Here is a 51,870-nt window from a genome sequence, read left to right as displayed (position 1 = left end):
GCTGTCTTGGAGGACGACCTCTCCTACCGGAGCTCCGCTCCCATCTCTGGCACCGACACGCCACAACAAGATCCTTGATCAGCAGCCACGACCGCTAACTGAACGGCTTTGCGTCTAGTGGACGGCGCCCCGGCAGGTCGCCGCGGAGATCGTCGCACTCGCCGCGGACGGCGCCGGCGCGCGGTAACGCCGGCAGCCGTCACCATCCAGCACTTCTGAGCCCCGGAGGACCCATGGACAAGACCGTCGAGTCGGCGGACTCAGCGGTACGCGACATCCCGCCCGGCGCGAGGCTCGCCATCGGCGGCTTCGGCATCTGCGGTATCCCGTCGGACCTCATCGAAGCGCTCGGCCGGCAGGGCGCGACCGACCTGGAGGTCGTGTCGAACAACTGCGGCCTTGACGCGGTCGGTCTCGGCATTCTCCTTTCCGCCGGGCGAATCCGCCGGATGATCGGTTCCTACGTCGGTGAGAACAAGGAACTGGCGCGCCGCTACCTCTCGGGGGAGATCGAGATCGAACTGACCCCGCAGGGCACCCTCGCCGAGCGGTTGCGCGCGGGCGGGTCGGGCATACCGGCGTTCTACACGCTCGCCGGCGTGGGAACGCAGGTGGCGGAAGGCGGGCTGCCGTGGCGGTACGCCGTCGACGGGTCGGTCGCGGTCAAGTCCCCGGAGAAGGAAGTGCGCGCCTTCGGCGATTGCGAATACGTGCTCGAAGAGGGGATTGTCAGCGACTACGCGTTGGTCCGGGCCGCGAAGGGCGATCGGCACGGCAACCTCGTCTATCACCGCGCCGCCCGCAACTTCAATCCGCTTGCCGCCATGTCAGGCAGGATCACGATCGCCGAAGTGGAGGAACTGGTGGAGCCCGGTGAGATCGACCCGGACAACGTGGACACCCCAGGCATCTTCGTGCGGCGTGTCGTCCTCGCCCGCCCTGCCGAGAAGCTGATCGAACGGCGGACCGTCAGCCCCGGACCCGTTAAGGACTCGCTCTGATGTTGACCAGGAACGAACTCGCCGCGCGAGTCGCGCTGGAACTGCGTGACGGCCACTACGTCAATCTCGGAATCGGGCTGCCGACCCTGGTGCCGAACTTCGTACCGGACGGCGTCGACGTCGTGTTGCATGCCGAGAACGGCATCCTCGGCGTCGGCCCGTACCCGTCCGAGGATGACGTGGACCCGGATCTGATCAATGCGGGCAAGGAGACGGTCACGGTACTGCCGGGCGCATCGCTGTTCGACTCGGCGATGTCGTTCAGCATGATCCGCGGCGGTCACATCGACGTGGCGGTCCTTGGTGCCATGCAGATCTCGCAGGACGGTGACCTCGCCAACTGGACCATTCCCGGCAAGATGATCAAGGGTATGGGCGGCGCGATGGACCTGGTCTACGGCGCGAAGTCGGTGATCGCGATGACCGAGCATGTCGCCAGGGACGGCAACCCCAAGATCGTCAAGGCATGCACGTGGCCGCTCACCGGCAAGCGCTGCGTGAACATGATCATCACGAACATGGCCGTCATCGACATCACCGCCGATGGCCTGGTCCTGCGTGAGGTCGCGCCCGGTGTTTCCGTGGCCGAGGTCCGCGACGCGACCGAGCCCGTGTTGCGGGAGTCCCCTGAACTGCGCGAAATGGTGCTGCCCGCGTGACGCGCGAGCGGGCCGGCGTGTCGCGCTGGAGCGATTCCCAGCCCGTCGTCGTGCTGGTCCACGGCGCGTTTCATGGTGCATGGTGCTGGGAGCCATTGCTCGGCGACCTGGCACTGCGCGGTGTCGCCGCTACCGCCGTCGAACTCCCGTACACCTCGTATGAGGACGACGTCGCCGCGGTGCGTCGCGCCGTGGGGGAGGCGAGTGGTCCGGTTGTTCTCGTCGGGCACAGCCTGGTCGGGGGACTTGTGTGCAGCGCGGCTGCGGCGACGTTCTTCTCCGACGTCGCGCCTGACGTCGCCGGGCCGGCGGTTTCCAGGCTGCGTCCGGTGAGCGCGTCCTCGATGACCGGTGTTCCCCCGGGCGAACCGTGGCGGACGAAGCCGGCGTCGTACCTCTTCTGCACCCGGGATCGCGCGCTTCCGCTGGAGGCACAGCGCGCCTTCGCCGGTTGTCTCGCCGGAACGACCCACGGCCTCGACACGTCGCACTCGCCGTTCCTGACCCGGCCGGCCGAGGTGGCCGAGATCGTGGCGGGATGGGTCCAGGCGAGCCGGTCCTGAGTCGATCGGTGCCGACCAGGTCAGCTGAAACGCCCTGGCAACGAAGTGAGGGCGCTCGCGGGCGCCCTCACTTCGTGGTGCTCGGCCGATTCAGTTCGGCTCGGTGACCAGCGTCTGGACGCCGGGATCGGCGGCGCCCGGCGGCCGCTTGCGGGGACCGGGGGTGAATCGGACCGGGATCGAGTACGGGCCGACGACGATCGGGGCGTTCGCCGGCGGGCCGTCGTTGAAGGTCCACTTGGTCGGGCCGGTGGGCTCGAGGTCGGGCATCCGGGCCATGAGCTCGCGGAACATGACGGTCAGCTCGAGCCGGGCGAGGTGGGTGCCGAGGCACAGGTGCGGCCCGAAGCCGAACGCGAGATGGTGGTTCGGGTCGCGGCGGATGTCGAGCTTCAGCGGGTCGGCGAAGGCGTCGGGGTCGCGGTTCGCGGCGGCGAAGAAGGAGGCGACCTTGTCGCCCTTCTTGATCTGCTTCCCGCCGACTTCGACGTCGTCCAGCGCGGTGCGACGCTGGTAGAGGATCGGCGTGACCCAGCGCAGCAGCTCCTCGACCGCGGTGGGCACCAGTCCGAGGTCGGCGCGTAGGTCGGCGAGCTGGTCCGGGTTCTGGAACAGCACGTCCATCCCGCCGCCGACCACGTTGCGGGTGGTGTCGCCGGCCGCGGTGAAGATGAGGGTGAAGTCGATCGCGAACTGTCCGAAATCGACCTTGCGGCCGTCCACCTCGCCGAACGCCAGCCTGGTCACCAGGTCCTCGCGCGGGTTCGCCCGCCGGTCGTCCCACACGGTCTGGGTGTAGGCGCCGAGCTCCTGAGCGGCGGCCAGCCCGTCCCCGTCGGTGAGCGACTCGGCGTTGATGAAGCGGTCCGCGATGTGGTACATGTTCACCATGTCCTGCCGGGGCAACCCCATCAGGTCGGCGGTGACCCACGCGGCGAGCTTGCCCGCGATGTCCGCGACGAGGTCGCATTCCCCCTTCTCGATCACCTCGTCGATGACGGTGTCGACGACCTGCTCCACCTTCTCCGTCATCGCGCGGACGGAGCCCGGCATGAGCTCCTTGCCGACGTGCCGGCGGTGCAGCGTGTGGTGCGGCGGATCCGACATGATCAGGTGCCAGTAGTTGACCGAGTCGCCCAGGGAGGTGGCGTCGTTGACGGTCACGGTGGGAAAGGACGAGAACAGCCGCGGAGTCGAATTGACCCGCTTGGCGTCCGCATACTTGGTCACCGCCCAGTAACCAGGGCCGTCGCCCGGCTCGGGCTGCCACGACACGGGTTCGGTCGCCTGCAGATGTATCAGCTGGTCGATCGGCTCGCCGTGGATGTACGAGGTGGGCGCGAGCAGGTCGATCTTCATTGGAGGACCTCCGGAGGTTCGTGCACCACGGCTGTCACCCGGTGACGGCCGCTCTGGTGTTCGGCGCAGTTTAATTGTGTCTCGTTCATGAGTACAATGGGCTGTCCGCGAGTGTCACCTATCCGTGTCGACGACCGTCACCACAATTAGAACATGAGTTGGCGCTTGCCGGTACCCTTGACGCGTCGCTGGGCGGCCTCTAACGTTCGCCTTAACATAATTGGGATTTTCCGGCCGTGGCGGCGAGCCGGGCTGACGAGGGGTGGGCCGGCATGACCGAGACGAAGGCGGTTGACGAGTTCAGACTGCTGGACCCCGCGACGTTGGCCGATCCTGTCGAAGGGCTGACGTGGGGCGCCGGGCCCGCCGGCGTGGTTCAGCGCTTGCCGACGTTGAGAGACCGGCCGAGGCCGTCATCGTCCCGCCCCCACTGCCGGCGAAAGACGCGTGCGGCGATCCGCCAGCCGTCCGCCGTGCGGACCAGGTCGTCGTCATAGCGGCCGGCGCCGACGAACATCCGCCCGTCGCCGGCGACATGGGTGGCCTGCACGTAGCTGGTGCAGTGCGCGGTGTCGCCGGCGACCGCGACGTGGACACTCCCGATGAAGTGCTGGGTCGACGCAAGCTGCTCCAGGATGCCGATGCTCATCTCGAGGAATTCCGGGAAGCCGCGCTCGAAGGGCGGCAGCGAGTCGTAGTCGATCGTGGCGTCGGGCAGAAACACCGACCGCACCATGTCGTAGTCCCGGGTGTCGAAACCGAAGACATAGCGGCTCAGGTTCTCCTGGATCGCCAGCTTGTCGGTCAGGACCTGCGCGGTGGCGGCCTCAATGGTCTGCCGTTCGGGCACGGATGGCTCCTCTCTCCGGCAGCGATGCCGAGATGTCGATCAGATCGTCTCGAAGGTCAGTGGCAGCACGTCGAGCCGGTTGACACCACCCATCGGGCGGTTATGGATCTCCGAATGCGGTATCGCGAGCCGCAGGCCGGTGAGCCGGTCGAGGATGCCCTCGAACGCGATGCGGGCTTCGGCGCGGGCGAGCGCGGCACCGATACAGAGGTGCACGCCGTGCCCGAACGCCATGTGGCCCGGGCCCTCCCGGTGGATGTCGAAGGTTTCGGGGTCCGGGTAGTAGGCCTCGTCGTGGTTCGCGGAGTTCCAGAGCAACCGGACGCGGGAGCCCTCCGGCACCTCGACACCACGCACCTGCGCGACCGGCTCGGCACCCAGTTCGACGGTGCGGGTCGTCCAGCGCGATGGGCTGATGATCCGCAGACTCTCCTCGAGCATCCGCGGGATGAGCGAACGGTCGGCGGTGACCTGCGCCAGCACCTCCGGGTTGGCCAGCAGCAGCCGCATCGTGCCGCCGATCCAGCTCGCTGTGGTCTCGTTACCCGCCACCAGGAAAATGCGGATCAGGTCGAGGATCTCGTCGCGGTCCAGCGGACGCTCACCGCCGACCCGGGCGGTGACCAGGTCGCTGATCATGTCGGTGCCGGGATTCTCCCGCCGCTTCTCGATCTCCTTCGCGAAGTAGTGCTGGAACTGGACGAAGCCCCATTTGTGTTCGATCTGCTGTGCGCGGCTCAGGCCCTCGACGAAGGTGATCGTCGCGACGATCTGGTCCGACCAGTGCATGAACTTGTCCTGGTCACGCCGGTCGATGCCGAGCGCGTCGGCGATCACGTAACCGGGCACCAGCGCGGCGAACTCGCTGAGGAACTCCACCTCGCCGCGGTCGGCGAAGTTGTCGATCAGGCCGGAGATGATCGACTTGATGGCGGGCTCGAGATCTTTGACGACTTTCGGCGAGAACGCGCGGTTGACCAGCTTGCGGTAGCGGGTGTGTACCGGTGGGTCGTTCGGCGTGAGTGTGGGGACCTCGGGGAAACCTTCGGCCTGGATCGCCTCCAGCTCCGGGTCGCCCTCGCCGAAGATCGGCCGATGGCTGGAGAACAGGTTGGGCCGCTGCGCGGCGCCGCGGACGTCGTCGTAGCGCGCGAGCGAGTACACGCCCGTCTCGGCGTCACGGTGCACAGGACACTCCGACCGCATCGCGGCGAAGTATGCCTCGGGGCACGCGACTACCTCCGGCGACCGCGGGTCGAAATCACTGAGTGTCATCCGGTCTCCTCCAGCACGCGATGCAACAACACAACTTGACCATAAGACTGTCTGGCTGGTCAAGCGACCGGCTTCGATGATACCTGTCCCTCGGGCGGCGGGACACCGCAATGGTGTTCCAGGGTTCCCGCAGCAAGTGTTGCTCGGATAACATGATTTCGATCTCGCTGACCTTGATACCCCGTACTCCAGACGGGAGTCATGCCCCATGACGCCGGTGGTCCCGTTCGACGTCGTCCAGAACGCTTACCTAGTCCCGGATCTCGCCGCGGCCTGTCACCGTTTCCATGAGCTGTACGGCATCGGGCCGTTCTTCCGCGGCCGTCCGCACGCGCTGGGGGACGTGGCATATCGCGGGGCTCCGATCGCCGAGCCGGTTGTCGTCGAGATCGCGTGTGCGCAGGCAGGCGAGGTACAGATCGAGTTGATCGCGGAGTCCTCGCCGGGCCCGAGCTGCTATCGCGACATGTACGAGTCCGGCGAGGGAGGTCTGCACCACACGGCGGTGTTCACCGGCGACTACGAGGGCGCGAAGGCGGCGCTCGTGGCCGCCGGCGATCCGGTGGCGATGGAGTTGTCCGGCCCGCAGGACTGCCGCATCTGCTACCTCGACACCCGCCCGGTTCTCGGCCACATGCTCGAGCTCTGCCCGGAGGTTCCCGCGATCCGGCAGGTGTACGCCTACATCCGCGAGCAGAGCACGCGGTGGGACCGTCGCGAGCTCATCCAGCCGCTGGACTTTCGTGCCGTACCAGCGGTCCCCGGTCGGCAGGCATAGCGTGGCCCGCGACGGGGCACCACATCGGGGAATCACACTGGCGGTCCTGTGTGTCAGCTCCGGCTCCTACACCCTCCTGCAGTCCGCGCTGTTCCCGGTGCTGACCACGCTGCAGACGTCCCTGCACACCTCACAGGCGAACGTGACGTGGGTACTCACGGCGTATCTGCTCTCCGCATCGGTCTGCACGCCGATCCTGGGGCGGCTGGGCGATCGCTGGGGCAGGAAACGCCTCTTCGTGGTTGCGCTGGGTTCGCTCGCGGTAGGTTCGCTGCTCACCGCGCTGGCGACCACGCTGCCGCTGATGGTGGTCGGCCGGGCTGGGCAAGGTGCCGGCGGCGGTGTGCTGCCGCTGGCCTTCGGGATCGTGCACGACCTGCTGCCGGCCCGTGCCGTCGCCGGTGCCATCGGGCTGATCTCCGGTATCTCGGGCATCGGCGCGGGCCTGGGCATCGTCCTCGCCGGTCCGGTCGTCGACTACCTGGGCTACCACTGGTTGTTCTGGTTACCGCTGGTACCGACGGCAGCCGCCGCGATCGCCGCCCTGATCGTCATCCCGCCCTCGCCGGTGCAGACGGGCGGCACGCTGCGCTGGCCGGCGTTCGTGTTGCTGTCGGTGTGGCTCGTGGCGCTGCTGCTCGCCGTGAGCGAGGCCAACCTGTGGGGATGGACGTCGGTCGGCACACTGGGCCTGCTCCTCGCCTCGGTGGTCGTGTTCGTCGCCTGGGTGCGCGTGGAGAGCCGCTCACCGACGCCCTTGATCGACATGCGGCTAATGAAGATCAGGGGTGTCTGGTCGAACAACCTCGCGGCCTTGCTGATCGGCACCTGCATGTACGCGCCGCTGTCGTTCGCCGCGGAGCTCGTCCAGACCCGACGCTCCGCCGGGTACGGGTTCGGCGCCACGCTGACCGAGGCCGGGCTGTACCTGGCGCCGCAGCCGACCGTCGCGATCCTGCTGGGGCTGGTGAACGGAATGCTCACCGCGCGCTTCGGCTCGAGGTCGATCCTGTTGTGCGGTGGGGTGTTCTGCTGTGCCTCGCCGGTCTTGCTGGCCTTCGCGCACACGTCGCCGTGGGAGATCTATCTTTCCATGGTGTGCATGGGAATCGGGGTGGCTCTCGTGTTTGCCGCACAGAGTCACATCAGCGTGAGCGCGGTGCCGCCGGCGCAGACCGGTGTGTCGGCCGGGATGACGGCCAATATCCGGCTGATGGGCGGGTCGATCGGCGCGGCTCTGATCGGCACGATCATCACGGCCGCCCTGCGTCCCGACGGGGTGCCGGCCGAATCCGGGTACCGGTACGGGTTCCTGACCCTCGCTCTCATCGCCGCCGTCGGAACGGTGGTGGCGACGCTGGTGCCGCGGGACCGGCACGGGCCCGCGCGGCCGCCGGCTCCGGAGGCGGTGCGGTGCACGTCATCGGCGGCGGTCACACGCGGCGGGTGAGGGCGGCGGGTGACCGGCGGCGGGTGACCGGCGGCGGGTCGCTCGCGAGCCGGTGCCGAGAGGCCGGTGAACACACAGGCCGGTCCGGATCATCTGCCTCCGGCGCTGCGGCCGGGTCAACCCGCGCCGCGCGACCGTCTTGCACGGGATGGGCACGCCCTGCCGGTGCGCTGGAGTTGTGGTTCACCTGCCCGGCGGGGGAGCTGCGCATCCCAACAGCGCCGGACCGATGCTCGCGCACACCGATGACGCCCGCGACGCGCCGCGGCCGGTGGCCGGCGCGGTGCCCTTGTCGTGCGGGGCCATCCCGCACCCCAGTCTCGGCGCGGTACGGCGAGTGATCTCGTCCGAACCAGTTCCGGTGCCCTCTGACGACCGCCGCACCGACGACTTCGTGGTGGGCAGCCGACGCACGGCCGGCGAGCAGGCCGCCGTTCCAATGATGCTCTATTGGATAATTAGAAATTAATCGACGAGCGGACCAGCTGGATGGCCGGCGACCGCTCGTCGACGGCGCCTCGCCAGCCGCAGGGACGGCCGCGCAGATAGCTCCTTATTATCTTTAACAACATTGACGAAGACGATAGCGCCGTCTACCTTGGTAGCACCATTGCGTAATAGTCATCGAGACAACGGAGTTGGCATGGCACGAAGCAAGGTCTGGGGTGCGACGGCGGCTGTCGTTGTGACGCTGGTCGGGCTGCTGATGAGCGCCTGCTCGAGCTCGGCAGGATCGAGCGTCGCAGACCCCAGCACGCCGCTGAAACTGGGCATGATCGTGCCAGTCGGCGCGTCGGTCGACTATGCGGAGGCGGTGGCCGCGGCCAAGGGCGCGGCGCGTGCGGTGAACGCCGCGGGCGGCGTCAACGGCCACCCGATCGAGATCGACTTCTGTAACGGACCGCTGGATCCCAACAAGGAAACAGCGTGCGTGCGGCAGCTGATCAACGACAAGGTCGTCGCCACCGTCGGCAACGCGACCTACACGTCGGAGAAGACCGCGGACGAACTGTTCGCCCGCGCCGGCATCGCGCAGGTCGGCAACTGGGCGTCCGGAGTGTCCGAACGCGACCCCAACAGCTACCTGTTCTTCGGCGGGCAGACCTACGCGAATGCGGGTCAGATCTACGCCGCGGCCAAGTGGGGCGGCAAGCGGGTCGGCGTGGTGCGGCTGGACTACCCGTACACGGCGCCCTACCCGGACTTCTACCGGAACGCCTGTGTACAGCTTGGCTGCCAGGTGGTGTCCACAACGGTCATCCCGAGCAACAGCGCGACCGACCTCGCGCCCTATGCGTCGCAGCTGCTCAGCGGCAACCCCGACGTCATCGTGCCCGACCTGGGTCCGCTCATCGCGCCCTTGCTGAAGACGATGAACCAGCTCGGCTACAAGGGAAAGATGATCTCGCAGGACAGCAACATCAACACGAAGTCCTTCCTCGCCCAGCCGGCCGACGTGCAGAATCAGTACATCGTCACCACGCCGTTCCCGCCGCCGAGTGCCGGTGACCAGTTCCCCGGCATCAAGCAGTTCCTGGCGGACATGCAAGCGGAGAAGGCAGCCGGCAACTCGGACGCGCCCACCGGGACCGCGTATTCGCAGACCCCGACCATGGACGCGTACGTCGCGGTGAAGGTCTTCGCGAAGATCGCCGGTGACGCGCGCGCCTCCGACGCGGCGTCGTTCAAGAAGGCCATCGACGCGGCCAAGAATGTGGACCTGCTCGGCCTGACGCAACCATGGACGCCGAGCCAGGTGCTGTTCGACAAGCTACCCCGCGCATCGCTCGACTCCTGGTACTTCTACACGATCGGCAACGGCCAGCAGCGACTGCTCAACACGCAGCCTGTGCAGGTCAACGACATTGTGAAGACCGCCTACGCCGGCTGACGCCGGCAAGGGGCACTCCGGGTGGGGCCGCTGCGGCGCCCCACCCGGAAGCCCTTACCACGACCACATTGGTGATCGCTGTGCAGGCGACTCGGGCCGAATCCCGTCTTGTGGCGGCCCTTTTGAGTTTCTAACGTTATTAGAAACGTGCCGAGTGATCATCGGCCGGCCCGGGACCCGGGCTCGGCGACGAAGGGGCCGCATGATGGGTCAGTACGTTCAACTCGCGATCCTCGGTCTGGGATCGTCCGCCGCATACGCCCTACTGGCGCTCGGACTGGTGCTCATCTACCGGGCATCTGGTGTGCTCAACTTCTCGCACGGCGCGCTCGCCATGGCCGGTGCCTACTTCTTCTACGAGACGCACATCCAGCACCGGTGGCCGTACGGCCTTGCGATGGCGTTCAGTGTCGCGGCCGTCGCCGTGATCGGCGCGCTTATCTACATGTTGATCATGCGGCCGCTGCGCAATGCTGCGGCGCTGGTCCGGATCATCGCTACGCTGGGTGTCCTCGTCATCATCCAGTCGATCGCCACACTGCGCTACAGCGGCACCGTGATCAACATTCCCCAGCAGTTGCCGGCACAGGTGGTCGACTGGGGCGTCAAGTTCTCCATCGACCGGTTCTGGCTGATCGGCATCGCTGCGGTCGGCACCGTGCTGCTCCACCTGTTCGCCAACCACACCCGGTTCGGTCTCGCCACCCGAGGCGTCGCGGAGAACCAGCGGACCGCGGCCTCGGTCGGCTGGTCGCCCGACCTGGTGGCGACCGTCAACTGGGCGATCGGCGCGGGCCTGGCGGCGCTGGCGGGCATTCTCGTCATCCCGATCTCGACGCTGTCGTCGACATCGCTGACCTGGCTCGTCGTGCCGGCGCTAGCGGTGTGCCTGCTGGGCCGCTTCAGTTCGTTCCCGCTGGCGTTCCTCGGCGCTGTCGCGTTGGGGATGGCCCAGGGCGCCGTCACGAAATGGCAGGGCGCGGTGCCCGGCCTTGCCGACGCGCTGCCGCTCGTCGTGATCTTGTTCGCGCTCATCATCCGCCGGCAGGCCATCCCGCAGCGCGGGGAGCTGGTGCACCGCCTTCCGTCGCTCGGGCTCGGCCGGGTCAACCCGTTCGTCGTCATCGGCCTGCTCGTCATCGCCGTGATCGGCAGCTTGTACCTGCCGGTCGAGTGGGTCGTCGCGCTCGGCGTGTCGATCATCGCGGCCGTGATCATGCTGTCGCTCGTCGTCGTCACGGGCTACGCCGGCCAGTTGTCGCTGGGGCAATACGCGCTCGCGGGCATGGGTGCGCTCATTTCCGCGCAGCTGGTCACCAGCCTGCACTGGTCGTTCGCGCCCGCAATCGTGGTGGGCGTGCTCGGCGCGGGCGTGTGCGGACTGATCTTCGGGGCCCCGTCGCTGCGCTCGCGCGGCGCGGCACTGGCGATCGTGACGCTCGGCCTCGGGGTCGCCGTGCAGTCGCTGATCTTCACGAACTCGAAGATCGCAGGCGGGCAGTTCGGGTTCTCGATCGATGTGCAGAACTTTTTGGGCCTGGAAATCGACCCGCTCGGGTCACCGCGCACCTACACGTTGTTCGTCCTCGGTTGGTTCGCGATCGCGGTCTGGTTCGTGAGCAACCTCAGGCGCAGTCGGGCCGGTCGACGGCTGATCGCGCTGCGAGCCAACGAACGCGCCGCCGCGTCGCTGGGCGTCAACGTGTCCGCGGCGAAGCTTTACGCCTTCTCGGTGTCGGCGGCCCTTGCCGGTCTCGGTGGCATCCTGTTCGCGTTCTCCAGCGCCTCGATCCTGCTGACGCAGGGGTACGACAGCCTCGCCTCGGTGAGCGTCGTCATGCAGTCCGTCGTCGGCGGTATCGCGCACGTCAGCGGCCCGGTATTCGGTGGTCAGCTGGTCTCCGGCGGCCTGCCCGGTGGCGTGATCGCCAACCACGTCGGCGCCACCAACGGTCCACAGTGGCTGGTGCTGATCGGTGCCGTGCTGGTGCTGCTGACCCTGCTGCTCAACCCGGACGGCATCGCCGCCCCGATGAAGGCGACCCTGCGCCGGCTCGCCGGGAAGATCGGTCGCCGGCGGCCTGCCCGTCCCGTGCTGGTCCCGGCCGATCGGTCGCCGGCCGTCCCCGAGGGCGAGCGCCGTCCCGATTCGTCCCTGCGCCTCAACGGTTTGAGCGTCCGGTTCGGCGGTGTGCGCGCGCTCAATGGGATCGACCTCGAAGTGCGCAGCGGCGAGGTGGTCGGACTCATCGGCCCGAATGGCTCGGGCAAGACGACGCTCATCGACGGTGTCACCGGCTACGTCAAGGCCAGCGGCACGGTCGAGCTCGCTGCGGTCCGGGTGGACCAGCTGACCGCGCACCGGCGGGCCCGCGCGGGTATCACCCGGTCGTTCCAATCACTGGAACTGTTCGACGACATCACGGTCGAGGAGAACCTGCGCGCGGCGGCCGACAAGCAGGACGGCTGGGCGTACGCCACGGCGCTGTTCCCGGCACGCGCGCAGGCCATGCCCGCAGCCGTCGGCACGGTGGTCGAGACCTTCCAGCTCGCCGGGGTGCTCGACAAGCAGCCCAAGGAGCTCTCCTACGGCCAGCGCCGGCTGGTCGCCATCGCCCGTGCCGTGGCCACGGCCCCGGCTTTCCTGCTGCTCGACGAACCCGCGGCGGGCCTGGGCGCCACCGAGACGGCCGAGCTGAGCGACCTGGTCATCCGGCTGGCCAAGGAGTGGAACATCGGTGTACTGCTCATCGAGCACGACATCAGCATGGTCCTGGGCATCTGCGACCGGGTCTCCGTGCTCGAGTTCGGCGAGAAGATCGCTGAGGGCACCGCCGCGGAGATCAGGAAGGACCCCCGGGTGATCGCCGCCTACCTGGGCACGTCGGCGGAGACCGGCGAGCCCGAAGATGCCGCGGTCGCGCTGGGATAGGGCATGACCTTCGGAGGAGGACAGACGTGAACCAGCCAACGGCACCGGCCGCCGACGGAACCGGCTCGCACGAGCCGCCACTGCTCGAAAGCCGGGGGCTGCATGCCGGATACGGGCCGGCGTCCGTGCTACGCGACGTCGAGATCAAGATCGCACGCGGACAGGTGGTGGCGCTGCTGGGACCCAACGGGGCCGGCAAGACCACCACCGTCCACACGCTCGCCGGCGAGATCAAGCCACTGAAGGGCGAGGTTCTGCGCAACGGTGTCCGCGACACGTCGCCGTTGTTCCGCCGGGCCCGGCAGGGACTCGCCTACGTCGGCGAAGATCGCACGGTTTTCATGACGCTCACCGTCGCGGAGAACCTGCGCGTGGCGCGCGCGAACACCGACCACGCGTTCGAGCTGTTTCCCGAGCTGAAGCGGCTCGCCGGACGGCGGACCGGTCTGCTCTCCGGCGGCGAGCAGCAGATGCTGGCGCTCGCCCGGGTACTGGGCCGGGGGCCGTCCGTGCTGCTCGCGGACGAGCTCTCCCTCGGCTTGGCGCCATTGGTCGTGGACCGGTTGCTGGCCGCCGTCCGGCAGGCCGCCGACGAGCGGGAGTTGGGTGTGCTCCTGGTCGAACAGCACGTCGAGAAGGCACTGAAGTACGCCGACTACGCCTACGTGCTCCGCCGCGGGGAAGTGATCATCGAAGGCAGCGGGGCGGACATCCGCGGCCGGCTGGACGAGGTGCAGGACTCCTACCTCAGCGTCGCCGACTGACACCGGAAGGCGAGTGGACGACCGTCCCGTCATTTCTCTCGCGACAGCCCGGTCTCGCCCGCCACGCCGAGGCTGGAAATCGGGGCGAAGGTGAAGCCGCGCACGGCGTTCCCATCGAACGTGACAATGCGGAAGACCACGGGCACCTGCGCCATCCAGTCGACCGCGTACCTGGTGACGAACTCGTCCTTGCCGATTCCGGCAGCGGGGTTGGACAAGGGTCGCCGCGGTCGACGATGACCACCCGGCGGCCCGCCGGCGCCTCGGCGTCGAGCGCGGCATCGACGTGGCGAGAATCGCGGCGACCCACTCGGTCACCCGGAAAGCACCTTCGCCGGGTGGCTGCCGGCAGTTGCAGCCGTCGTTCGCGAGATCGATCACGGTTCGGCGGCGCCGTCGACGAGCTCGACGGAGACGATCTTCTCCCGGCTTGAGCCCGACCTTGGTGCCGACCCCGGCGAACTGTTCGCACAGCGTCGCGAACTCCGCGGCGATGTGCTCGGCAGGCCACCGGTCCGGCGCGAAGCTGCTGCCGACCTTGACATGCGTGACCGGTAGCTGTCCCGCGATCTCGAGGAGCTCGCGGCGCGTCTCGTCGGACTCCCGCCGCCGGTCACCCATCACGAACCACTCGCGTAGGATCTCCAGCTCCACGTACCGCAAACCGTTGTCCGCCAACAGCTTGGCGACCACGGCCGGCCGGTGGCGGTCCGACCACCGCCGCAGATCGTTGCTGTGCAAGCCGATCCCGGCATAGTCGGTCGCGGCGGCCACCTCGATCCGCTCCCGCAGGTCCAGCGGGCTGTAGTCGGTCCCGCCGAACATCCGGAGGCGGGCGTCCCCGTCGATCGTTCAGTACGAGGCCACCAGTGGGAAGCCGGCGCTGTGCTCCGCGTCCACTTCAGACGGTCCTTCCTCGAGTCGTCAGACGTGGTCCGCCGGTCGCTACCACTGTACGGTGCGAACATAAGAATGATACTCTGCCATAATTAGCAAGACAATTACTGTTGAGCCGCTGGGGCGACCCTGCTCGAGAGGAGCAATCGTGATGGACCGGTTCGCCGGGAAGACCGCGTTGATCACCGGTGCCGCCCGTGGTCTCGGCCGGGCGTGCGCGGTCCGGCTCGCCGACGAGGGCGCGGACATCGTCGTCGCCGACCTCGATGCCGAGTCGTGCAAGGACGTCGTCCAGGAGATCCAGGCCCGCGGGCGGCGCGCCGTGGCGGTCGCCGCCGATGTCGCCGACGCCGGCGCGGTGGAGAACCTCGTCGCGACCGCCACGCGTGAGTTCGGGCGGATCGACTGTGCGGTGAACAACGCGGGCATCAGCCCGGCCTCGACGCTGCTCGCCGACTACGACGACGCCACCTGGGACCGGGTGTTCGCCGTCAACGCCAAGGGCGTCTACCTCTGCCTCAAGCACGAACTCAGGCACATGCTGGCCGCCGGCGGAGGGTCGGTCGTCAACATCTCGTCCTACGCCGGCCTGCACGTGCAGATCCCCGGTGTATCGTCCTACGCCGCGGCGAAGCATGCCGTAGTCGGCCTCACGAAGGCGGCTGCCCGCGAGTACGCCGCCGAAGGCATCCGCGTCAACGCCGTCTGCCCTGGCCACATCCGGACCCCGATGAACGCCGCCTTCTTCCAGGACCCCGACATCGAGGAGAAACTTAAGGCGCGGATCCCGATGCGGCGAATGTCCGAACCCGAAGAAGTCGCCGGCCTCGTCGCATACCTGCTCTCCGCAGACGCGTCGTTCGTCACCGGCCAGGCCATGGTCGCCGACGGCGGCCTTACGATATGACGCTGGTCTTGCGGCAGGACGCGGGCGGCGTCGCCACACTCACGCCGACCCGCCCGGCGAAGCTCAACGCTCTCACCAGCGGTATGCTGGTCGAACTGCGCGCGCATCTGGCCGACATCGCGGCCGATCCCACCGTGGGCTGCGTATGCGTCACCGGCGCGGGCTTTCGAGCGCACCTGCCCGTACGGCCTGCCGGACGACCACGACGACCGGCGCCGCCGCGCGCAACCGAGCCGGTCGGGGCCGGGCGGCGAACCGTCCCGGCCCACCGCGCGGTGATCGTCTCGGGCACGAGAGGCCTGGCCGGGGGCTGTCCGGACCGGACGAATTCGACGCCCCTCGGTCAGTTCGCGAGAAAGCGCAACGAGAAGCCTTCCGGGCCGTGGCGCCATTGCCGGGTGAACCGGCGCTCGGCGATCCGCCAGCCGTCCGGCGTGCGAACCATCGAATCGTCGTACCGGCCACCGGTGGTCCAGGTGTCACCCGCGGCCGAGAAGTGGGTCGCCTGCACGTAACTGGTGCACTGGGCGGTGTCGCCGTCGACGGTGACGTGCAGGGAGCCGATGAGGTGCTGGGTGTGCGCGAGCCGCAGGATCGTGTTCCGTTCCAGCTCGAAGACTCCGGGAACCCGCCGGGGAACGGGGGAGGGGACAACGGCACGGCAGGCTGCTCACGACGGAACCGGTGGACGTCACCAGCGTCGTCAACGAGAGCCTGTCCTAGCTCTGCCTAATGGTGATCTTCTAATGATTACTTGCTTGGCGCTATCCTTGGCTAGAACATAATTTGCTGCTAGGTTTCGGTGAGGCGAAGCACGTCGCACCGGATTCGGGAGAAGGAAGCAATGCAGTCAAAGGCAGCGGTCCTCTGGGGACCACACACGCCATGGAGCGTCGAGGAAACCGAGCTCGACGCACCTCGTTTCGGCGAGGTGCGGGTGAAGTTGGCCGCCTCGGGGCTGTGCCATTCCGACGACCATTTCGTCAAAGGTGATATCCCGTGCGGCTATCCGATCATCGGCGGCCACGAGGGTGCCGGCGTCGTGGAGGAGGTCGGACCGGGCGTCAAGCGGATCAAGGAAGGCGACGCGGTCGTGCTGGCCTTCATGCCGGCGTGCGGGCATTGCCGTTGGTGCGCCAGCGGAAAGTCGATGCTCTGTGACTACGGCGCCATCATCATGGACGGGCTGCCGATCAGCGACCAGCAGCCGCGGGTGCACGCGCGCGGCGAGGGGCTGCGGCAGGTCAGCATGCTTGGCACGTTCGCGCCGTATGTCGTCGTCAACGAGGACTCATGCGTCAAGGTCGACGACGACACGCCGCTGGAGTATGCCGCCCTGGTCGGCTGCGGGGTCACCACCGGTTACGGCGCGGCGGTCAAGCAGGCCAAGGTCGAGCCCGGCGATACGGTCGTCGTGGTCGGCACCGGGGGCGTCGGTTCGAGCGCCGTCCAGGGCGCCCGCATCGCGGGTGCCGAGGTCATCGTGGCGGTCGACCCGTTCGAGTACCGCCGCGAGCAGGCGAAGGTGGTGGGTGCCACGCACGCCGTCGCGTCGATGGCGGAAGCGACGCCGCTGGTCACCGAGCTCACCCGCGGTGTCATGGCGGACAAGACGATCCTCACCGCGAGCCTGATGACCGGCGACATGCTGATGCCGCTGATGCTGCTGACCCGCAAGGGCGGCCGGGCCTGCCTGACCTCGACCGCCAACCCGAACATCACGAACGCCGACGTCGTGCTCGCCGACGTGATCTTCTCGCAGAAGGAGATCGTCGGGAACGTGTACGGCGGCTGCAACCCGCACGCCGATATCCCGCGCATTCTGAGCCTGTACCGGCGCGGGCTGCTCAAGCTGGACGAGCTGGTCAGCAAGACATACGCGCTCGAGCAGGTGAACGAGGGCTACGACGACCTGCTCAACGGCCGCATCATGCGGGGACTGATCTCCTACAGCTGACCGTGGCAGTGGCGCACCCGGCCGGCGGCGCCGCCGCCGAGTCGGCAGGGCGCGATCCGGGGTCGATCGGCGTGGGGCACGGATCTTCGTCGGCCGGTACGACTCACCCGGCGCGATCAAGAAGTTCATCGAGAGCTGGCGGCCGCACGGGATGACCCACCTGGTGGTGGAAACCCGGCTGGGAGATCCCGATGGATCGCTGGCCAAGCACATCGAACTGCTCCGGCGGGGTCTCGCCGGACCTGCTGCCCGACCGCCAATGGTGTTAATTGAGGGTAGCTGCTAAGATAATTAGCATACTGGGGCCGATCAGTAGCCCGGCGGTTCGCGGCCTGTCGTTGGCGGGCCGACAGCCGTCTCAGTGGTTGAGGAGGAGGCCCGATGAAGGGCGCCGCGTTCGAGCCGTTGCGGGTTGGACCGATGCACTTGCGAAACCGGATCGTCCGGACGGCTCACGGTGTCCGGTTGCCGTGGAGCGACGACGGTGGCGGCCAGATCGGTTATCACCTGGCGCGGGCCAGGGGTGGCTGTGCGATGGCGATCATCGGCATCGGCGGTGTGCACAGGACCAACCCCACGGTGCTGCCGACCCACGAGGACCGGGTGATTCCCGGCCTGCGGGCCATCACGGACGCGGTGCACGAGCACGGCATGAAGCTCGTCGTGCAGATCTGGCACGGCGGGAACGTGAAGCCGAACGCGCTCGGTGGCTCGTCGTGGTCGGCCAGCGCGGTGCCGAACTACATGACCGGCGACGTGCCGATCCCCATGACCAAAGCGATGATCGACGAGATGGTCGAGTCGTTCGCGAAGGCCGCGGGCCGGATCAAGGCGGGTGGCGCGGACGGCGTGGAGATCCACGGCGCCAACGGATACCTGATCACCCAGTTCATGTCGCGCGCCTCGAACTTCCGTGAGGACGACTACGGCGGTTCGCAGGAGAACCGGCTGCGGTTCGTCAACGAGGTGCTGGACGCGGTGCGCTCGGAGATCGGTGCCGATCTCGCGCTCGGGTTGCGCCTGAGCAGCCACGAGTTCGTCGAGAACGGGCTGACGCCGCCCGAGACGGCCGAGATCGCGCAGAGCCTACAATCGAAGATCGACTACCTGAACGTGTCCACCGGGGGGTACTTCCGTCCCGATTTCATCGCGGCACCGATGGACATGCCCATGGCCTATCAGCTGGACTACAGCTCGGTCGTGACCAGGGCCGTGTCGGTGCCCACGATCGTGACCGGCCGGATCATGACGATGGATGTCGCGAACCACATCGTCGAATCGGGTGCCAGTGACATGGTCTCGATGGTGCGCGGGCTGATTGCCGACCCCGAGATAGTGGTCAAGTCGGCCGACGACCGCACCGAGCAGATCCGCCCCTGTATCGGCACCCTCATCTGTGTCGGCAGCACGATGTCGAACTCGTTCGCGTGCGCGGTGAACCCGTCGGCGGGGCACGAATTGGAGCGGCCGGTGCTGGGCGGCCCGGACACGATGGCGGCGGTACGTCGCCGGGTGCTGGTGGCCGGCGGCGGGCCAGCCGGGATGGAGGCGGCGCGGTCAGCGGCGTTGCGCGGGCACGAGGTGACCCTGGTCGAGCTGCGCAAGCAGCTGGGTGGCCAGGTGCTGATGGCGGCGCGAGCACCGTACCGGTCCGATATCGCCGCGATCGTGCACTGGCAGGCCGATGAACTGAGCCGGGTCGGCGTCAAGGTATTGGTCAACCACGCGGTTGACCCGGACGTGGTGGCCGAGCTGGACCCGGACGTGCTCGTGCTGGCCACCGGATCGGCACCACGGGAAGACGGGATACAGCTGTCCCGGCCCGCGACCCCGCTGCCGGGCATCAGGTTGCCGCACGTGTACTCGAGCTGGGATCTGTTCGGCCACGGGCGAACCCCGGTGCCCGGCAACCGGGCGCTGGTCTACGACGACACCGGCGAGTACGAACCGCTCGCGGTGGCTGACGAACTGGTCGCCAAGGGGGTCGCGGTCACCTACGTGACCGGGTTCGACTCCTTCGGGGAGCGCATTGGGGCAAAACACAACACGATCACCCCCACGCTGCGGCGGCTGGTCGAGGGCGGCGTGCAACTGGTGACCCGCTCCTCACTCCTGGAGATCGGCAAGGACGAAATGCGGGTGCGGGTCGGGGATGCCGAGCGGGTGTTCCAGGCGGACAGCGTGTTCTTCGTCGGGATCAACGCGCCCAACCGCGACCTGCTGGACTATCTGCCCGATTTCCGCGGCGAGGTCCACACCGTCGGTGACGCCGCCGGATTCCACACATTGACCCGGGCCATCCACGATGGCGACGGCGCCGGCCGAGCCATCTAGGAAACGCCGCCGGATGACGAGCCAAGCACCGGCCGGAGTGCCGGACTCCTCGACACCGTTCGCGCCCGAACTTCCGTTACCACAGCGGATGGACGTACTGGAGGCCATGCGCACCCAGGTCGCCATGCGCTGGTTCACCGAGGAACCGGTCACGCACGAACAGCTGATGACCGTGTTGTGGGCCGCTACTCGCGCGCCCAGCCCCGGCAACACCCAAGGCTGGGACTTCCTGGTCGTCACCGAACCGGAGCTGAAGCGGAAGATCCGGGACGCGATCGTCCCACTGCGGGAGAAACTGGAAGCGGTCACCGACACGCCACCCGGCCGGCAGAAGCTGCGCGCCGGCTCGCTGAACCTGATGGCACACCTGGACAAGCTTCCGGTGCTCATCTTCGTGTGCGGGAAGCCGGTGTTCCCGGCGGACAACCCGCGGCTCGACATGATGTACTCGGCGCTCTACGGGGCCACCCAGAACCTGATGCTCGCCGCCAGAGCGGTCGGCCTCGCAACCGTGATGACCACGTTGCATTCCGCGTTCGAGCCGGTGATCCGCCCGATGCTCGGCGTACCCGACGACATCCACCTCGCGTCCATGATCCCGGTGGGCAGGCCGGCACGCCCGCACACGGCCGTCAAGCGCAAGCCCGTCGAGGATTTCGTGCACTGGAACACCTGGGCCTGAGCGGACCAGGCGCGCATCTGCCCGATCACCGATCTCCAAGGAGCAAGATGTCCGAGCAGCCCAGGGACGTGCCCTACGACGCGGGGGTCGTCGAGGTGCCGCGCTACACCAAAGCCGGCGGTGCCAGGAGACTGGCGTGTCCTCACCCAGGACGCTGCGACTCCGGCATCGAGGGCGCGGGTGATCATCGTGGTGGCCAGGGCGGGTTTGGTTGCGAAGCCCACTTCGGCGGGGATCCCGGCCGAGGCGCAGCGGCCACGGTCGTCGGTCCAGGATTTCGGGAGGTACAGGGCGCGGTCGAAACTACCGTTCGTGGCCGCTTGCTGTTGCATTCGCTTCGAAACGGAACGCCACTCATGTGCCGCCGACAAGCGGTCACCCGCCCCCAAGCACGGCCTGCCCGGCGTGACCAATCCGCGTGTGCTCCCGCGACGAATGCGAAGTGCTGGAGTGGGAGAGGATGAGGCGGATGGACGATTCTGTGCGGGTGCTGGCGGTGCCGGGACCGGGTGGACCCAGCCCGGAGGACCTGCTGACGCAAGTCGCCCGGGGTAGCGAGGCCGCGTTCGAGCAGCTTTACGAGGTGGTGTCCGGGCCGGTGCATGGGGTTGTGCGGCGCGTTGTCCGCGATGTGGCGCAGTCGGAGGAGGTCACCCAGGAGGTGCTCGTCGAGTTGTGGCGGACGGCGCCACGCTATGACCCCACGCGGGGCAGCGCGGTGAGCTGGGCGCTGACCCTCGCCCACCGCAGGGCGGTGGACCGAGTGCGATCCTCGCAGGCCCGAGACGACCGCGAACGCAAGGCAGGAAGGACCGCGCCGGGCCGGGAGTTCGACGAAGTGGTGGAGGAGGTGACGGCCCGGCTCGAACGTGAGCAGGTGCGTCGCTGCCTGTCCACGCTGACCGAGCTGCAACGCGAGTCGGTCATGCTTGCCTACTACGGGGGTAAGACCTATCCCGAGGTCGCCGAGCTGCTGAAGAGTCCACTGGGGACGATCAAGACCCGGTTACGGGACGGGCTGATCCGGCTGCGTGACTGCCTGGGGGTGACCCGATGACGACTCCCGATGTGCACCTGCTGACCGGGGCGTACGCGGTGGACGCGCTGGACGAGTTCGAGCGCCGTCAGTTCGAACGGCATCTGGCTGAGTGTCCCGAATGCACCCAGGAGGTCGCCGAACTGCGGGCCACCGCTGCCCGGCTGGGACTGGCTGTGTCCGAGGAACCGCCGACCGAATGGAAGAACCAGGTACTCACCAGGATCGCCCAGGTGCGGCAGGACCCACCACGCACACCGGGCACCGGCCCCCGGGAACGCGAACGGGACGCGCGCACCCTCGCCCTGAGGCTGGTTTCGGCGGCCGCGGCGGTCGCGATCGCGGCCGCCGCGACGCTCGGCGTCGTGGCGGTCCGTTCCCAGCACCAGCTCGACTCGGCTCACGGAGACTTGACGCAGGTACAAGCCCAGCAGAGCGCGGTCGCCGACCTGCTGTCGGCGCCGGACCTGCGGATCGTGCCCGCCCAGAACGGCAAGGGCAGCGTGCTGATCTCGCAGCGGCTGAACCGGGGAATGGTGCTGTTGTCCGGTATGCCCGACCAGTCCGCTACCTCGACCTACCAGGCATGGGCGATTGCCGGCGGTGTACCGCGTTCGCTGGGGCTCCTCGGTCCCGGGGGCACCTCGGCCACCCCGCTCGTGTTCGACGGTCTGCAGGGAGTCCAGCGAATCGCGATGACGGTCGAACCGGCGGGCGGGTCGGTGCAGCCGACCACCACACCGGTGGCTTCGTTCGCGGTGTGAGCGAGCCGAAGACGGGTCCGTCTGTTGTAGACGGACCCGTCTTCAGGTGGTCAGTGTGGTTTCACCAGACCGAACTGGTGGACGTCGAGGTACTCGCCCCGGAACCCGGCCTCGGAGTAGGCGAGGTAGAACTCCCACATCCGGCGGAACGTGTCGTCGAAGCCTGCTTCGGCGATCTGCGGCCAGGCATCAAGGAACCTGGTCCGCCACCGGCGAAGCGTGTGTGCGTAGGATTCGCCGAGACTCCGGCGCTCGCGGATGCGCAGTCCGGTGTACCGGCGGACCGCCTGCTCGAACGCCTCCACCGACATGAGCTGACCGCCGGGGAAGATGTATTTGTGGATCCAGGTGTAGGACCGGCGTGTGGCGAGCATCCGGTCGTGCGGCATGGTGATGGCCTGCAGGCCGATCCGCCCGCCCGGGACCAGCAACCGGTCTAGCGTCGTGACGTACGCGGGCCAGTACTCCTCGCCCACCGCCTCGATCATCTCGACGCTCACGATGGCGTCGTACCGGCCGACCGCCTCGCGATAGTCGCGCAGCACCACCTCGACCCGGTCACCGGCGCCCGCCTCGGCCAGCCGCTTGCGTGCCAGGGTCTGCTGTTCGGCGGAGATGGTCAGGGTCGTGACGAGCGCGCCGCGTCGTGCCGCGCGCAGCGCCAGTTCTCCCCAGCCGGTACCGATCTCCAGCAGGCTGGTTCCCTCCCGGACCCCGGCCAGGTCCAGGATCGCGTCGATCTTTCTCCGCTGCGCGACCGCCAGGTCCTCGGTCTCGCGCTCGAACCAGGCGGAGGAGTACGTCATCGTCTCGTCGAGGAACCCGGCGAACAGCTCGTCGGACAGGTCGTAGTGGCGGGAGATGTTGCCCCGCGCGTTGACGACCGTGTTGCGCTCACTCGCGGGCTTGCGTGCGTCGACGAACCGGCGCAGTGCCTGCAGTGGTGCCGGCACGAGGGTGGCGATTCGCGCGGCGAACGGGGTCAGCACGTCGGCGAGGTCGTCCTCGGCCGACCAGTCGCCGGCCAAGTAGGATTCGCCGAACCCGATCTTCGCGTCGGCGCCCAGGCGAGAGAAGAACGCGTGCGGCCGCTCGATCCGCAGCTCCGGCCCGCCGGCGCCGAATCGCTCGCCGGAGGGCAGGGTCACGGTCACCGGCACCCCGCGGGCGGAAAGCCGGAACAGCCGCTCTGCTGCCCACGCCCGTGCGGGCGAATGCCGTACAACGGCCAGTTCCGACAGCGAGGACGTCCTGATATCGGTCATCGGGAACCTTCCTGAACGCGAGGAATGATCGGGACGCGGCGCCACCACAACGCGATACCGTGGTGGCGGATCAGCAGCGACACGCGCTGAGGCATCAGCGGCCGGGCCAGCAACCGCCGCACCAGCACGCCCGCGGTGGCCGGCCGCCGCCGCCCGCGCATGGTCGCGACCAGGCTTGTCAGACCCTCCTGGTGGAGGGCGATCGTCACGTCGAGCCGGTCCCCGGGAGTCGGTAGCCGCATCCGGTACCGGCCGTGCACCGGCAGAAACGGCGAGACATAGAACTCCTTGTCCGCGGCTGCGCGGCTATCGGCGTCCGGCCGCAGCAGGTAGCGATGTCGCCCCCGGTAGGTGTTGTGCACCTCGGCGACAACGCAGTCCGGTGTCCCATCCGGGCGGTGACACCAGAAAAGCGTCAGCGGGTTGAACACATAGCCCAGCACGGCGGCCTGGGTCAGCATCAGCACGCGTCCGCCCTGCAGGTCGACGCCCTGGGTCGCGAGCCACGCGTCGAGGTTCTCCCGGATCGAGCGATCTGCGTCCCCGAGATGATCGCGACCACGGAAGCGGGCGAAGGGCCGCAACCACCAGGGCAACACCGGCAGGGCGTCGAGATCGACCAGCCATAAGTACATCCGGTGCATAAACCGATAGCGGGGTTTGCGGCGCGCGTGTGTCACCTCGACGTCGTACAGAGCGGGGTCGGTCACCATCGCGCTCCGAGCGACTCCGCGGCGCGCACGCCCGAGGCGCACCCGTCCTCATGGAACCCCCAGCCGTGATAGGCGCCGGCGAAGGCGATCCGGGGCCCGGTCAGTTCCGGCAGCCGGTGCTGCGCCGCTAACGACTCGGGCGTGTAGATCGGGTGCTCGTACACCATCCGCGCCAGCACCGCACCTTCCGCGACGTGCTCGGCGTTGTTGAGCGAGACCAGGTAGCGGCGCGGTTCGTCAAGCCGCATCAGGCGGTTCATGTCATAGGTCACCAGCACCGGGCGGTCGTCCGTCGCGCAGGAAGGCTTGAGGTAGTTCCACGACGCCTGCGCGCCCGCGGTCCGTGGCAGCGTGGCCGTGTCGGTGTGCAGCAGCGTTTCGTTGCGCGAGTACCGGAAGGCCCCGAGGACCACCCGCTCGTCCGGCGTGGCGTCGGCGAGCAGGCTCAGCGCCTGGTCCGCGTGCGTGGCGACGACGGCCTGGTCGAATCGGTGCACCGTGTCCGCGTCGTCCCTGATCTCGACGCCGTCGGCGTCGCGGCGAAGCGCGCGCACCGGTGTGCTGTCGCGGATCGCGGTCAGGTTCTTCAGTATTCTGTCCACATAGGACTTCGAGCCGCCGGTCACCGTGCGCCACGTGGGGGAACCGCCAACGGACAGCATGCCGTGGTTGTCGAGGAAGGTGAACAGGTAGCGGGCGGGGTACCGTGTGCTCAGTCGCCCGCCCGTCGACCAAACGCAGGACACGAGCGGGATCAGGAAATGATCGACGAAGTAGCGCGAGTACCCGCCGATCGCGAGAAACGCGCCGAGCGTGGCGTCGCCCGCGTCGGGATGATCCAGTACCCGGCGAGCGTGCCGGTGGAACCGGCGTACCTCGGCGAGCATCCGCAGGTACGCCGGGCGCAGCGCGTTGCCCCGTCGCGCGAACAAGCCACCGAGCCGCTTGGCCCCGGCGTATTCGAGGCCGCACCCCCGGCAGCGCACGCTCATCGACATCTCGGTGTCCTGTGTGGACACTCCAAGCTCGGTGAACAACCGTAGCAGGTTGGGGTAGGTGCGCTCGTTGTGCACGATGAAGCCGCTGTCCACGGCCAGCTCACGGCCATCGGGGGTGGTGACGGCGTGGGTGTGGGCATGGCCGCCCAGCCTGGCGTCCGCCTCGAACAGGGTCACGTCGTACCCGCGGCGCAACAAGTGGGCGGCGGTCAGGCCCGACACACCGGACCCGATCACCGCGACCTGCCGCTCAGAGTTCGACTTGGCATCCACACGGACGATTCGGCCGTGCCGCCACCCCGGATGGGTCATTGTGACGGCAGACACATCTACCAAACCTGCGTCCGCTGGGCGTCGAAAGGGGAAAGGTCGAGCCAGAAGGGAACTCCCATGTCTCCTGCAGCGCCGCTACTCGCCGGACTGGTGTCCCGGATCATCGGAGGTGACCTGCCGGTCCGGTTACGCACCTGGGACGGCAGCACCGCCGGCCCCGATACCGGCCCCACGGTGCAGCTACGCTCCCGGCGCGCGTTACGTTATCTGTTGTGGGCGCCGGGTGAGCTCGGCTTGGCCCGCGCTTATGTGAGCGGTGCTCTCGACGTCGACGGTGATCTGACCGAGGGGCTGCGACGGGTCTGGGCGTCGTTCGATACCCGCGCACGAGCTCGGCCCAGGCTCGGTCCACGCGCATGGGCGCGCATCGTCGCGACGGCCGCCCGGCTCGGCGTCCTGGGCTTGCCGCCCCGCCCGCCCGCAGGGGAAGCCCGCCCCAGCAGGCGGCCGCACACACAGGCACGCGATCGCGCGGTCATCTCATACCATTACGACCTCGGCAATGACTTCTACCAGCTCATTCTCGACCCGACCATGGCCTACTCGTGCGCCTACTTTCGCGACCCCGCCGACGACCTCGCCACAGCCCAGCGCGCCAAACTCGACCTCGTCTGCCGCAAACTGAGGTTGGGCCCCGGTATGCGGCTGCTCGATGTCGGCTGCGGGTGGGGTTCGCTGCTGCTGCACGCAGCCGAGCGCTACGGCGTCGAGGCGACCGGCGTGACCCTGTCCGCACAGCAAGCCGAGCATATCCGGGGCGAGATCACGCGCCGGGACCTGTCCGGAGTGGCACGCGTGTGCCACCAGGACTACCGGGACCTCTCCGGGGAGCCGTTCGACGCGATCGTCTCCCTGGAGATGGGCGAGCACGTCGGGGCACGTAACTACTCCGGCTACGCCGCCACCTTGCACCGGATGCTGAAGCCGGGCGCTCCGCTCCTGCTGCAGCAGATGTCCCGCGACGCCACCGCGCCGGGCGGCGGCGCCTTCATCGAGTCCTACGTCGCCCCCGACATGACGATGGTGCCCATCGGGATGACACTGGGCCTGCTGGAAAATGCCGGGTTCGAGATCCGCGGGGTCGAGGCATTGCGTGAGCACTACGTGTGCACCGTGCGGGCCTGGGCGGAACGGCTCGAGAAGCACGCCGAGGAGATCACCAGGATCGCCGGAGCAACCCAGCTGCGCGTGTGGCGACTCTACCTGGCGGGCGGGGCGCTCGCGTTCGAGGAGAACAGGATGGGTGTGAACCAGATCCTCGCGAAGCGGGCCGCGTGAGCCTCGTCTGGACCGCGCTCGCAGTCACGGTGCTCATCGTCGCCACGTTCGCCGTGGCGATACGCCGGGCGCGCTTTGACACCATCGACAGTGTGTGGGGCCTCGGTTTCGCGGTGATCGCAGTCGTGAGCTGCGTCATGTCCGCGGGCTCCCCGGGCTGGCGGGTGCTGGTGACCGGGTTGACCGTGGTGTGGGGCTTGCGCCTGTCCGTGCACATCGCGACGCGCAACCACGGCGCGCGGGAAGACCGCCGCTACGCCCGAATGCGACGGCACCCCGGCCGCATCTTCGTCCGCGTTTACTTGGCCCAGGGTGTGCTGATGTGGGTGATCTCGCTGCCGGTCCAGGTGGCACAGCTGGCGACACCCTCACTCGGGCTGGTCATCGTGGGCATCGCCGTTTGGCTGTTGGGTTTCGTCTTCGAGGCCATCGGCGACCTGCAGCTGCTGCGCTTCCGCAGGACGTCTGGCAGTGGGGTACTCGACACCGGGCTGTGGCGATACACCCGTCATCCCAACTACTTCGGAGACGCCTGCGTGTGGTGGGGTCTGTACCTGCTCGCCTGCCACAGTTGGCTCGCGGCGCTGACGATCGTCGCGCCGCTGGTCATAACCGCGCTGCTAGCGAAGGGATCGGGCAAGCCGGTACTTGAGCAGGATCTGCTCCAACGGCGCCCCGCCTACGCCGACTACATACTGCGCACCAGCGGCTTTTTCCCATTGCCCTCGCGCCGGAAATGACCGCCCGATCAGGCCGGGATCGTGGCAACAAACGTGGTGGTCAGCAACCGCCATGCGCGTATGTGCCCAGCATGGTGTGCCCGCTTCCCTCGATCGTGCCGGGAAACCGCCGCCTCCGCTGCACAGTTGTGTGGGGCCCGGGATTGGTCCAGCGATCCCAGGTTCCGTGGGCGCTCAGCGCGTGGCTGAGGCTGGCGTCACAACCGGCAGTCGTTCCCGCATCTGCTTTCATCTCCACGCAACACATTCGGTACCGGAGCGGGCGGCGACGTGAACGCGGGATGGCCGCCACCCGGGTGGCCCGCGTACCGGCGGTTCGTACATGCCCACCCCCCGGATGCCGGGGCGACCCCGAGGCTTTCGCGGTCGGCATCATCTTCGCGCTCTCGGAGCCAGCCGTTGAGGTGAAACGAATCCGGCTCCTGGTCGGACACCGTGACATCAAACCGGAGATCACTGCATTCCGCTGCAGAACCTCTGTAAAGGACAGTGGGCCCGGCCAGCGCCGGGCCCACTGGTCTGGTTACGGTGCCTACTTGTTGGTCCCCGGCGTGAGCACGCTGTCGATCACGAAGACCGTCGCGTTCTTGGTAGGGATGTTGCCGCACAGTACCTTCGCGCCGTTGACGGTCATGTTGTCCCCGGTGCCCTCGATCTTGATCGGGCCCCCATCCGTGTTCAGGGTCTGCACGGTGCCGGCGGCCTGCAACCCCTTCGCGTCGTAGCGCTGCGGCAGCACGTGGTACTGCAGGATGGGCGCCAGCTGGCTCGGGTTCTGCGCGAGCTGGTTGAACTTCTCCTCGCCGAGCTTGCCGAACGCGCTGTCGGCCGGGGCGAACACGGTGATAGCCTGCTGGCTGTTGAGTGTGTCGACCAGGTTCGTGGCCTTGACCGCCGCGACGAGCTTGGTCAGCAGCGGGTTCGTCGACGCCGCGCTAGCCACCGGCTCCGGCCCCATCGAGTCCAGGCTACCGGGGGCGCTGCCCTGCGGAAGCTGGCTACAGGCCGGACCGAACACGTCGGCGTTGGTCGTCACACCGGTGCCCATGCTCGCGCTGCTCGACATCGGCGCGGCCATCGAGCTCGACGGCGCCATCGCGCTGCTGGTCGAGCCGGAACCGGCGCTGCTGTTGCTACCGCAAGCGGCCACCGACAGCGCCGCAGCCGCAGTCAGAGCCACACCAGCAATGCGAACGATCTTCACGAGAGATCCTCCTACGTTGAGCTCACGGAAGGCGACTTGGACGCCGCGTCCGTGCTGTCATCGGGTATTCGGAGCAAGCGCTGCTCCGGATTGCCGGAGATGGGAAATTCCCGGACGGTGCTATTTCGTGGTGAAGCTGATCGTGTGCCAGCCGGTCGCCCCGTCCGGAACGGTGCCGACGCGCTCCTGGGTCTGGGTGTAGCCACTGCGGTCGGTGGCCCGGCACGTGACCTGATGGAGTCCGGGAGGCACCTCGAGCTGCGTCCACCACATGCGCCAGGTGTCTACTGTGACCTGCGTCGAGAGAGTGGCCGGCTGCCAGGGCCCGTTATCGACACGGACCTCCACCTTGTCGATCCCGGTATGCTGTGCCCACGCAACGCCCGCCACGCGCACGGTCCCGGCGGGCACGGTCTGGAAGCCCAGAGGGGTGTCGATCCGGGACTCCGTTTTGATGGGCGCCTTCTCCGCCCAGCCCCGCCTGAGCCAGTACGCCTGGCGTGCCCGCCACGTCGTGACCTCCAAGTCGACCAGCCACTTCGTCGCCGACACATACCCATACAAGCCGGGGACCACCAGGCGCGCAGGGAAACCGTGCTCCAGTGGTAAAGGCTCCCCGTTCATGCCCAGCGCGAGCATCGCGCCCCGGTCACGATCGAGCGCACCGGTGATCGGAGTTCCGGACGTCCAACCGTCCACACTCGATGAGAACAGCTGCTCCGCGCCAGGCCGTATCCCCGCCTCCTCCAGCAGATCGGCCAGCTCGACACCCACGAAGTTCGCCGTCGATACGTACGCTCCGCCGACCTCGTTCGACACGCATGTCATCGTGATCGTCCGTTCGACCAGCGGCCGGTCCCGAATGTCGGAATAGCGGTATCGCTTCTCTCGATCGACCATGCCGTGGACCCGCAGCGACCAGTCCTCGGTCCGCAGCTGCGGCACCGTCAACGCGGTATCGACCCGGTAGAACTTGGAGTTGGGCGTCAGGAACGGCGGCGTACCCAGCTTTTCGAAGTCCGCGTCGGCCGGGATCGGCGGAGCCGTGCGCGCCGGCACCAGCCTGCCCACCGCGGCCCGGGATGCCGCCGCGTCCCGTGTGGACACCAGTAACTGGCCCCCTACGCCGGCGGCCAGGGAACCTGCGACCACACCCGCGCCGGTCACCAGGAACGATCGCCGGGACTGGCCTTTCCGACGCAGCGTGCCTTGCGCATCCCATGTGCGAGCGGCCCGATGCAGCAACCGGAAAACAACCACGCCCGCCCCCAGACTCGCCAGCGGCGCGACGATCGCGACCGGGCGCAGATCGGGGCGTGCCACGACGGCCACCACTCCGATCAGGCCGAACAAGGCAATCACCGCGGTGCCGGGCCAGGGCGAACGCCTCGACGCGATACCCGCCAGCGCGGCGACCACGACCAGGACAGCAGCCATGCCTGACAGCAGCACGAGCTTGTCGTGCGTGCCGAAGGTACGGACGGCATAGTCCTTCAAACCCACCGGCGTCAAATCGATCGCCCCGTTACCCACGGCAAGGTAGGGAGAAGCGCTGACACTGATGAAACCCGCGGCAAGATGCCCCACCGCCAATGCAGCCAATAGCGCGAGCACACCGGCCAAGGCGGCAGCCACGAGCCCCACCTTCCTCCGGCCCGAGGGTCCTGTCACAGTCGTCTCAGTCGCACCCATACCGAGACTTCGACACCAACGCCGCCCCGTATTGGTCGCACACGGAAAAAATGAAGCTCAACCGGACCAGTGACGGAGGCGACACATGATGGGCCACCTTCGCCAGGCGGCCGACACGATGAGCCTGTCGATCCGGCGATGTTCCCTGCCTCGCCCACCCCATCCGGGATCACTGCCGGAAACATCCTGCGCGACAACGACGACTCGCTCGGGGAGTGCTGCGCTTGTTCTCGCCCCGACGGCGAGTCCGGGCGCGATCCGCGAGGGAACCCACATTCGGCGCCGGCAGGCCGCGATCGTCACGGTGGTACGCCCCCGATCGTCTCGGCCTGATCAAGGGTGTCAACGGTCATCGTGATCTCCGGGTGGGTGGACGTGAGACCTCCGGGTCGGCGGACATGGTTTCTCCGGGTGGGCGGACTTCTGGGTCACTCGTTGGTGTCGTCGGTCAGCGGGATCACCCCTTTCCCTGCGAGGGCCTCGGCGAGACGATGGCTGTCGCCCTTGGTGGCGACCAGATGAGCGTGGTGGAGGAGCCGGTCCACTGTCGCGGTGGCGGTGGTCTTTGGCATGATCGTGTCGAAGCCGGAGGGATGGATGTTGCTGGTCAACGCGATCGAACGCCGTTCATAGGTGGCATCGGCGACTCGGTAGAGCGCTTCGGCGGACTCGGCTGCGACCGGGAGCAGCCCGATGTCGTCGACCACGATCAGGTCGTTGCCGCAGATGCGGGCGACCGTGCGGGCGATCGAGCCGTCCACTTTGGACTTCATGATGGTCGCGGTGAGGGTTTCGAGTGTGTGCCAGGCGACTCGCATGTCCTTCTCGATCGCGAGGTTGGCCAACGCTTCGGCAAAGTGACTCTTGCCCGTCCCGGATGGGCCGCTCAGGACGAGATTCTCGTGTCGCTGCAGCCATTCCAGGGTGATCAACGCGTTCTGGGTGGCCTCGCTGATCGAGGACTCGTCCGGCCGCCAGGACGAGAGCGTCTTGCCGTTGGGCAGCTGTGCTTTCTTCCGCCGCATCCGCCGGGTCGCGGCGTTGCGGCCGGAGGCTTCCTCGTCCAGCAGGACGCGCAGGACCTCGGCGGGGTCCGAGCGTTGCGCCCGCGCGGTCGCCAGGACCTCGGGCGCGGCTTTGCGCAGATAGCGCAGCCGCATCCGGCGCAGCACCCGGTCGAGGTCCTCCGGCAGTGCCGACGATGTCGCGGTGCTCATTCGCCCAGCCCCTCCCAGGCCGAGGTCCCGGGCTGCGCCGAGTGGTTCTCATCGGCGCGGACGACGTCGGTGCGGGAAGCCGAGGTGGCCAGGTGATCCACGATCGAGGGCAGGTCCTCGTCGGCGAACCGCCCGGCGATCGCGGCCAAGCCCAACGCTTCGTCGACGCTGCCCGGGCCCAGTGCGGCGGCGAGCTCGAGGGCTTTGACCATCTTGGTGCGGATGCGGGTGACCCCGGTCGCGGCGGCCTCGACCAGCCAGCGGTGGGCTCCTCCGCCGAGGTCGAGGAACGCGATCTCGGTCTCGGTCCGCGGCCGGATCTTCGGCGGCCGCGGCGAACCGGTGCAATGGCTGGCCGAGTAGCGCGCGTCGAGAATCCGCGGCTTCTCGGGTGTCGAGAGCCGATGCCGGGCGATCTCGGCCAACCCGGTGGCCTCCCGGGCGGTGATGACGAGCTCGTCGCCGACGACGCGGACCCAAACCTTGCTGCCCTGATGCCCGTCCGGAGTCGAATACCGCACCGACCCGAACCGGATCGTCTGATCCGACTCCACCAGGCGCTCCTCCCCGAGAGCGAGCGCATGCGGCTGTTCGGGCAGGACATGCAGATGCGCCCGTTCGACATCGAGCCGAGCGTTCGGGGTGGCCGCGGTCTCGCGGTGGACGCGGGCGTTGACGCGTTCGCACCACTCGAAGCAGGCGTCGGCCAGCTCCGTGAACGAGCGGTATTCGGGCAGCAGGTTCGCCGAGGTCGGCACCAAATCCGCCTTGGCGATCTTGACCGTGTTCTCCGCGCCACCCTTGGATTCCGGGTCGAACGGCTCACACGTTTCGACCTTGCAGCCGTAGTGTCGCCCGGTCGAGACTATGTCCGGATGCCTCACCGGAATCCCCGCAACACGATCCACGGTGACCGTCCGCGGATTGTCAGTCAGCAAATACGGCGGGGCACCACCAATCCGCCGCAACATGGTGTCCACACAGGACACTAATGTCCCGAGGGTTTGGTCCCAGACCGGGATCACCACCCGAAACCGCGACCAGGACAGCCAGCCGCACAACAGCTGCGTCCGCCGACCCGCCACCCGAGGTCCTTCGCCCCAGTCAAACTGACACCACATGCCCGGCTCCGGAATCCAGGGACGATATTTTCGCCGGTGGCCAGCCCGAGGTGATCGCAGACGTAGTCGCGCAGGTCCTCGCGCACCGCGTCGGCGTCCCACACGGCCCGGGCGAGCAGGTGTTGCAGACCGTCCGGGGTCGCGTCGCCGACATGCTCGGCGATGGTCCAGCAGTTCTTCCGCGGCAGCTGCGACACCAGGCCCAGCAACAGTTTCTCCGCCCGGCGCCGAGGCTCGACCCGACCGAAGCGGCCAGCAATCTGCCCGGCCATCTCATCGAACATCGCCCGCCACCGGGCAGGGTTTATGCTGGGGCCCGCGGCCGCCAGGCGATCACGTTTAGTCCACACAACCGATCATGATCAACTGGTGGCCGCACCCGTCTCCGACGGTCCCCGTTGAGGACGGTCTTGGCGTGCGTGTCGCGCGTGAGTTGATCGACAAGGCGCGCGCGGGCGGGGTGTCGCTGGTCGGGCCGGATGGGCAAACCCGTCGGCTGACTCACGTCAACTACTCCGCAAGAGCGGTGGTACATGCGGATGGCGGGCCGCGCCCGTAGTCGGCGCTTGCCCGTGGTTAGGTGAGCTGGGAGTCCAGGCGTAGTCGGACCCATTCGAGCAGGAACTCGCCATCTTTTCGGCCGGCTTGTGTGCCCGCTATCGCTATCCCCAGTCCCGCCGCGAACATGAACACCGGGATGAGCACGATCGCTAACGGTGGAGGTGGGGAGATGGTCGGCAACGCCACCGCGGCGAGCGCCGTGAGCGTCGCGACTCCGGCGAGCCAGAACGGCAGGAAGACCCGCACCCACAGTGCAACGCCGATGTAGCCGCGGACCTCGGCAGTCTCGTCGCTCCGGCCGAGGACCTGGATCCGGATCTGGTGAGAGAAGCTGTTGCGGGAGCCGATCCGGCGTACGCGCAGGCGTAGATCGGGCCCGTCCCAGGTACCGCGCACCTCCCTCATCGCGCCACTGGCGTGCGGAGGCAGGTATCCGTCTTCGACTCCGCTGACCAGCGCGTCAAGCACCGCGTGCCGGGAAAGTGGGCTCACCATACTGACTCGTTCGACGCGCCATACGGCAGCGATCGGGCCAACCAGGACTTCACGAATCGACAGTAGCCGCCGACTCCGGTCAGTCCAGCGGTGCGTGCTGGGCACCACGTTACTGCCGCGGACGGCGGGCGCGACCCACCTTCGCGAGGGCCAGCGTCGGATGGCCGGGCAGGCCGACCGGGCGGTACCCCTTGCCGGGTTCGCCGGCTATCCACAGCACACCCGAGATCCGCATCGCGGCGGCAACACTGGAGCCCACGTGCCGGAACTCCACCGAGCGTGTCTGTCCGTCCGGCAGATGTAGTCGCCCCGTCAGCTCCTGGGCCCGGGCACCCTGGCGCACCGCACGATCAAACGTGACCGGCAGCGGCGTCCATACGGCTGCCGCTGCGGCGCGGGACATCCGTGCGAGCCGCAGTAGCGCTCGCGCGTTGGTGCAGAGGGCGCACGCTGCCAGCACAAGACCCCACAGTGTGGCCGCGCCGAGGACGTTGTCTGCCTTGGATTCGTCACGAAACAGCGGCGGGAGGTAGGTGGCGAGGAGCCATCCGACGAACGCCAGGTTCACGAGAGCGCCCCGGATCAGGACACGCCACGAGTAGCGGATGAAGGACCGCAAGACCTCGTCGTCGCTCGGGGCGTCACGCAGCGGTGCGAACGGTTCGAGCGGTTCGGCCGACGGCGGTGGTGCTTGGGTGACCCGGCCAACGACGGGGGACACGATGCCGGGCGCGACGACGATGACGCGTCCGACCGGGTCGGGGCCAGGCATCCACACGTACGGCTTGCGCGCGAACAACGGCCCGTAGACCGACGCCGGCGCGATCTTGAGCCACTGGTCCGGCGCCAACCGGAGGTACGCGGCACTCCGCAGCGTCAGCAGATCGTCCACCGTCAGGGAGATCTTCCGGAACGGGCCCTGCAGCAACCGATGCCGCGCCTTCGAGCCGTATCTGAGCCGGACACGAACACAGACCCAGAGCCGCAGCGCACAGACGATCGCCGGCACGGCCGGTAACGCGATCCCTGTCCTGGAAGAGAACCCGACCAGTACGTAGATGCACGCCGCGAGGATCAGCACCGACCACCCGAGTCGGGTGCGCACGCACCGTCCCTGGCCCCGGACCGCCGGCCCGATCCAGGGATCCTCCGCGGCCGGCCGGTCGCACCGCGGCTCGAACACCACGGTCTCGGTGGGCGAGGGAACTGTCGCGGCATCAGCCGACATACTCACGACAACGTCCTCCAGGGAGCGCGGCCCACCTGAGGGACGCTGACGCCGGAAGGCTACCCGCCGGCCAGGCGGGGCGGTAGCGTCCTACTGCACGTCGCTGGGTGGAAGGTGTGGGTGGACTCGTGGATGCATGTCAGGTCCTCACGGCTCCGTGGCTCAACGTCGCGTCGGCCGCCGCCATGGCGGTTGTCGCGGTGGCGATGGTGGTGTGGTAACTGCGCCGGCGGGAGTGCCTGGCGCGAGCCGCTCTGCTGCGGGCCCGCGTCCGGGACGCCTGAGCCCTGCTCACCGATGGCCGCTTCGCTGAGGCCGAGAAGGCGTACCGGGCGTTGCCCGCCGACTCGACCCTGCGACGCGGTGCGGATCAGGGACCGGCGCTCGTCGCCGCACTCGGGATCTACAAGGCACGCTTCCACAGCGGCGACTGGGCCGGGGCGGAGGCCGTGCTGCGCGAATTCATTGCCGGCTATGACCCGACGAGCGCACCCTTCCGCAGCGGTCTCCTGTCGGCGCGGCGCGAGCTGGCGCACGTGCGGTTGCACCGTGGCGAATACGAGGAGGCGGTCGGAGAGCTGCGTGAGATCGCGGCCGAATGCCGGCAGCGGTGGGGAGAGGTGAGCCTGCACTGCATCATCGCTCACTCCGTCCTCGGCGAAGCGCTGAGCGTGGCCGGGTATTCGGACGAAGCCGTCACCGTCCAGCGGCAGGTGGTCGGCCGCATCGGCGGCGTTCCCGGGATTTCGTCCAAGCAGTCGGACTTTGCGCGCGTCCTGCTCGCGAGCAGGCTCATCAAAGCCGGCCGGGTCGACGAGGCGGAACAGGAACTCGTCGGGGTCGTGCCGACCCTCGAAGCCACGGCCACGGAAGCGGCGTTGACGTTGCGTTCCGTGCTGGCTGAGCTCACGACCAAACAGGGGCGGCACCAGGACGCGGCCCGGCAGTGGGCCGAGCTGTTGCCCGCGTATGCGGAACGGCATGTCGGCGTCGCGTGAAAACTGACCCTGTTCCGGCGGGCGAAACTGACCCCCTTCGGGACTCTGACTCAAGATCGAGTCAGGGAGGAAGGGTGTGCTGAGGGTGGGAGGATTGGGCAGAAATCCGCAGGTTGCATCGGGGTGAGGGGATGCCGATCAAGGCCATCGCCCGTCAGATGGGTATCTCGAAGAACACCGTGCGCAGGGCGCTGGCCTCGCATGAACCGCCTCGTTACCAGCGGGCGAGTCGGGGGTCGATCGTGGATGCGGTGGAACCGCAGATCCGCGCGTTGTTGGAGCAGTGGCCCACGATGCCGGCCACGGTGGTCGCCGAACGGATCGGCTGGGCCGGGCTGATCAGGGGCGCGGTGTCGCGGATCGCCTCCGCGGTGCGGCGCGTGGCCGCGACGCTTGTCGGCCTGTCTCGTGAACGAGGACCTCGCGTGGGCCGAGGCGGCGCGTTCGCGCGTTCCCATATGCTCGTTTCGTGGTCGCCAAGTCGGACTCGATCGTGACGGTGCTGCGTGCGGAGATCATCGACGGCACGATTCCCGCGGGGGCACGGCTGAAGGAGGAGGTCATTGCCGCCCGCTTCGGCGTCTCCCGGGTCCCGATCCGGGAAGCCTTGCTGCAGTTGGAGAGCGAAGGCTTCATCAACACTGAGAAGTACAAGGGTGCGACCGTCTCGGCTCGATCGCAGCGCGATGTCGTCGAGCTGATGCAGGTTCGGCGAGGACTGGAGGTCCTCGCTGCGTCCCTCGCGGCGGAGGCGCGAGGCGGTGACCAGGCCGAGAATCTTAGGGCGGTCGTGCTGCGCGGGCGCCAGGCGGGTGAGGCCGGGGCTGTGGATGAGCTTCCGCCGTTGATCCTGGAGTTCCACGAGATCGTCGCTCGCGCGTCGGGTAATGCCGAGCTCGCGCGCATGCTCGACGGGCTGCTCCGCAGGATCGCGTGGGGCTTCGAGCTCGAGATCGAGGACCGCATCGACACGTCGTGGGCCGACCATGCCGCGATCGCCACCGCGATCCTCGGCGGGGCCCCGGTGCAGGCGGGCTACCTGATGGGCGAGCACATCCTCAAGGACGAGCAGATCTACCGCCGGCAAGTGGCCGCGCCCCTCTAGGTCGTATACGAAAAAGGCAATCCCACACCTGTGTTCACATGGTTGGCACGGGTAGAAACGTGTCGGCAACAAGTCTCGTATACAAAACTGGGTGTTCGTTGCGTGGTCGTCTCTGCCCCTCGGTCCACCGGCCGAGGGGATACCGCCGATGTGGAGCTCAGTCCCATGACCTCGAATCACACCCCGGAGCGCACCGGTTCCGGCACCCTCGCCCATCATCTCGACCGGATCGCCTTCAGCCGTGCCCAGTTCTGGGTGCTCATGCTCATCCTCGCCGGGATGTTCTTCGACACCCTCGAGCAGAACTCCGTGGGCGCGATGGGCGCGAACCTCAAACTCTCGCTCGGGATCACCGACAACCAGTTGACCGCGATCAACACCGCGACCGTGATCGGCGGGCTCGTCGGCAGGCTTGCCGGCGGATGGCTCGCCGATCGGTATGGCCGTCGCGCCTCACTGTCGGTGAACCTGCTGCTCTACACCCTTGGCGGCCTGCTCAGTGCGGTCGCTGTGAACTACGACATGATGCTGGCCAGCCGTTTTGTGGTGGGCATCGGGCTGGGCGGTGAGTTCACGATCGGCATCGCGATGCTCGCCGAGATGGTCGCCACCCGGCGCCGGGGCGCGCTGGTCGCGACGCTCAACATCGGTTCCGGTGGCGTGGGCAACTTCCTGTCCTACGGGCTTTTCTTCCTGCTGCTCGGCCCGCTCGCGCCCGCGCTCGGCGGCGCGCACCTGGTGTGGCGCTGGACCTTCGTGGTCCTTGCCGTCCCGGCCCTGCTCGTCGTCGGCTACCGGCGCCGTCTCCCGGAGACTCCCCGGTTCCTGCTTTCCAAGGGACGCGTCGAGGAGGCCAACCGCTCGCTGGCGATCCTGGCGTCGGACTCCCTCACACCCCCGGCGGGAGCGGCGCCCGACGGTCCGCTGACCGTGGCGGACGTGCCCGCGCGCCAGCTCAAATCCTCGCCCGCAGCCGTGTTCGCCCGCTCCGTGCTGCCCCGCACGCTCTCGATCGGTGCCGCGTCCTGGATGGCCTTCGGCGCACAGGTCACCCTCAACTTCCTGATGCCGACCCTGCTCGTGGAGCGCGGCTATTCCATCTCGGACAGCCTGCTCTTCACGATGATCATGAATGTCGGTTCGCTGCTCGGCGCCTGCGCGGCCGCCCTAATGGCCGGGCGGGTCGGCCGCCGCAGCACCGTGGGCGGCGCGGGCGTACTCGGCTGTCTCACCGCCGCCGCGTTCGCAGCGTTCGGGGACTCGACGGCACTGATCCTCTGCCTCGGTGCCCTCTTCCAGTTCTTCACCATGATCACCAACACGACGCTCGCGGTCTGGTCGCCCGAGCTCTACCCGACCGCGATCCGCGCGAACGGCACCTCGATCGTGAACGGCATCGGCAACATCGCCGGCGCGGTCATGCCGTTCCTCGCCGTCGCCCTGTTCGGCGCGTTCGGCCTCGCCGGGGTCTTCGGCATGGTCGCGGTCATGTACGCCCTGCTCGTCCTGGCCTCGCGGTTCGCACCCGAGACCCGAGCCCGGACGCTGGAGCAGATCAACGAGGACGCCCCGGCGCCCGCCCCCGTGGCCTGACAACAAGAAACGGAGCACCCACGTGGACAGCATTCGCATCTCCGCGACCGCCAACGGTCTGAACTACCTGCCCGAGTACCTCGCCGACGCGACCGGCCTGTTCCGTGACGCGGGCCTGTCGGTGACCGCTCGTGCCTGCGATCCGTGGACCGGCGTCCTGGACGACCTGGCCTCCGGGGCAGCCGATCTCGCACTCGGCGGGCTCTGGGTCCCTGGCATGTACGCGGGCAGCAGCCGCGCACTGACGGTGGTCTGCCAGCTCAACCACCAGGCACCCAAGGCCATCGTGCACCGTGGCGCACCAGAGAACTTCACGCTGCCCGACCTCACCGACCAGGTCGTCCTCGCGCCCGGCATCGGCGGCAGCGCGCCCTACGCCGTCACCGCGGGGCTGATCCGGGAGACGGGCGCCGATCCTGACGACATCACCTTCGTCCGGGACCTCTCGACACCAATGCTGGTCGAGCTGTTCCGCGCCGGGCTCGGCGACGCGATCGTCCTCGACCTCGTCACCGCACTCGAACTGGAAGCCACCGGTGGCGGGCGGATCGTGTTCCGCAACCTCGACCAGGGCGGGATCATGCCCAACAGCGTCTACTACTGCCGCACCGACCGCGTCGAGGAGCTGCGCGAGCGGTTCACCCGCTTCGTCGCCTGCATCGACACGGCGATGAAGCGCCTTCCCGCGACACCGGCGGAGACGATCGACGCGATCCTCACCGCGCGCTGGCCGGGCAAGGACCCCGGGATCCTGCGTGACGCCACCCGCCAGATGGCCGCGAGCGCGGTCTGGGACACCGTCGCGATCGACCCCGCGGCCAGCGACCGCTGGATGCGGATGCTCGCCGAGAGCGCGATGCTCACCCGCATCCCGGCCTACGACGAGCTGGCCGATGACAGCTTCATGAAGGCCTACCGGTGACCGCTGTCCTGCAGGACGACGTCCTGGCCGGGCTCGTCGACCTTGGCGACCTGATCGACGCCGTACGGACCGTGCACCGCGACCTGACCCTCGGGCAGGCCGAGCAACCGGTCCCGGCGATCAGCGCGACGGCGGGAACCACCATCGTGTTGCCGATGGTGGCGACCTCCCACCGTTTCGGGCTGACCGTCGTCAAGGTCCTCACCGACGCGCCCGGCAACCGGGAGGGCGGCGGTCCCACCCAGCAGTCCACCGTGGTGGTGCTGGATTCCCGCACCGGAGCCCGGCTGGCCGTCATGAGCGGTGGGGCCTGCACCCGGATGCGGACCGCCGCCGCCAGCGCCGTCGCCACGGATGCCTTGGCCCGTAACGATTCCCGGGTCCTCGGCCTCGTCGGCGCCGGGCCACTCGCGGTCGAGCACGTCGCCGCCGTCCGCACGGTCCGCCCGATCGACACGGTCGTCGTCTGGTCCCGCTCGGCGTCACGGGTAGCCGAATTCCGCATTGCTCTCCGGCAGCGCGAGCACGCCGACGGCGTCCCGGCACTCGACGTGCTCACCGCCCCCGGACCACGTCACGTCGTCGAGGCCGCCGACGTGCTCTGCACCCTGACCCCGTCCCGCGTCCCCGTCGTCGAGGGCGCGTGGTTGCGCCCAGGCCAGCACATCAACGCCGTCGGCGCACCACCCCGACCCGACCACCGTGAGATCGACTCCCACGGCATGGCGAGGGCAACCGTCGTCGTCGACAACACCGACATCCAGCTCCAGAAGTCGGGCGAAGTCCTGCTGTCACTCAAAGACGGGACCACCACCGAGGACGACTTCCGGTGCGAACTCGGCGCGGTGCTGGCTGGGCTCGCGCCCGGCAGGACCCAGCACGAGCAGATCACCCTGTTCAACTCGGTCGGCATCGCACTACAGGACCTCGCTTTCGCCGCACTCGCCCTGAAGAGGACACCATGGACCACGCCGAACACCTGACAACAGAAGCCGCGGCACCGGGCGGCGCGCTCGCCGCCGCGTTGGACCGGATCGGTTTCACCCGCGCCCACGCGGGCATCGTCGCGCTGGTGCTGGCGGGCATGTTCTTCGACGCCCTCGAGCAGGATGCCACGGGCGCCATCGGCGAGGGGCTCAAGGCCAGCTTCGGCCTCGACACCAGCGGCCTCGCACTGCTCAACACCGTCACCACGGTCGGCGGCCTCGTCGGCAGGCTGGTCACCGGCTATATCGCCGACCGCAAGGGCCGACGATTCGCGCTGGGCCTGAACCTGCTGCTCTACACCCTCGGCGGCATCGTGAGCGCCATCGCGCCGAACGTGGAGATCCTCAACCTGAGCCGGTTCCTCGTCGGCGTCGGTCTCGGCGGCGAGTTCACCGTCGGCCTCGCCCTGATCGCCGAGATGGTCGCCACCCGCTACCGCGGCACCGTCGCCGCGTCACTCAACATCGGCTCCGGCGGAGTGGGCAACTTCGTCGCGTTCGGACTGTTCCTCGTGGTACTCGGACCGCTCAACACCGTTCTCGGCGGTACCTCGCTCAGCTGGCGCTGGTTGTTCGTCCTGCTTGCCGTGCCAGCGCTGCTCGTGGTCCTGTTCCGGCGCTATCTGCCCGAGTCACCCCGGTTCCTGCTAGCTCAGGGCCGGGTGGACGAGGCCAACCGCACGCTCACCATCCTCGCCTCGGGCCGGCTCGGGCAACGTCCCGCCGGAGCCAGGGTGACGCACTACCTCTCAGCAAACGACATCCCGGCCACCGCGGGCCGGCGCGTACCGCTGACCGAGCTCGCCACCAAAGCGTCGCTGAAGCGTACGGCCTCCATCGGGCTCGCATCGTGGATGTCCTTCGGCGCACAGGTCACCCTGCTGGTGCTGATGCCCTCGATCCTGGTCGCCGAGGGATACAGCGTGACCAACAGCCTCGCCTTCACCATGGTCATGAACGTCGGCAGCCTGCTCGGCGCGTGCGCCTCGGCCTACCTCGCCGGCCGAGCGCCACGTAAGGCGGTCGTCCTCTTCGCCGCCGTGCTCGGCTGCCTCGCCGCGGTCGCCTTCGCGCTGCTCGCGCACGGGGTCGCACTGATCCTGATCCTCGGCGCGATCTTCCAGTTCTTCGCGCTGCTGCTCAACACGACCCTGGCCGCCTGGTCACCGGAGCTCTACCCGACACGGGTACGCGCATTGGGCACCTCGGTCGTCAACGGCATCGGCAACGTCTCCGGGGCCGTGATGCCACTACTGGCCGTCGCACTGTTCGCCACCACCGGCGTCGCGGGCATCTTCGTGATGCTCGCGATCATGTACATCGCGCTCGCTGTCGCGGCGGTCTTCGCACCCGAGACCTACCGCCGCTCGCTCGAGGAAGCCAACAGCCAAGACCTCGCGGCACCGGCCGCCACGTAACCGTCAACGGCCCCTGCCGCTGCAGAAACGGAAACAAACCCATGCCAACGATCCAACTCGCCACCGCCACCAATGATCACGCTCGGGAGTGGCGCTGACATGAGGATCGCCGTCACCAACTGCAACACCACACAGGCGATGACCGACACGATCGCGGCCGGCGCCCGCGCCGCGGCCAGCCCCGGCACCGACATCCTCGCCCTGACACCCACATGGGCCCCGGAATCGGCCGAGGGCTGGCTGGACAGCTTCCTGTCCGCGACCGCCGTGCTCGACCTGCTGCGCACCTGCCCGGAACCCTTCGACGCGGTCGTGCTCGCCGGTTTCGGCGAACACGGCCGCGAAGGCGCGCGCGAACTACTCGACGTGCCGGTCGTCGACATCACCGAAGCGGCCGCGCACCTCGCCTGCCTGCTGGGCCGCCGCTACGGGATCGTGACCACATTGGACAGAAGCCGCGGGCTCATCGAGGACAGTCTCCACACGGCAGGCGTCGCGCAGAACTGTGTCGCAGTCACCGGCACGGGCCTCGCGGTCCTCGAACTCGACGACGAGGAACGCACCGCCTCGGCCCTCATCGCCGCCGCTCACGACGTCCGCGACCACGGCGCGGAAGTGATCGCCCTCGGCTGCGCCGGAATGACCGGGCTGGACCGGCGCATCCAATCAGCCGTGGGCCTCCCAGTGGTGGACGGCGTGGCCGCCGCAGTACGGCTGGCCGAATCCCTGGTCGCCCTCGGCCTCACCACCAGCCGCGCCGCGTTTCCCACACCACAACCGAAAAGCCGACGCTGGCACCCCGACGACGACTCGGGACGATGAGGCGCCGACCAGGTCAGCGGTGCCGTGACCAGCACGGCCCCGTAGCCGACAAACACGAACCGCCGCCCGGTTGCTCAAGATCTCACGACCTGACCATTGCTCGACCTGGAGCGGGCGTTTCCCGGACTGCTTGACGCAGTCCTCAACGCGGCCAACCGCGAGGCGGACCACGAACCGGCGGTCAGGGGGCGGCGCGCGCCCGCATCATGACGGCGCAGGCGAACGGCCCCGTCACCCCGCTCCGGCCTCGGCTTCAGCTTGGCGGATACGCTGGCAAGAAGGTCGTGAAGGCCGACGGCGGCGGCGAAGTCCGGCAGCCGGGGATCGCGGTGCTGTGTTCGCACGGCGGCGGCGAGTGCCGCATAGGCCAGCGCCACGTTGTAGCCGGGAGCCTCGCATCCCGGCACAGCCACCGGGCGATCGCGCGCACGCCGAGGCCCTGTGCGCGCAGCATCGCGATGTCCTCGCGCTCAACGAACGACAAGTACCGGCCGGAGACCGATGTGGACAGTTGAGGGTTCACGCCGCCAGCGTGACGGAACCACCGGTAGCCGACTGGTGCCGACACGCCGGCCACCTCTGACGCCTCGTCGGTCCGGACACCGGTCGCGATCGCTGCCCAGAACCTGACGCGGTCTTCACGCCAGGCGATAGTCGGGCGACCTGGCGAGGGGATCTGCCCCCGGTACAGCCGAACCTGCTTTTGCCTCGGCCCATACGCCATCGCTCCACCTCTCAGTCAAGGTGTCGCGACGACCAGTTGAATCCGCCCTGCGCTTCGCGATCGCTGTGATGGACGAGCCCGGTCAGGTCGGCGCCGGTGGCCTGACGGCGCCAGATCGCCATCTGCAGCGCGTCTAGCGCGAGATCGGTGTAGAGGCTGGTGGCGACCTGCCAGCCGACGATCAGACGGGAGAACACATCGAGCACGAACGCAGCGTAGACGCAGCCGGCGTTGCCGAACCCGTTCTTGGGCTGCAGCGGGGCAGGAGCCGCCGGGGAGGGCGGCATAGGGGTCGAGCCGGACATGTTTCCTCTTTCGACGAATGCGGCGCGCTCAGCCGAGGTCTGGGGGTATCACGCCCTCTGGTATGTCCATCTCATGGTGTGGAGCGCTCGGATTCGGTCGCAGAGTAGAAAGGCATCGGAATCAGGGGGACAACGTCCTCCGAAGTGGACAGCGTCGCTTGAATGGGGTACAACGTGGACTGTCGATCGTAGATCGAATGGTCGAGACAACGCCTCGCGCCCGGCGCGGGTTCGTGGAGATCACCCTCCTTTTTTCGAAGTCGAGTCCGCCGGACACCTGGAAGGTCGGCAGGATTGCGTCGCGGTGACCGTGAAGTCCGCCCACCGCGGCTGGATGGCACAGAATCTGTCCGTTGTGGACTTCACGCTGACTCCCGACGAAGTGTCCGCAATGGACAACCTGTCAAGCGCGGCGGAAACCCTCCCGGCCAGAAACGGGCGGTGAGGACGGATTTTGCCGTGGAGAGGCCTGGCCTTAGGCGCGGGGTAAGCGGGCCGGTTCCCGCCGAAGGGACCCGCCTACCCCGCGGTCCTGCCGCCGGGGGTTCCGGGGACGGCGCCCGAGCGCACCGTCGGCCAGGAACCACTCCGGGCGGCCCGCCGTCCGCATCGCCCGGGGGAACGCGATGCGGACGCGGACCTCGAGCGGGTCAGCTGGTGGCGATCCGCTGCCCGACCAGTATCAGGTCGGCGTTGGGGATGTACTGCGAGTTCGCCTTCTGCAGGTGCTGCCACCCGCCGGACACGCGGAACTTCGCCGCGATGCCCGAGAGGGTGTCACCCGCGACGACGGTGTAGTTCCCGGTGGGGTTCGACCGTGTCGCACCGGCCGGGGTCGCATTCGTGGGCTTCGCCTCGTGCCGGACCTTGGCGGTCTCCGTCGAGGCCGAACCGCCGCCGCTCTGCCCGCCGAAGAAGGCGAACTGGGCCGAGCCCGCACCCGTGGGGCACTGCCACGGCGCGGAACCCTGCTTCGCGTAGATCCGGTCCGCGACGGTCTGCTGCTGAGCAGGGGTGGCCTTGTCCGCGGTCGGGGCGAACTGGCCGCCGCCGTTGGCAAGCCAGGTCTTGGTCACGATCTGGAACAGACCGGCGGGGCGGCCGGCCCGCTGCCCGGCCGCGGTGTTGTTGACCGCCGTCGGGTTGCCGCCGCTCTCGCACTTGACGAGTCCGGCCTGCCCCGGGAAAGCGCTGGCCGTGCCGGCCCCGGCGATGCCGATACCGCCGAACGTGGCGCCCGCGATAGCCGCGGTCGCGCCGGTTCGCCGGAGAACAGTCTTCGTCTTGCTGGGCTTGCTATGACGTCCCACGGTGGGTGGGCTCCTTACTCACGCTCACACCGCGTGCCCGTCTCCGCGCCTGGTTCAGGCAGCGGTGCCGGAGGTTCGCGGTGGCTTGCGGCCGCTGATCCTCGGGGTAGATCGCAGGTCACCGCGAAAGCGCGAGAAGATTACGAAAATGAAACAACGAGAGTACAGGATTCGTGGGAATGGACACAGATCATCAAAACTGGTAGTGACAAGACGACCGTGGGTTATGCCCATGTGTCGCTATTCCGGCAATAGATCTTGGCTTCACCGCAACAAAGACCGGATGAATGCGACGCCAAATGCATTTGTTGGGACTAGGGCCGAAAATTTCTGACAGAACTCGATTGTGTTAGCGGGTGCCGTACCGGTCACCGGCAGCGACCCGGCCGGTCGGCGTGGCTACTCACGACCCAGCTGATCACCGTGTCGGCGCCAACCGCGAACGGTCGTGCCGATGCGGTTCGTTCGCGAGATTGTCCATTCATCGGACATCGTGCTGACCCGCCCGCTGCCGATCACCGATGGTGTCCGCCCCACGTTCGGCACGCTCGCCGGGGCCCCGGTCGGCATCGTCGGCTTCGGGCACATCGGGCGGTCCATCGCGAAACCGTGCCGTGCCCTGGCTACGCGACCCGTCGCCGTGCGCGGGTCCGCCCGCGAGCGGGATTTCGGCGACCCCGACGCCGGCTGGGTGGACGGCATGGACGCACTCGGCGAGCTGCTGGACTGCCCGCTCACCGGCGAGACCCGCGGCCTGATCGGGGCCGCGGAACTGAAGCGGCTCGGGCCGGCCGGGATCCTGGTCGGTGTCGCCGGCGGGCCGGTGGTGGACGAGACCGCGCTCTGCCGAGCGCTGACCGACGGCACGATCGCGGGCGCCGCACTCGATGCGTGGCACGCCTCGGCCGGGACTTCACCGCCGTTCGCCGGCCTGGACAATGTGGTCATGACCCCGCATTACTCGGCCTCCGCGGACAACACCTACGCCGACCGGGCGGCGGAAGTGATCGGCAATCTGATCCGGCTGCGCGAGGGTGGGCCCCTGCGCAGCGTCGTACGGGCGGGAAACCGGTGAACGGTGTGGATCTGCTGGCGATCGGGGAAACGATGGTGATGGTCACCCCGCGGCCGGGCGGGCGGCTCGACGCGCACAGCTCGTTCCTGCTCCGCCCGGGCGGAGCGGAGTCGAACGTCGCCGCGCTGCTGTCCGCGCTGGGGCACCGGACGGCGTGGGCCGGCGCAGTCGGGAACGATCCGCTCGGCGACATCGTCGTGAACTCCTTGCGGGAGCGCGGAGTCGAGGTCGGGCTCGTGCGCCGGGACGCCGAGCGGCCCACAGCGGTGTACTTCAAGGACCCGGGACCCGAGGGCACCAAGGTCTACTACTACCGCTCGGGTTCCGCGGCGGCCGCCATGTCCACCGCCGACCTCGCCGCCTGGACCGGCTGCCCCGCCCGCGTCGTGCACCTGACCGGGATCACCGCGGCCATCTCCCCGCAGGGCCGTGAGCTGACCCACCACCTGCTCGCCGGCCGGCCACTGGGGACAGCGCTGGCGAGCTTCGACGTCAACCACCGCCCCGCCCTGTGGTCCGCCGCCGACGCCGCGCCGGTCCTGCTCGACCTCGCGCAGCGCAGCGACATCGTGTTCGTGGGCCGGGACGAGGCCGAGACGTTGTGGGGCACCCCGGACGCGGGAAGCGTGCGGAAGCTGATCGACCGGCCGGGCCACCTGATCGTCAAGGACGCGGCGGTCGAAGCGGTCGGCTTCACCCCGGACGGCGAGTGCCGGGTCCCGGCGACCCCGGTCGAGGTCGTCGACGCGGTCGGCGCCGGGGACGCCTTCGCGGCGGGGTGGCTGAGCGGGCTGCTCGACGGCCGCGACGAGACGACCCGGCTGCGGCTGGGGCATTTCGCCGCCTCGCGGGTACTCCGCTCGCCGTCGGATCTGGCGGAACTGCCCCGCGCGGCCGAAGTCGTCGCGGGATTCACGGCCGGCCCGGCTACCGTCCCCGGCGGATCCCGTGCCACCGAACGAGAAAGCGATCGTCCATGTCGCAAACCGTAGCCCGCGCGATCGAGGTCATCGAGTTCGTCCCACGGCGGCACGGCTCGCTGGGCGAGGTCGCCTGCCCGAAGGCGGCTGCGGGATGGGATTCCAGCTCATCATGCTCGGCCAGCTCGCCCTCGACCAGCTCGAGGCCCGGTCACTGGCGCGCGCCACACTCCAGCGGCTGAGCGAGGAGTACGGGCATGTCTACGTCGACAAGATCGACGGCAGGGGGCGTGATGGGTTCGCGCATCGGCCTGCCCGCGCTGACACACACCGCCGGGGTCGCGAAGGTGATCACGGCATACCAGGACGAGCCCCAGCCGGGAGGAGCTGGAGCGGCAGCTCGGCCAGATCCGGGAACGTGGCTGGGCCGAGGACGACGGCGAGCACGAGGACTACCTCAACGGCGTCGCCCTGCCCGTGTTCGACGCGCGCGGCAGGGTCACGCACGGGATTTCGGTCACGGCCCTGCGCGCGGTCGTGCCACGGGCCGAGCTGCGCGAGCACATCGACCGGTGCCGGGCCGCCGCGCACACCTGAACGCGACCCCCGCCGAGTTCACCGTGGCGCCGGGACTGCATCCCGAGGTGCTGGCGGAGCCCGAACCGGCACCGCCGCGTGGCCTGCGCCGTTCGTCCGCGAACCATGATCGCGGACGCGGGGCCGGGCAGTCAGCTGGTCACCGTTGCCGGTTCGAGCTGCGGGTCGACGGATTCGACCACTCCGTCAGCTCAGCTCCAAGATGCAAGTGCTTCGCAGCGGGAAGCGTCGAGTGGCTGCCCGGCCTCGCGGAAGCGGCGGGCGGCGGCCGCGAAGTGGTTGGTGGCGGATGTGTGGTCGCCGTGGGCGCGTGCCCGGTGCCCCCGGACCTCGTGCACGGCGGCGTACCAGCCTGGCAGGCGCATCAGCAGGCTGGTCAGGCGTTGCGCCGCGCGTTCGTAGTGGGCGGCACGGTCGAGGTCGCCCGCCTTCGCGGCGGCGATGGCTGCGGGGATGTCGAAGGTGATCCGGCAGCCGGGGCACGTCTCCATGGATCCGTGCACCGCGGCTTCGCCTTCCTCGAGTGCCGAGAGCGCCGAGCGCGGGTCGGGCGCCATCGCGATCCGGGTGCCGTAGATGCGGTCGAAGAGATGGAAGCCGAGGTCGGACTCCCGCGCCACGGCCAGCGCGTCGTCGAGCAACGCCTGGGCCTCGTCCCGCTCGCCGCGGTAGAGCGCGACCTCGGCTCGCCGTTGCAGGGAGAACGATTCCCCGGCCGCGGCGGCGATGTCGCGGTGCAGTTCCGCGCCGTGTGCGAGGTCTTTGTCGGCCTCGTCGAGCTGCCCGGACAGCAGCTTCGCCTCGCCCCGCAGTGTCATCGCGAACGCGTAGCCCCTGGCCGCGTTCAGCCGCTCTGCCTCGGCCGCCAGCCGGTCCGCGAACGCGATCACCTCGGCGTAGGGCAACCCGCCGTACAGCAGCCGCTCGGTGACGCACAACTGCCCGTCGAACACCGATGCGGCCAGCCGGGGCAGGGCAGCCGTGCTGCGCAACCCGGTCTCGACCACCCGCGGCAGTTCGCCGCGTGCGTGCGCGGACGCGGCTTCGGCCCAGGAGGCGATGACGATCGCGGCCGGGTCGCCAGACTGGATCGCCAGCCGGCGGGTGCGGGCCGCGGTCGCCTCACCGGTCGCGGGATCGGCGAAGCCCATCGCGGCGGCGCCCGCCAGCGCGAGCGCGTGCGCGAGCCGTCCGCCGATCGTGGCCGGCTCGAGACCGGCGACCACGTCGGCCGCGCTTGCCGGGTCGCCGGCGCGCACCGACGCCAGCGCCTGCCTGGCCAGGAGGTCGCTGCGCTGGGCCGGGTCGGCGCACTCGGCTGCGGCCGCGAACGCGGCGGGGGCTCGCACGTCGCCGAGGGCTTCCAGGGCCTCGGCACGCAGGCATGACGTCTCGGCGTCGCCGGGGAAGTGCCGGAGCAGGGTGTCCGCGTGGGTGAGCGCGTCGTCGAATGCCCCGGCCTCGATCGCTTGGCGGACGGCGGCACGCAGCCAGGGCGCCGCGGCGGCCGGCCGCGCACCAGCCAGCCATTGCGCGGCGATGACGCTCGGCGCGGCTCCGGCGGCGGCGAGCCGCTCGGCGGCCTCGCGATGGATCATGCGGCGCCGGTGCGGGGCGAGTTGCCCGGCGAGCGCCTGGCGGACCAGGTCATGCCGGAAGCGGTACCGCGCATCCGTCAGGACCAGGATCCCGGCACGCAGGGCCTCGTCGATGACGGTGAACGCCTCGGGCTCGGGCAGTCCCATGATGCCGAGCAGGCCGTCGGTGTCGAAGTCGTCACCGGCCAGCGCGAGCCGCCGCAGCATCTCCACGGTCGCATCGTCGAGATCGACCAGCCGCCGCACGATGGCGTCGGCCGCCGTTCGTGGGAGCGGCGACGCGTCGCCGGCAGCCCGGGCGAGTTCGATGGCGAAGCAGGGGTTGCCTTGGGCGAGTGCGGTGATGCGCTCGACGACCTCCGGCCCGGGCACCGCCGGGACGTGCTCCGTGATCAGCTGGGCGATTTCCCCGCGGTGCAGGGGACCGAGTTCGAGCTCCACCACCCGCCCGGCCCGCGCCAGCCGCGCCACTCCGCTCGACAGTGCGCCCTCGGCGGCCTCACCGCGGTAGGACAGCACTGGCAGCACCGGGATCCGGTCCAACCCGCAGAGTTGCAGCAACACATCGATCGTGGCCTCGTCCGACTCGTGCGCGTCGTCCACGACGGCCACGATTCTCGTTCCCGCGGCCAGCAGCAGGCGGCGGAGCGCGCCGGCGATCTGGTGTCGCGTGAGGACGGTTCCGGCCCGCAGTGCACTAAGACTGTCCAGAGTGGACTTTGCGGGATCGCCCGCCCTGTCGAGCACATGCTGATCCTCGGCGACAAGCTGGTCCACCATCCGCAGCAGCGGCGCGCAGGGCCGGTCCGACGGCTGGACTCGCACCCTGAGCACTTGCCAGCCCAGCTCGCGGGCCCGCGCCGCCACCTGGTCGCACAGCCTGGTCTTACCGATGCCGGCCGGGCCGCGCACCACGAGTGCGCCGATCTCCCCGGCGGGGCCCGCGCGCAGCACGCGGGACGCGGCCGCCAGCTCGTACTCGCGGCCCACAAAGGCCGGTTCGGCGGCCACCGCGGTGGCGACGCAGGCCTCGTAGAGCAGTTGGGTCTCGCAACTTGGCCGGATCCCGAGTTCACGCCGCAGCGCGGCGCTCAGCCGCCCGTACCATCGGACGGCGTCGCAGCGGTTGCCCGCCGCCATCGCCGCCTTCATCAGCTGACGGCAGGCGGGTTCGTCGGTGCCGTCCTCCTCGACAAGCCGCTCCCACAACGCGCCCCGGCGCAGCAGCTCCAAGTGCCGGAGCCGCAACCGTCTTCGCGGCTCCTCTGCCCAGCCCTCGTACAACGACTCCGGCAGCAGATCGCCGGGGTAGGTCGACGCGACCGCCGCGCACTCCGCGGGATCGCCGCCGCGGAGCGCCTCGTCGGCCCGCGCCTGGAAGCCCGCGACGTCGGTGACCACCGGCACTCCGGGGAACAACGCGACCTGCCCGTTCCGCAACACGACCGCGTCCGGGCAGCCGAGCGCCTGCCGGGCGTGGTGCGCCGCCTTGCGCAGGTTCGCCGCCCCGGCGTCCGGCTCCAGATGCGGCCAGAGCGCGTCGATCACCCGGTCGCGCAGCAGGCGATGTCCGTCCGCGAGCGCCAGTAGCTGAACCAGTTCGCCCGCGCGCCGCGCCGGCCACGCACCGGGCGTGATATCGAGACCGTCGGCACTGACGCGAAACCCGCCAAGCAGGCCGACGCGTATCTCGGCGGCCATCGCGTCCCTCCGCCCCGAACCGGCTCGAATGCCTGAAGTGTCCGGCTTTCGCGCGGTCCGGGCAAGAGCCGCTCACCCGCCGATGGACGGCACCGGCGGTTCCAGGATGCCCCAATCAGGACGGGGTATCGGCCGCGTGACCACGGACACCGCGCCGGCCGACAAGGCGGACAGTAGCGCCGCTTGCTGGCTCGCGGACGTGCAGAGCAGGTCACCGACCCACTCGCGGTCCATTTCCACCCGCACGATGAGGCGTCGCTCGTCGGCGGGCAGCACGAGCTTGATTCGATCGGCCATCGTCACTCCACCTCACTTCGATCCGGTCAGGTGATCGAGCACCGGGCGGAACTCCTCGGTCGGGGAGAAGTCCACGTATTCGGTGTCCTCGAGCGCGACGGGTGCGTGGCCGGGCGCCCAGTAGACCGCTTGGCCCGCCCGGTATTCCTGCCGTCCGTGGGCGGTGTGCATCTCCAGCCGCCCCGCGAGGAGGTAACCCCAATGCGGGCACTGGCACAGGTCGTCGGGAAGGCCCTTCAGCGCGGGCCGCAGATCGGCGCCCGCCGGCAGCCGCACGAACGCCGCCGACATGCCGCCCCCGATCTCCGCGAGCCGCAACTCGACCCCCTCGTCGTCGACGACCGGCGACGCGTCCTGCCGAAACACCGCTTTCATGATCGTGCCTCCTGATCCGGATCGCCGCTCCCACCGGGTGGAGCGAGCCACTGGACGAAGCCTGTCACGCGGGCGTTCCCGAAACGTTCCCGACGGCATGCGGTGTTAGGTGAGGAGGAAGTAGCGGAGCCAGAGGTAGGGGGCGGCGAGCAGGATGGTGAGGGTGGTGATGAGGGCGCC

The 51,870-nt window shown here is 68.8% G+C and carries 46 protein-coding genes and 5 pseudogenes; 29 read left to right on the top strand and 22 right to left on the bottom strand.

Translation table 11 applies throughout. The features are described from left to right. Positions 1–233: 233 nt before the first annotated feature. From FG385_RS30780 to FG385_RS30770, 3 genes are read left to right on the top strand one after another with little or no spacing between them, the layout of a single operon-like run. A complete protein-coding gene (locus FG385_RS30780; protein ID WP_139100312.1) occupies positions 234–1,001 on the top strand; it encodes a CoA transferase subunit A in 768 nt (255 codons plus the stop codon). Further along, complete coding sequence (locus FG385_RS30775; protein ID WP_139100311.1) at positions 998–1,660, top strand: CoA transferase subunit B; 663 nt, start codon at positions 998–1,000, stop codon at positions 1,658–1,660. The genes FG385_RS30780 and FG385_RS30775 overlap by 4 nt, the downstream gene beginning before the upstream one ends. After that, positions 1,657–2,223, top strand: coding sequence for an alpha/beta fold hydrolase (locus FG385_RS30770; RefSeq protein WP_139100310.1), 567 nt, complete (start codon positions 1,657–1,659; stop codon positions 2,221–2,223). The genes FG385_RS30775 and FG385_RS30770 overlap by 4 nt, the downstream gene beginning before the upstream one ends. Positions 2,224–2,313: 90 nt before the next feature. On the opposite strand, the gene FG385_RS30765 is transcribed toward FG385_RS30770, so the two are convergent. From FG385_RS30765 to FG385_RS30755, 3 genes are all read right to left on the bottom strand, one after another. Next, positions 2,314–3,582, bottom strand: a complete 1,269-nt coding sequence (locus tag FG385_RS30765) for a cytochrome P450 (protein ID WP_139100309.1) — start codon at positions 3,580–3,582, stop codon at positions 2,314–2,316. A gap of 376 nt (positions 3,583–3,958) precedes the next feature. Then, on the bottom strand, positions 3,959–4,432 hold the full coding sequence (locus FG385_RS30760; protein ID WP_139100308.1) for a nuclear transport factor 2 family protein: 474 nt from the start codon (positions 4,430–4,432) through the stop codon (positions 3,959–3,961). Between the two features lie 39 nt (positions 4,433–4,471). Then, positions 4,472–5,707, bottom strand: a complete 1,236-nt coding sequence (locus tag FG385_RS30755; RefSeq protein ID WP_160148929.1) for a cytochrome P450 — start codon at positions 5,705–5,707, stop codon at positions 4,472–4,474. A gap of 208 nt (positions 5,708–5,915) precedes the next feature. Here FG385_RS30755 and FG385_RS30750 point away from each other — a divergent pair, with 208 nt between their 5' ends. From FG385_RS30750 to FG385_RS30730, 6 genes are all read left to right on the top strand, one after another. Beyond that, entirely contained in the window at positions 5,916–6,485 is a 570-nt protein-coding gene (locus FG385_RS30750) for a VOC family protein (protein ID WP_139100306.1), read from the top strand. Between the two features lies 1 nt (position 6,486). After that, positions 6,487–7,935, top strand: a complete 1,449-nt coding sequence (locus FG385_RS30745; protein ID WP_160148928.1) for an MFS transporter — start codon at positions 6,487–6,489, stop codon at positions 7,933–7,935. Between the two features lie 178 nt (positions 7,936–8,113). Continuing rightward, positions 8,114–8,404, top strand: a complete 291-nt coding sequence (locus FG385_RS34115) for a hypothetical protein (RefSeq protein WP_160148927.1) — start codon at positions 8,114–8,116, stop codon at positions 8,402–8,404. Positions 8,405–8,578: 174 nt separating this feature from the next. Then, positions 8,579–9,826, top strand: a complete 1,248-nt coding sequence (locus FG385_RS30740) for an ABC transporter substrate-binding protein (protein WP_139100304.1) — start codon at positions 8,579–8,581, stop codon at positions 9,824–9,826. Positions 9,827–10,031: 205 nt separating this feature from the next. Further along, positions 10,032–12,758 (top strand): ABC transporter permease subunit, encoded by a 2,727-nt coding sequence (locus tag FG385_RS30735; protein WP_160148926.1) that lies wholly within the window; start codon positions 10,032–10,034, stop codon positions 12,756–12,758. A gap of 26 nt (positions 12,759–12,784) precedes the next feature. Then, a complete protein-coding gene (locus FG385_RS30730; protein WP_139100302.1) occupies positions 12,785–13,522 on the top strand; it encodes an ABC transporter ATP-binding protein in 738 nt (245 codons plus the stop codon). Positions 13,523–13,551: 29 nt separating this feature from the next. On the opposite strand, the gene FG385_RS30725 is transcribed toward FG385_RS30730, so the two are convergent. After that, positions 13,552–13,740: a hypothetical protein gene (locus FG385_RS30725; protein WP_139100301.1), complete on the bottom strand. Its 189-nt coding sequence runs from the start codon at positions 13,738–13,740 to the stop codon at positions 13,552–13,554. A gap of 830 nt (positions 13,741–14,570) precedes the next feature. On the opposite strand from FG385_RS30725, the gene FG385_RS30720 reads away from it, so the two are divergent. Then, complete coding sequence (locus FG385_RS30720) at positions 14,571–15,326, top strand: SDR family NAD(P)-dependent oxidoreductase (protein ID WP_235022897.1); 756 nt, start codon at positions 14,571–14,573, stop codon at positions 15,324–15,326. Beyond that, positions 15,323–15,487 (top strand): annotated as a pseudogene (locus FG385_RS35740) (enoyl-CoA hydratase/isomerase family protein); the annotation flags it as partial. The gene FG385_RS30720 and the pseudogene FG385_RS35740, both read left to right, overlap by 4 nt. Before the next feature lie 182 nt (positions 15,488–15,669). Here FG385_RS35740 and FG385_RS30715 read toward each other — a convergent pair. Next, complete coding sequence (locus FG385_RS30715; RefSeq protein ID WP_327436867.1) at positions 15,670–15,921, bottom strand: nuclear transport factor 2 family protein; 252 nt, start codon at positions 15,919–15,921, stop codon at positions 15,670–15,672. A 249-nt stretch (positions 15,922–16,170) separates the two neighbouring features. On the opposite strand from FG385_RS30715, the gene FG385_RS30710 reads away from it, so the two are divergent. From FG385_RS30710 to FG385_RS30700, 3 genes are all read left to right on the top strand, one after another. Next, entirely contained in the window at positions 16,171–17,283 is a 1,113-nt protein-coding gene (locus FG385_RS30710; protein WP_139100298.1) for an NDMA-dependent alcohol dehydrogenase, read from the top strand. A 381-nt stretch (positions 17,284–17,664) separates the two neighbouring features. Then, on the top strand, positions 17,665–19,617 hold the full coding sequence (locus FG385_RS30705) for an oxidoreductase (protein WP_139100297.1): 1,953 nt from the start codon (positions 17,665–17,667) through the stop codon (positions 19,615–19,617). A gap of 13 nt (positions 19,618–19,630) precedes the next feature. Next, positions 19,631–20,299: a nitroreductase family protein gene (locus FG385_RS30700; RefSeq protein ID WP_160148925.1), complete on the top strand. Its 669-nt coding sequence runs from the start codon at positions 19,631–19,633 to the stop codon at positions 20,297–20,299. 143 nt (positions 20,300–20,442) lie between these two features. Here FG385_RS30700 and FG385_RS30695 read toward each other — a convergent pair. Continuing rightward, positions 20,443–20,598 (bottom strand): annotated as a pseudogene (locus FG385_RS30695) (transposase); the annotation flags it as partial. A gap of 170 nt (positions 20,599–20,768) precedes the next feature. Here FG385_RS30695 and sigK point away from each other — a divergent pair. Both sigK and FG385_RS30685 read left to right on the top strand, forming a co-directional pair. After that, positions 20,769–21,356, top strand: coding sequence for an ECF RNA polymerase sigma factor SigK (gene sigK / locus FG385_RS30690; RefSeq protein WP_139100295.1), 588 nt, complete (start codon positions 20,769–20,771; stop codon positions 21,354–21,356). Continuing rightward, complete coding sequence (locus FG385_RS30685) at positions 21,353–22,099, top strand: anti-sigma factor (RefSeq protein ID WP_139100294.1); 747 nt, start codon at positions 21,353–21,355, stop codon at positions 22,097–22,099. The genes sigK and FG385_RS30685 overlap by 4 nt, the downstream gene beginning before the upstream one ends. Positions 22,100–22,149: 50 nt before the next feature. Here FG385_RS30685 and FG385_RS30680 read toward each other — a convergent pair whose 3' ends face one another. The 3 genes from FG385_RS30680 to FG385_RS30670 are packed head-to-tail and all read right to left on the bottom strand — an operon-like array spanning position 22,150 to position 25,348. After that, positions 22,150–23,364 carry an SAM-dependent methyltransferase gene (locus tag FG385_RS30680; protein ID WP_139100293.1) on the bottom strand — a complete coding sequence of 405 codons (1,215 nt, stop codon included), beginning with the start codon at positions 23,362–23,364 and terminating at the stop codon, positions 22,150–22,152. Continuing rightward, positions 23,361–24,077, bottom strand: coding sequence for a DUF1365 domain-containing protein (locus tag FG385_RS30675; RefSeq protein ID WP_139100292.1), 717 nt, complete (start codon positions 24,075–24,077; stop codon positions 23,361–23,363). Before FG385_RS30675 ends, FG385_RS30680 begins: the two co-directional genes overlap by 4 nt. After that, on the bottom strand, positions 24,071–25,348 hold the full coding sequence (locus FG385_RS30670; RefSeq protein WP_235022894.1) for an NAD(P)/FAD-dependent oxidoreductase: 1,278 nt from the start codon (positions 25,346–25,348) through the stop codon (positions 24,071–24,073). The genes FG385_RS30675 and FG385_RS30670 overlap by 7 nt, the downstream gene beginning before the upstream one ends. A gap of 117 nt (positions 25,349–25,465) precedes the next feature. On the opposite strand from FG385_RS30670, the gene FG385_RS30665 reads away from it, so the two are divergent. Next, on the top strand, positions 25,466–26,686 hold the full coding sequence (locus FG385_RS30665; RefSeq protein ID WP_139100291.1) for an SAM-dependent methyltransferase: 1,221 nt from the start codon (positions 25,466–25,468) through the stop codon (positions 26,684–26,686). Beyond that, entirely contained in the window at positions 26,683–27,426 is a 744-nt protein-coding gene (locus tag FG385_RS30660; RefSeq protein ID WP_139100290.1) for a DUF1295 domain-containing protein, read from the top strand. The genes FG385_RS30665 and FG385_RS30660 overlap by 4 nt, the downstream gene beginning before the upstream one ends. 532 nt (positions 27,427–27,958) lie before the next feature. Here the strand turns inward: FG385_RS30660 and FG385_RS30655 are convergent. The 7 genes and pseudogenes from FG385_RS30655 to FG385_RS30625 all read right to left on the bottom strand — a co-directional run bounded on the left by FG385_RS30655 (position 27,959) and on the right by FG385_RS30625 (position 34,950). Next, positions 27,959–28,630, bottom strand: coding sequence for a fasciclin domain-containing protein (locus FG385_RS30655; protein ID WP_139100289.1), 672 nt, complete (start codon positions 28,628–28,630; stop codon positions 27,959–27,961). Between the two features lie 120 nt (positions 28,631–28,750). After that, entirely contained in the window at positions 28,751–30,322 is a 1,572-nt protein-coding gene (locus tag FG385_RS30650) for a molybdopterin-dependent oxidoreductase (RefSeq protein ID WP_200834740.1), read from the bottom strand. Between the two features lie 428 nt (positions 30,323–30,750). After that, complete coding sequence (gene istB, locus FG385_RS30645) at positions 30,751–31,539, bottom strand: IS21-like element helper ATPase IstB (protein WP_139100288.1); 789 nt, start codon at positions 31,537–31,539, stop codon at positions 30,751–30,753. Further along, on the bottom strand, positions 31,536–32,423 hold the full coding sequence (locus FG385_RS30640) for a Mu transposase domain-containing protein (protein ID WP_235022893.1): 888 nt from the start codon (positions 32,421–32,423) through the stop codon (positions 31,536–31,538). The genes istB and FG385_RS30640 overlap by 4 nt, the downstream gene beginning before the upstream one ends. A 281-nt stretch (positions 32,424–32,704) precedes the next feature. Beyond that, positions 32,705–32,944 (bottom strand): annotated as a pseudogene (locus tag FG385_RS30635) (transposase); the annotation flags it as partial. A gap of 292 nt (positions 32,945–33,236) precedes the next feature. Beyond that, the gene (locus tag FG385_RS30630) at positions 33,237–33,716 is read right to left on the bottom strand and encodes a hypothetical protein (protein WP_139100287.1); all 480 of its coding nucleotides are present in this window, start codon (positions 33,714–33,716) and stop codon (positions 33,237–33,239) included. A 109-nt stretch (positions 33,717–33,825) separates the two neighbouring features. Beyond that, positions 33,826–34,950 carry a hypothetical protein gene (locus tag FG385_RS30625; RefSeq protein ID WP_139100286.1) on the bottom strand — a complete coding sequence of 375 codons (1,125 nt, stop codon included), beginning with the start codon at positions 34,948–34,950 and terminating at the stop codon, positions 33,826–33,828. 329 nt (positions 34,951–35,279) lie between these two features. On the opposite strand from FG385_RS30625, the gene FG385_RS30620 reads away from it, so the two are divergent. From FG385_RS30620 to FG385_RS30585, 8 genes and pseudogenes are all read left to right on the top strand, one after another. Then, positions 35,280–35,942 carry a tetratricopeptide repeat protein gene (locus FG385_RS30620; protein ID WP_160148924.1) on the top strand — a complete coding sequence of 221 codons (663 nt, stop codon included), beginning with the start codon at positions 35,280–35,282 and terminating at the stop codon, positions 35,940–35,942. An 89-nt stretch (positions 35,943–36,031) separates the two neighbouring features. Beyond that, positions 36,032–36,307: pseudogene (locus FG385_RS30615) on the top strand (helix-turn-helix domain-containing protein); the annotation flags it as partial. A gap of 104 nt (positions 36,308–36,411) precedes the next feature. Then, the gene (locus FG385_RS30610) at positions 36,412–37,047 is read left to right on the top strand and encodes a GntR family transcriptional regulator (RefSeq protein WP_139100284.1); all 636 of its coding nucleotides are present in this window, start codon (positions 36,412–36,414) and stop codon (positions 37,045–37,047) included. 165 nt (positions 37,048–37,212) lie between these two features. Next, entirely contained in the window at positions 37,213–38,640 is a 1,428-nt protein-coding gene (locus tag FG385_RS30605; RefSeq protein WP_200834739.1) for an MFS transporter, read from the top strand. A gap of 22 nt (positions 38,641–38,662) precedes the next feature. Continuing rightward, positions 38,663–39,562, top strand: coding sequence for an ABC transporter substrate-binding protein (locus FG385_RS30600; RefSeq protein ID WP_139100283.1), 900 nt, complete (start codon positions 38,663–38,665; stop codon positions 39,560–39,562). After that, the gene (locus FG385_RS30595) at positions 39,559–40,545 is read left to right on the top strand and encodes an ornithine cyclodeaminase family protein (RefSeq protein WP_139100282.1); all 987 of its coding nucleotides are present in this window, start codon (positions 39,559–39,561) and stop codon (positions 40,543–40,545) included. The genes FG385_RS30600 and FG385_RS30595 overlap by 4 nt, the downstream gene beginning before the upstream one ends. Further along, on the top strand, positions 40,524–41,966 hold the full coding sequence (locus tag FG385_RS30590; RefSeq protein WP_200834738.1) for an MFS transporter: 1,443 nt from the start codon (positions 40,524–40,526) through the stop codon (positions 41,964–41,966). Before FG385_RS30595 ends, FG385_RS30590 begins: the two co-directional genes overlap by 22 nt. Before the next feature lie 99 nt (positions 41,967–42,065). Beyond that, entirely contained in the window at positions 42,066–42,788 is a 723-nt protein-coding gene (locus FG385_RS30585) for an aspartate/glutamate racemase family protein (RefSeq protein ID WP_139100281.1), read from the top strand. 370 nt (positions 42,789–43,158) lie between these two features. Here FG385_RS30585 and FG385_RS35135 read toward each other — a convergent pair. From FG385_RS35135 to FG385_RS30570, 3 genes and pseudogenes are all read right to left on the bottom strand, one after another. Further along, positions 43,159–43,512, bottom strand: a pseudogene (locus FG385_RS35135) (helix-turn-helix domain-containing protein); the annotation flags it as partial. A gap of 11 nt (positions 43,513–43,523) precedes the next feature. Further along, positions 43,524–43,817, bottom strand: coding sequence for a DDE-type integrase/transposase/recombinase (locus FG385_RS30575; RefSeq protein WP_139100280.1), 294 nt, complete (start codon positions 43,815–43,817; stop codon positions 43,524–43,526). Between the two features lie 650 nt (positions 43,818–44,467). Further along, entirely contained in the window at positions 44,468–45,127 is a 660-nt protein-coding gene (locus FG385_RS30570) for a LysM peptidoglycan-binding domain-containing protein (RefSeq protein ID WP_139100279.1), read from the bottom strand. Between the two features lie 454 nt (positions 45,128–45,581). Between FG385_RS30570 and FG385_RS30565 the strand changes: the two genes are divergently transcribed. The 3 genes from FG385_RS30565 (at position 45,582) to FG385_RS35130 (ending at position 47,719) form a co-directional block, all read left to right on the top strand. Next, positions 45,582–46,202: an NAD(P)-dependent oxidoreductase gene (locus FG385_RS30565; RefSeq protein ID WP_139100278.1), complete on the top strand. Its 621-nt coding sequence runs from the start codon at positions 45,582–45,584 to the stop codon at positions 46,200–46,202. Continuing rightward, the gene (locus tag FG385_RS30560; RefSeq protein WP_235022892.1) at positions 46,199–47,194 is read left to right on the top strand and encodes a sugar kinase; all 996 of its coding nucleotides are present in this window, start codon (positions 46,199–46,201) and stop codon (positions 47,192–47,194) included. The genes FG385_RS30565 and FG385_RS30560 overlap by 4 nt, the downstream gene beginning before the upstream one ends. Before the next feature lie 315 nt (positions 47,195–47,509). Next, complete coding sequence (locus FG385_RS35130) at positions 47,510–47,719, top strand: IclR family transcriptional regulator domain-containing protein (RefSeq protein WP_327436866.1); 210 nt, start codon at positions 47,510–47,512, stop codon at positions 47,717–47,719. A gap of 191 nt (positions 47,720–47,910) precedes the next feature. On the opposite strand, the gene FG385_RS30550 is transcribed toward FG385_RS35130, so the two are convergent. From FG385_RS30550 to FG385_RS30540, 3 genes are all read right to left on the bottom strand, one after another. Further along, positions 47,911–51,018: an ATP-binding protein gene (locus FG385_RS30550; RefSeq protein ID WP_139100277.1), complete on the bottom strand. Its 3,108-nt coding sequence runs from the start codon at positions 51,016–51,018 to the stop codon at positions 47,911–47,913. 72 nt (positions 51,019–51,090) lie between these two features. Further along, entirely contained in the window at positions 51,091–51,315 is a 225-nt protein-coding gene (locus FG385_RS30545; RefSeq protein WP_139100276.1) for a hypothetical protein, read from the bottom strand. A gap of 12 nt (positions 51,316–51,327) precedes the next feature. Further along, on the bottom strand, positions 51,328–51,690 hold the full coding sequence (locus FG385_RS30540) for a cupin domain-containing protein (protein WP_139100275.1): 363 nt from the start codon (positions 51,688–51,690) through the stop codon (positions 51,328–51,330). Between the last annotated feature and the right edge of the window lie 180 nt (positions 51,691–51,870).

Origin of the sequence: Amycolatopsis alkalitolerans (assembly GCF_006152065.1) — a bacterium.
GTDB classification, from domain to species: domain Bacteria; phylum Actinomycetota; class Actinomycetes; order Mycobacteriales; family Pseudonocardiaceae; genus Amycolatopsis_E; species Amycolatopsis_E alkalitolerans.
The sequence above is the reverse complement of the archived record's forward strand: the minus strand, read 5'-3'. Positions and strand labels throughout refer to the sequence as shown.

Excerpts from the sequence above, each read along its gene's own strand:
- FG385_RS30750 (WP_139100306.1), top strand. The coding sequence starts at position 5,916 with ATGACGCCGGTGGTCCCGTTCGACGTCGTCCAGAACGCTTACCTAGTC.
- FG385_RS30740 (WP_139100304.1), top strand. The coding sequence starts at position 8,579 with ATGGCACGAAGCAAGGTCTGGGGTGCGACGGCGGCTGTCGTTGTGACG.
- FG385_RS30680 (WP_139100293.1), bottom strand. The coding sequence starts at position 23,364 with ATGACCGATATCAGGACGTCCTCGCTGTCGGAACTGGCCGTTGTACGG.
- FG385_RS30735 (WP_160148926.1), top strand. The coding sequence starts at position 10,032 with ATGGGTCAGTACGTTCAACTCGCGATCCTCGGTCTGGGATCGTCCGCC.
- FG385_RS30720 (WP_235022897.1), top strand. The coding sequence starts at position 14,571 with ATGGACCGGTTCGCCGGGAAGACCGCGTTGATCACCGGTGCCGCCCGT.
- FG385_RS30675 (WP_139100292.1), bottom strand. The coding sequence starts at position 24,077 with ATGGTGACCGACCCCGCTCTGTACGACGTCGAGGTGACACACGCGCGC.
- FG385_RS30780 (WP_139100312.1), top strand. The coding sequence starts at position 234 with ATGGACAAGACCGTCGAGTCGGCGGACTCAGCGGTACGCGACATCCCG.
- FG385_RS30665 (WP_139100291.1), top strand. The coding sequence starts at position 25,466 with ATGTCTCCTGCAGCGCCGCTACTCGCCGGACTGGTGTCCCGGATCATC.
- FG385_RS30575 (WP_139100280.1), bottom strand. The coding sequence starts at position 43,817 with ATGTCCGGCTCGACCCCTATGCCGCCCTCCCCGGCGGCTCCTGCCCCG.
- FG385_RS30540 (WP_139100275.1), bottom strand. The coding sequence starts at position 51,690 with ATGAAAGCGGTGTTTCGGCAGGACGCGTCGCCGGTCGTCGACGACGAG.
- istB (WP_139100288.1), bottom strand. The coding sequence starts at position 31,539 with ATGAGCACCGCGACATCGTCGGCACTGCCGGAGGACCTCGACCGGGTG.
- FG385_RS30700 (WP_160148925.1), top strand. The coding sequence starts at position 19,631 with ATGACGAGCCAAGCACCGGCCGGAGTGCCGGACTCCTCGACACCGTTC.
- FG385_RS30585 (WP_139100281.1), top strand. The coding sequence starts at position 42,066 with ATGAGGATCGCCGTCACCAACTGCAACACCACACAGGCGATGACCGAC.
- FG385_RS30565 (WP_139100278.1), top strand. The coding sequence starts at position 45,582 with ATGCGGTTCGTTCGCGAGATTGTCCATTCATCGGACATCGTGCTGACC.
- FG385_RS30590 (WP_200834738.1), top strand. The coding sequence starts at position 40,524 with ATGGACCACGCCGAACACCTGACAACAGAAGCCGCGGCACCGGGCGGC.
- sigK (WP_139100295.1), top strand. The coding sequence starts at position 20,769 with ATGGACGATTCTGTGCGGGTGCTGGCGGTGCCGGGACCGGGTGGACCC.
- FG385_RS30545 (WP_139100276.1), bottom strand. The coding sequence starts at position 51,315 with ATGGCCGATCGAATCAAGCTCGTGCTGCCCGCCGACGAGCGACGCCTC.
- FG385_RS30650 (WP_200834740.1), bottom strand. The coding sequence starts at position 30,322 with ATGGGTGCGACTGAGACGACTGTGACAGGACCCTCGGGCCGGAGGAAG.
- FG385_RS30755 (WP_160148929.1), bottom strand. The coding sequence starts at position 5,707 with ATGACACTCAGTGATTTCGACCCGCGGTCGCCGGAGGTAGTCGCGTGC.
- FG385_RS30705 (WP_139100297.1), top strand. The coding sequence starts at position 17,665 with ATGAAGGGCGCCGCGTTCGAGCCGTTGCGGGTTGGACCGATGCACTTG.
- FG385_RS30765 (WP_139100309.1), bottom strand. The coding sequence starts at position 3,582 with ATGAAGATCGACCTGCTCGCGCCCACCTCGTACATCCACGGCGAGCCG.
- FG385_RS30685 (WP_139100294.1), top strand. The coding sequence starts at position 21,353 with ATGACGACTCCCGATGTGCACCTGCTGACCGGGGCGTACGCGGTGGAC.
- FG385_RS30605 (WP_200834739.1), top strand. The coding sequence starts at position 37,213 with ATGACCTCGAATCACACCCCGGAGCGCACCGGTTCCGGCACCCTCGCC.
- FG385_RS30550 (WP_139100277.1), bottom strand. The coding sequence starts at position 51,018 with ATGGCCGCCGAGATACGCGTCGGCCTGCTTGGCGGGTTTCGCGTCAGT.
- FG385_RS30630 (WP_139100287.1), bottom strand. The coding sequence starts at position 33,716 with ATGGTGAGCCCACTTTCCCGGCACGCGGTGCTTGACGCGCTGGTCAGC.
- FG385_RS30710 (WP_139100298.1), top strand. The coding sequence starts at position 16,171 with ATGCAGTCAAAGGCAGCGGTCCTCTGGGGACCACACACGCCATGGAGC.